The 54,790-nt window shown below is 71.1% G+C and carries 60 protein-coding genes (2 of these 60 cut by a window edge); 20 read left to right on the plus strand and 40 right to left on the minus strand.

Features of this window, described 5'->3' with window-relative positions:
- Positions 1-531 carry the 5' portion of a ferritin-like fold-containing protein gene (locus Q5425_RS36545; protein ID WP_308676953.1) on the minus strand. The gene continues 123 nt to the left of window position 1, outside the view, so the window shows 531 of its 654 coding nt (coding positions 1-531); its start codon is at positions 529-531; its stop codon lies beyond the left edge, outside the window.
- A 230-nt stretch (positions 532-761) separates the two neighbouring features.
- On the opposite strand from Q5425_RS36545, the gene Q5425_RS36550 reads away from it, so the two are divergent.
- The gene (locus tag Q5425_RS36550) at positions 762-2,567 is read left to right on the plus strand and encodes a DEAD/DEAH box helicase (RefSeq protein ID WP_308676954.1); all 1,806 of its coding nucleotides are present in this window, start codon (positions 762-764) and stop codon (positions 2,565-2,567) included.
- A gap of 26 nt (positions 2,568-2,593) precedes the next feature.
- On the plus strand, positions 2,594-3,907 hold the full coding sequence (locus Q5425_RS36555) for a hypothetical protein (protein ID WP_308676955.1): 1,314 nt from the start codon (positions 2,594-2,596) through the stop codon (positions 3,905-3,907).
- A 333-nt stretch (positions 3,908-4,240) separates the two neighbouring features.
- On the opposite strand, the gene Q5425_RS36560 is transcribed toward Q5425_RS36555, so the two are convergent.
- From Q5425_RS36560 to Q5425_RS36590, 7 genes are all read right to left on the minus strand, one after another.
- A complete protein-coding gene (locus Q5425_RS36560) occupies positions 4,241-4,696 on the minus strand; it encodes a hypothetical protein (protein WP_308676956.1) in 456 nt (151 codons plus the stop codon).
- Between the two features lie 12 nt (positions 4,697-4,708).
- Entirely contained in the window at positions 4,709-5,560 is an 852-nt protein-coding gene (locus Q5425_RS36565) for a PD-(D/E)XK nuclease family protein (RefSeq protein ID WP_308677085.1), read from the minus strand.
- Between the two features lie 146 nt (positions 5,561-5,706).
- Positions 5,707-8,169: an alpha-L-rhamnosidase C-terminal domain-containing protein gene (locus tag Q5425_RS36570; protein ID WP_308676957.1), complete on the minus strand. Its 2,463-nt coding sequence runs from the start codon at positions 8,167-8,169 to the stop codon at positions 5,707-5,709.
- Positions 8,170-8,293: 124 nt separating this feature from the next.
- Complete coding sequence (locus Q5425_RS36575; protein WP_308676958.1) at positions 8,294-8,914, minus strand: MarC family protein; 621 nt, start codon at positions 8,912-8,914, stop codon at positions 8,294-8,296.
- A 1-nt stretch (position 8,915) separates the two neighbouring features.
- Positions 8,916-9,779, minus strand: coding sequence for a PHP domain-containing protein (locus Q5425_RS36580; protein WP_396135336.1), 864 nt, complete (start codon positions 9,777-9,779; stop codon positions 8,916-8,918).
- A 48-nt stretch (positions 9,780-9,827) separates the two neighbouring features.
- A complete protein-coding gene (locus Q5425_RS36585) occupies positions 9,828-10,388 on the minus strand; it encodes a PH domain-containing protein (RefSeq protein ID WP_003095467.1) in 561 nt (186 codons plus the stop codon).
- A gap of 21 nt (positions 10,389-10,409) precedes the next feature.
- The gene (locus tag Q5425_RS36590) at positions 10,410-10,574 is read right to left on the minus strand and encodes a hypothetical protein (protein WP_162472554.1); all 165 of its coding nucleotides are present in this window, start codon (positions 10,572-10,574) and stop codon (positions 10,410-10,412) included.
- Between the two features lie 196 nt (positions 10,575-10,770).
- Here Q5425_RS36590 and Q5425_RS36595 point away from each other — a divergent pair, with 196 nt between their 5' ends.
- Entirely contained in the window at positions 10,771-11,184 is a 414-nt protein-coding gene (locus Q5425_RS36595; RefSeq protein ID WP_308676960.1) for an NUDIX domain-containing protein, read from the plus strand.
- A 130-nt stretch (positions 11,185-11,314) separates the two neighbouring features.
- On the opposite strand, the gene Q5425_RS36600 is transcribed toward Q5425_RS36595, so the two are convergent.
- Positions 11,315-12,409 carry a DUF2332 domain-containing protein gene (locus tag Q5425_RS36600; RefSeq protein WP_308676961.1) on the minus strand — a complete coding sequence of 365 codons (1,095 nt, stop codon included), beginning with the start codon at positions 12,407-12,409 and terminating at the stop codon, positions 11,315-11,317.
- A 7-nt stretch (positions 12,410-12,416) separates the two neighbouring features.
- On the minus strand, positions 12,417-12,920 hold the full coding sequence (locus Q5425_RS36605; protein ID WP_308676962.1) for a MaoC family dehydratase: 504 nt from the start codon (positions 12,918-12,920) through the stop codon (positions 12,417-12,419).
- A gap of 320 nt (positions 12,921-13,240) precedes the next feature.
- On the opposite strand from Q5425_RS36605, the gene corA reads away from it, so the two are divergent.
- The 3 genes from corA (at position 13,241) to Q5425_RS36620 (ending at position 15,991) form a co-directional block, all read left to right on the plus strand.
- Complete coding sequence (corA, locus tag Q5425_RS36610; protein ID WP_308676963.1) at positions 13,241-14,323, plus strand: magnesium/cobalt transporter CorA; 1,083 nt, start codon at positions 13,241-13,243, stop codon at positions 14,321-14,323.
- A 181-nt stretch (positions 14,324-14,504) separates the two neighbouring features.
- A complete protein-coding gene (locus tag Q5425_RS36615; RefSeq protein ID WP_308676964.1) occupies positions 14,505-15,155 on the plus strand; it encodes a metallophosphoesterase in 651 nt (216 codons plus the stop codon).
- Entirely contained in the window at positions 15,152-15,991 is an 840-nt protein-coding gene (locus Q5425_RS36620; protein ID WP_308676965.1) for a chromosome partitioning protein ParB, read from the plus strand. The genes Q5425_RS36615 and Q5425_RS36620 overlap by 4 nt, the downstream gene beginning before the upstream one ends.
- On the opposite strand, the gene Q5425_RS36625 is transcribed toward Q5425_RS36620, so the two are convergent.
- Together Q5425_RS36625 and Q5425_RS36630 are read right to left on the minus strand one after the other, a co-directional pair.
- Entirely contained in the window at positions 15,988-16,638 is a 651-nt protein-coding gene (locus tag Q5425_RS36625; protein WP_308676966.1) for a hypothetical protein, read from the minus strand. The genes Q5425_RS36620 and Q5425_RS36625 overlap by 4 nt on opposite strands.
- Positions 16,638-17,048 (minus strand): sigma factor, encoded by a 411-nt coding sequence (locus Q5425_RS36630; protein WP_308676967.1) that lies wholly within the window; start codon positions 17,046-17,048, stop codon positions 16,638-16,640. Before Q5425_RS36630 ends, Q5425_RS36625 begins: the two co-directional genes overlap by 1 nt.
- 158 nt (positions 17,049-17,206) lie before the next feature.
- Here Q5425_RS36630 and Q5425_RS36635 point away from each other — a divergent pair, with 158 nt between their 5' ends.
- Genes Q5425_RS36635 through Q5425_RS36645 form a run of 3 tightly spaced genes read left to right on the plus strand, consistent with a single transcriptional unit; the run spans position 17,207 to position 19,829 of the window.
- Positions 17,207-18,040: a type II CAAX endopeptidase family protein gene (locus Q5425_RS36635; RefSeq protein ID WP_308676968.1), complete on the plus strand. Its 834-nt coding sequence runs from the start codon at positions 17,207-17,209 to the stop codon at positions 18,038-18,040.
- Positions 18,037-19,173: a histidine kinase gene (locus Q5425_RS36640; RefSeq protein WP_308676969.1), complete on the plus strand. Its 1,137-nt coding sequence runs from the start codon at positions 18,037-18,039 to the stop codon at positions 19,171-19,173. The genes Q5425_RS36635 and Q5425_RS36640 overlap by 4 nt, the downstream gene beginning before the upstream one ends.
- Positions 19,170-19,829: a response regulator transcription factor gene (locus Q5425_RS36645; RefSeq protein WP_308676970.1), complete on the plus strand. Its 660-nt coding sequence runs from the start codon at positions 19,170-19,172 to the stop codon at positions 19,827-19,829. The genes Q5425_RS36640 and Q5425_RS36645 overlap by 4 nt, the downstream gene beginning before the upstream one ends.
- A gap of 50 nt (positions 19,830-19,879) precedes the next feature.
- Here Q5425_RS36645 and Q5425_RS36650 read toward each other — a convergent pair whose 3' ends face one another.
- Positions 19,880-21,379, minus strand: a complete 1,500-nt coding sequence (locus Q5425_RS36650; protein WP_308676971.1) for an MFS transporter — start codon at positions 21,377-21,379, stop codon at positions 19,880-19,882.
- Positions 21,380-21,498: 119 nt separating this feature from the next.
- Here Q5425_RS36650 and Q5425_RS36655 point away from each other — a divergent pair, with 119 nt between their 5' ends.
- Positions 21,499-22,164: a TetR/AcrR family transcriptional regulator gene (locus Q5425_RS36655; protein ID WP_308676972.1), complete on the plus strand. Its 666-nt coding sequence runs from the start codon at positions 21,499-21,501 to the stop codon at positions 22,162-22,164.
- Positions 22,165-22,268: 104 nt separating this feature from the next.
- Here the strand turns inward: Q5425_RS36655 and Q5425_RS36660 are convergent, their stop codons facing one another.
- Positions 22,269-22,463, minus strand: a complete 195-nt coding sequence (locus tag Q5425_RS36660; protein WP_308676973.1) for a PspC domain-containing protein — start codon at positions 22,461-22,463, stop codon at positions 22,269-22,271.
- A gap of 287 nt (positions 22,464-22,750) precedes the next feature.
- Here Q5425_RS36660 and Q5425_RS36665 point away from each other — a divergent pair, with 287 nt between their 5' ends.
- On the plus strand, positions 22,751-23,614 hold the full coding sequence (locus Q5425_RS36665) for a hypothetical protein (protein WP_308677086.1): 864 nt from the start codon (positions 22,751-22,753) through the stop codon (positions 23,612-23,614).
- A 66-nt stretch (positions 23,615-23,680) separates the two neighbouring features.
- Here the strand turns inward: Q5425_RS36665 and Q5425_RS36670 are convergent, their stop codons facing one another.
- From Q5425_RS36670 to Q5425_RS36680, 3 genes are read right to left on the minus strand one after another with little or no spacing between them, the layout of a single operon-like run.
- Positions 23,681-25,855: a xanthine dehydrogenase family protein molybdopterin-binding subunit gene (locus Q5425_RS36670; RefSeq protein WP_308676974.1), complete on the minus strand. Its 2,175-nt coding sequence runs from the start codon at positions 25,853-25,855 to the stop codon at positions 23,681-23,683.
- On the minus strand, positions 25,852-26,814 hold the full coding sequence (locus tag Q5425_RS36675; RefSeq protein WP_308676975.1) for a xanthine dehydrogenase family protein subunit M: 963 nt from the start codon (positions 26,812-26,814) through the stop codon (positions 25,852-25,854). The genes Q5425_RS36670 and Q5425_RS36675 overlap by 4 nt, the downstream gene beginning before the upstream one ends.
- A complete protein-coding gene (locus Q5425_RS36680) occupies positions 26,801-27,253 on the minus strand; it encodes a 2Fe-2S iron-sulfur cluster-binding protein (RefSeq protein WP_308676976.1) in 453 nt (150 codons plus the stop codon). The genes Q5425_RS36675 and Q5425_RS36680 overlap by 14 nt, the downstream gene beginning before the upstream one ends.
- Positions 27,254-27,448: 195 nt before the next feature.
- On the opposite strand from Q5425_RS36680, the gene Q5425_RS36685 reads away from it, so the two are divergent.
- A complete protein-coding gene (locus tag Q5425_RS36685) occupies positions 27,449-28,024 on the plus strand; it encodes a TetR/AcrR family transcriptional regulator (RefSeq protein ID WP_308676977.1) in 576 nt (191 codons plus the stop codon).
- On the opposite strand, the gene Q5425_RS36690 is transcribed toward Q5425_RS36685, so the two are convergent.
- The 3 genes from Q5425_RS36690 to Q5425_RS36700 form a co-directional block, all read right to left on the minus strand.
- The gene (locus Q5425_RS36690) at positions 28,021-28,383 is read right to left on the minus strand and encodes a hypothetical protein (RefSeq protein WP_308676978.1); all 363 of its coding nucleotides are present in this window, start codon (positions 28,381-28,383) and stop codon (positions 28,021-28,023) included. The genes Q5425_RS36685 and Q5425_RS36690 overlap by 4 nt on opposite strands.
- Positions 28,384-28,473: 90 nt before the next feature.
- Positions 28,474-29,958 (minus strand): CoA-acylating methylmalonate-semialdehyde dehydrogenase, encoded by a 1,485-nt coding sequence (locus tag Q5425_RS36695; protein ID WP_308676979.1) that lies wholly within the window; start codon positions 29,956-29,958, stop codon positions 28,474-28,476.
- A gap of 102 nt (positions 29,959-30,060) precedes the next feature.
- On the minus strand, positions 30,061-30,930 hold the full coding sequence (locus Q5425_RS36700) for an aldolase (RefSeq protein WP_308676980.1): 870 nt from the start codon (positions 30,928-30,930) through the stop codon (positions 30,061-30,063).
- 119 nt (positions 30,931-31,049) lie between these two features.
- Here Q5425_RS36700 and Q5425_RS36705 point away from each other — a divergent pair, with 119 nt between their 5' ends.
- On the plus strand, positions 31,050-31,826 hold the full coding sequence (locus Q5425_RS36705; RefSeq protein WP_308676981.1) for a GntR family transcriptional regulator: 777 nt from the start codon (positions 31,050-31,052) through the stop codon (positions 31,824-31,826).
- A 6-nt stretch (positions 31,827-31,832) separates the two neighbouring features.
- On the opposite strand, the gene Q5425_RS36710 is transcribed toward Q5425_RS36705, so the two are convergent.
- From Q5425_RS36710 to Q5425_RS36765, 12 genes are all read right to left on the minus strand, one after another.
- The gene (locus Q5425_RS36710) at positions 31,833-32,294 is read right to left on the minus strand and encodes a hypothetical protein (RefSeq protein ID WP_308676982.1); all 462 of its coding nucleotides are present in this window, start codon (positions 32,292-32,294) and stop codon (positions 31,833-31,835) included.
- Positions 32,291-33,922 (minus strand): cytochrome bc complex cytochrome b subunit, encoded by a 1,632-nt coding sequence (locus Q5425_RS36715; RefSeq protein WP_308676983.1) that lies wholly within the window; start codon positions 33,920-33,922, stop codon positions 32,291-32,293. The genes Q5425_RS36710 and Q5425_RS36715 overlap by 4 nt, the downstream gene beginning before the upstream one ends.
- Before the next feature lie 27 nt (positions 33,923-33,949).
- Complete coding sequence (locus tag Q5425_RS36720) at positions 33,950-34,162, minus strand: hypothetical protein (RefSeq protein WP_308676984.1); 213 nt, start codon at positions 34,160-34,162, stop codon at positions 33,950-33,952.
- Complete coding sequence (locus tag Q5425_RS36725; RefSeq protein ID WP_308676985.1) at positions 34,147-34,722, minus strand: hypothetical protein; 576 nt, start codon at positions 34,720-34,722, stop codon at positions 34,147-34,149. Before Q5425_RS36725 ends, Q5425_RS36720 begins: the two co-directional genes overlap by 16 nt.
- A 13-nt stretch (positions 34,723-34,735) precedes the next feature.
- A complete protein-coding gene (locus Q5425_RS36730) occupies positions 34,736-35,875 on the minus strand; it encodes a zinc-dependent alcohol dehydrogenase (RefSeq protein WP_308677087.1) in 1,140 nt (379 codons plus the stop codon).
- A gap of 55 nt (positions 35,876-35,930) precedes the next feature.
- On the minus strand, positions 35,931-36,641 hold the full coding sequence (locus tag Q5425_RS36735) for an alpha/beta hydrolase (RefSeq protein WP_308676986.1): 711 nt from the start codon (positions 36,639-36,641) through the stop codon (positions 35,931-35,933).
- Between the two features lie 113 nt (positions 36,642-36,754).
- On the minus strand, positions 36,755-37,945 hold the full coding sequence (locus tag Q5425_RS36740) for a PP2C family protein-serine/threonine phosphatase (protein WP_308676987.1): 1,191 nt from the start codon (positions 37,943-37,945) through the stop codon (positions 36,755-36,757).
- Positions 37,945-38,937, minus strand: a complete 993-nt coding sequence (locus Q5425_RS36745; protein ID WP_308676988.1) for a SpoIIE family protein phosphatase — start codon at positions 38,935-38,937, stop codon at positions 37,945-37,947. Before Q5425_RS36745 ends, Q5425_RS36740 begins: the two co-directional genes overlap by 1 nt.
- Positions 38,934-39,356: an ATP-binding protein gene (locus Q5425_RS36750; RefSeq protein WP_308676989.1), complete on the minus strand. Its 423-nt coding sequence runs from the start codon at positions 39,354-39,356 to the stop codon at positions 38,934-38,936. The genes Q5425_RS36745 and Q5425_RS36750 overlap by 4 nt, the downstream gene beginning before the upstream one ends.
- Positions 39,346-39,729, minus strand: a complete 384-nt coding sequence (locus Q5425_RS36755; protein WP_308676990.1) for an STAS domain-containing protein — start codon at positions 39,727-39,729, stop codon at positions 39,346-39,348. The genes Q5425_RS36750 and Q5425_RS36755 overlap by 11 nt, the downstream gene beginning before the upstream one ends.
- Entirely contained in the window at positions 39,726-40,589 is an 864-nt protein-coding gene (locus Q5425_RS36760) for an STAS domain-containing protein (protein WP_308676991.1), read from the minus strand. The genes Q5425_RS36755 and Q5425_RS36760 overlap by 4 nt, the downstream gene beginning before the upstream one ends.
- Before the next feature lie 73 nt (positions 40,590-40,662).
- A complete protein-coding gene (locus Q5425_RS36765; RefSeq protein WP_308677088.1) occupies positions 40,663-41,088 on the minus strand; it encodes a MarR family transcriptional regulator in 426 nt (141 codons plus the stop codon).
- Between the two features lie 184 nt (positions 41,089-41,272).
- Here Q5425_RS36765 and Q5425_RS36770 point away from each other — a divergent pair, with 184 nt between their 5' ends.
- Complete coding sequence (locus Q5425_RS36770) at positions 41,273-42,490, plus strand: PP2C family protein-serine/threonine phosphatase (protein ID WP_308676992.1); 1,218 nt, start codon at positions 41,273-41,275, stop codon at positions 42,488-42,490.
- Positions 42,491-42,732: 242 nt separating this feature from the next.
- Here Q5425_RS36770 and Q5425_RS36775 read toward each other — a convergent pair whose 3' ends face one another.
- From Q5425_RS36775 to ctaD, 4 genes are all read right to left on the minus strand, one after another.
- Positions 42,733-43,170, minus strand: coding sequence for an Hsp20/alpha crystallin family protein (locus Q5425_RS36775; RefSeq protein ID WP_308676993.1), 438 nt, complete (start codon positions 43,168-43,170; stop codon positions 42,733-42,735).
- A gap of 114 nt (positions 43,171-43,284) precedes the next feature.
- Positions 43,285-43,512, minus strand: coding sequence for a hypothetical protein (locus tag Q5425_RS36780; RefSeq protein ID WP_308676994.1), 228 nt, complete (start codon positions 43,510-43,512; stop codon positions 43,285-43,287).
- Entirely contained in the window at positions 43,500-43,781 is a 282-nt protein-coding gene (locus tag Q5425_RS36785) for a hypothetical protein (protein ID WP_308676995.1), read from the minus strand. The genes Q5425_RS36780 and Q5425_RS36785 overlap by 13 nt, the downstream gene beginning before the upstream one ends.
- Entirely contained in the window at positions 43,759-45,531 is a 1,773-nt protein-coding gene (gene ctaD, locus Q5425_RS36790) for a cytochrome c oxidase subunit I (protein ID WP_308676996.1), read from the minus strand. Before ctaD ends, Q5425_RS36785 begins: the two co-directional genes overlap by 23 nt.
- Before the next feature lie 166 nt (positions 45,532-45,697).
- Here ctaD and Q5425_RS36795 point away from each other — a divergent pair, with 166 nt between their 5' ends.
- Both Q5425_RS36795 and Q5425_RS36800 read left to right on the plus strand, forming a co-directional pair.
- A complete protein-coding gene (locus Q5425_RS36795) occupies positions 45,698-46,018 on the plus strand; it encodes a hypothetical protein (RefSeq protein ID WP_308676997.1) in 321 nt (106 codons plus the stop codon).
- A gap of 119 nt (positions 46,019-46,137) precedes the next feature.
- On the plus strand, positions 46,138-46,614 hold the full coding sequence (locus Q5425_RS36800) for a DUF4383 domain-containing protein (RefSeq protein WP_308676998.1): 477 nt from the start codon (positions 46,138-46,140) through the stop codon (positions 46,612-46,614).
- Positions 46,615-46,687: 73 nt separating this feature from the next.
- On the opposite strand, the gene Q5425_RS36805 is transcribed toward Q5425_RS36800, so the two are convergent.
- The 3 genes from Q5425_RS36805 to Q5425_RS36815 form a co-directional block, all read right to left on the minus strand.
- The gene (locus tag Q5425_RS36805; protein ID WP_308676999.1) at positions 46,688-47,128 is read right to left on the minus strand and encodes an SRPBCC family protein; all 441 of its coding nucleotides are present in this window, start codon (positions 47,126-47,128) and stop codon (positions 46,688-46,690) included.
- 71 nt (positions 47,129-47,199) lie between these two features.
- On the minus strand, positions 47,200-49,383 hold the full coding sequence (gene glgX, locus Q5425_RS36810; protein ID WP_308677000.1) for a glycogen debranching protein GlgX: 2,184 nt from the start codon (positions 49,381-49,383) through the stop codon (positions 47,200-47,202).
- Between the two features lie 146 nt (positions 49,384-49,529).
- On the minus strand, positions 49,530-50,396 hold the full coding sequence (locus Q5425_RS36815) for a manganese catalase family protein (protein WP_308677001.1): 867 nt from the start codon (positions 50,394-50,396) through the stop codon (positions 49,530-49,532).
- A gap of 194 nt (positions 50,397-50,590) precedes the next feature.
- Between Q5425_RS36815 and Q5425_RS36820 the strand changes: the two genes are divergently transcribed.
- Positions 50,591-50,812, plus strand: coding sequence for a hypothetical protein (locus Q5425_RS36820; protein WP_308677002.1), 222 nt, complete (start codon positions 50,591-50,593; stop codon positions 50,810-50,812).
- Positions 50,813-50,857: 45 nt separating this feature from the next.
- Here Q5425_RS36820 and Q5425_RS36825 read toward each other — a convergent pair whose 3' ends face one another.
- Complete coding sequence (locus tag Q5425_RS36825) at positions 50,858-51,709, minus strand: SDR family oxidoreductase (RefSeq protein ID WP_308677003.1); 852 nt, start codon at positions 51,707-51,709, stop codon at positions 50,858-50,860.
- A 144-nt stretch (positions 51,710-51,853) separates the two neighbouring features.
- Between Q5425_RS36825 and Q5425_RS36830 the strand changes: the two genes are divergently transcribed.
- From Q5425_RS36830 to Q5425_RS36840, 3 genes are all read left to right on the plus strand, one after another.
- Positions 51,854-52,246, plus strand: coding sequence for a helix-turn-helix domain-containing protein (locus Q5425_RS36830; RefSeq protein ID WP_308677089.1), 393 nt, complete (start codon positions 51,854-51,856; stop codon positions 52,244-52,246).
- Between the two features lie 249 nt (positions 52,247-52,495).
- Positions 52,496-54,052 carry an alpha-L-arabinofuranosidase B gene (locus Q5425_RS36835; protein ID WP_308677004.1) on the plus strand — a complete coding sequence of 519 codons (1,557 nt, stop codon included), beginning with the start codon at positions 52,496-52,498 and terminating at the stop codon, positions 54,050-54,052.
- A gap of 163 nt (positions 54,053-54,215) precedes the next feature.
- Positions 54,216-54,790, plus strand: partial view of an arabinan endo-1,5-alpha-L-arabinosidase gene (locus tag Q5425_RS36840; protein WP_308677005.1) — the 5' portion only. Its footprint extends 391 nt past the window's final position; 575 of the gene's 966 nt are visible here — the first part of the coding sequence; the start codon lies at positions 54,216-54,218; its stop codon lies beyond the right edge, outside the window.

Here is a 54,790-nt window from a genome sequence, read left to right on the forward strand (position 1 = left end):
GGCGACGACGTACTGGGCCTGGGTCAATGCCTCGCCGAGCAGACGGCGGCCCCACAGGGCGAGCTTGTCGCGGGACTTGGGGTCGGCCTCGATGCCGGCCGCGACCTCGCGTTCGGCGAAGGCCGAGTGGCCGGTGTCGGCGAGGACGGTCAGCACGAGGTCCTTGGTCTCCGGGTCGAGCCAGCTGGCGATCTCCCGGTAGAGGTCGGCGGCGAGCCCGTCGCCGACGTAGGCCTTCACCAGCGACTCCAGCCACGACTTCGGGGGCGTCGAAGCGTGCCAGGCGTCGACCTGGGCCACGAACGGGGCCATGGCGTCCTCGATCTTGACGCCGTGCGCGGCCAGGTGCGCCGACAGCAGGCCGTAGTGACCGATTTCGGCGGCCGCCATGGTCGCCAGCGCGGCGCGCCCGGCCAGCGTGGGGGCGCTGTGCGCGTCCTCCGCCAGCCGGTCGAACGCGGACAGTTCGAGGTAGGCGATCACACCCAGAAGGTCGACTACGCCTTCGGAGATCTCTTTCGGGTCGGTCACGGGGGCAGGGTATCGCCGAAGCACCCGGGCGTGTCGGGACGAGACCGATCACACTGGCTCCGGCGTGCCGGGTACTGTCGAAAAACTGCTGACCAGGTACACTGCTGTTGACAACGAAGCTTCCGTACGCCATACCGGCGTCGGGAACAGGCAGGTCACGCGGCCTGTCGACGTACTGCAATGTGCGTGCACGCCTCTTCCGGCATTCCCGGGGCGGACCGGTTCCGCGCTTGAAGACCAGCGCCAGGGACCAGGGTTTACTCCCGGTCGAGTGTCGAGCGGACCCAGGGCTGTGCGCGCTGGTCACGAGAGAGGCGATCACCCTGACCGCAGAAATTCCCACAACCGAACAGACCCCCGCCGTCGCGCTGGAGCACAGCGAGTCCGGCCCGGCCGCGCTCGACGTCTCGCACCCGCTTCAGGCGGGCGTCGAGGTCGAGCCCGAAAACCCGACCTTCGCGTCCTTCGGCGTCAAGCCGGAGATCGTCAAGGCCCTCGCCGAGGCCGGCATCGAGCGCACGTTCGCGATCCAGGAACTCACCCTGCCGCTGGCGATGGCCGGCGACGACCTCATCGGGCAGGCCCGCACCGGCATGGGCAAGACGCTGGGCTTCGGCGTCCCGCTGCTGCACCGCGTGCAGGTCCCCGGCGACGGCACCCCGCAGGTGCTGGTCGTCGTGCCGACCCGCGAGCTGTGCATCCAGGTCGCCAACGACCTCAAGGGCGCCGGCAAGCACCTCGGCATCCGCACCCTGGCCATCTACGGCGGCCGCCCGTACGAGCCGCAGATCGAGGCGCTCCGCAAGGGCATCGACGTCGTGATCGGCACCCCGGGCCGCCTGCTCGACCTGGCCGAGCAGCAGCACCTGGTGCTCGGCAAGGTCCGCGGCCTGGTCCTCGACGAGGCCGACGAGATGCTCGACCTGGGCTTCCTGCCCGACATCGAGCGCATCCTCCGGATGGTGCCGGACGAGCGGCAGACCATGCTGTTCTCGGCCACCATGCCCGGCCCGATCATCACGCTGGCCCGCACGTTCCTGCGCCAGCCGACGCACATCCGCGCCGAAGAGAACGACGCGAGCGCGATCCACGAGCGCACCACCCAGTTCGTCTACCGGGCGCACTCGATGGACAAGCCCGAGGTCATCGCCCGCGTTCTGCAGGCCGCGGACCGCGGCCTGACGATGATCTTCAGCCGCACCAAGCGCACGGCGCAGAAGGTGGCCGACGACCTGGTCGAGCGCGGTTTCGCGGCCGCCGCCGTGCACGGTGACCTGGGCCAGGGCGCCCGCGAGCAGGCCCTGCGCGCGTTCCGCTCCGGCAAGGTCGACGTCCTGGTCGCGACCGACGTCGCGGCCCGCGGCATCGACATCGACGACGTCACGCACGTGATCAACTACCAGTGCCCGGACGACGAGAAGACCTACGTCCACCGCATCGGCCGTACCGGCCGCGCGGGCCGGACCGGCGTCGCCGTCACCCTCGTCGACTGGGACGAGATGCCGCGCTGGAAGCTCATCTCGGACACCCTGGGCCTCGACAAGCCGGAGCCGGTGGAGACGTACTCGTCGTCGCCGCACCTGTTCGAGGACCTGGGCATCCCCGAGGGCACGAAGGGCCGGCTGCCGCTGGCCAACCGCACCCGCGCGGGCCTGGCCGCCGAGGAGGAAGAGGACCTGGGCGGCAAGAAGCGCGGCCCGCGTGGCCGCGGCAAGGCCGGCGAGGCCCCCGTGGCGGAAGACGAGCCGCGCAAGCGCGCCCGGACCCCGCGCAAGCGGACCCGCGGTGCGCGGGCGGCCGAGGGGGTCGAGACGGCGGACGACGCGGCCGCGTCGCCGTCGTCGGCGTCCTCGGAGACCGAGGCTCCTTCGGAGGGCCGCAGCCGGAGCCGCCGCCGCACCCGCAGCGGCAACGCCCCGGAGACGACCGGCCCGGCCGCCGAGAAGGAGGCCGGCGAGAACGCCGAGCGTCCGGCTCGACGGCGCCGCCGTCGCCGCCCGGCCGCGACGTCTGATACACCTGCGTCGGCAGACTGAGGCTTCTCCATCGGGGGTTCGGGTACGTGAGCGACGTCGAGAAGGCGCCTGAAGAGGCTCCCGGCTACGGGGCCGAAGACGTACTCGAAGACCCTCCCGAAAGCCCGCCGCCCGCTCCGCGGGTCAAGGCGCGACGGTCGCCTTGGAACCGCGGGCGGGACCGGCTGATCGCCGCACTGATCGCGGTCGCCGTGGTCGCCGTCGCGCTGGTCATCGGCGCGACGAGCGACAGCGCGGCCACCGACCGGACCGAGGCGGCGCCACCACCGCCGTTGCCCGCGGCGCCGGACAAGGTGCCCGGGTCGCTGGCCGAAATCTGGAGCGCCCCGAGCGCCGCCACCCCGGTCCCGGTGGTGGCCGGCGATTCGGTGGCCACCGCGGACGGCGGCGAGGTCGCCGACCGCGACCCGCTGACCGGGCAGATCCGCTGGCACTACTCGCGTGACCTCCCCTTGTGCACGCTGGACCAGACGTGGGGGCGGCTGAACGCCGTCTACCACAAGACCCGCAACTGCAGCGAAGTCACGCAGCTCGACCCGGCGACCGGCCGGATCACCGCCCAGCGCAACGGCAACGCGGAGCTGGGCACCCAGCTGGTCAGCGACGGTTCGCACGTGACCGCGGCGGGCAAGCAGCTCCTCACGACGTGGCGCGACGACCTGGTGCAGAGCGCCGAGTACGGCCAGGTCCCGGCGCTGGTCAACGCGGGCAAGCAGCCCCGCACCGGCTGCACGTACGGCACGGTCGCGGCGGCGTCGGGCAAGGTCGGCGTGATCGAGCGCTGCCCGGGCGACCCGGCCGACCGCTTGACGGTGTACAAGGCGGCCCCGGAAAAGGACGACGAGCCGCAGGTCAGCTTCAGTTCGGTGCTGGCGGGCAAGCGAGCCCGCGTGATCGCGATGTCCGGCGACGTCACGGCGGTGGTGTTGCCGGACCAGAAGCTCCTGGTGACGTTCAACGGCGACGGCAACCAGCGAGCGGCGTACCCGCTGGACGTCCCGCCGGGCGACCTGGCGGCCGACCCGCCGTCAGGAGTCGAGGCGACCACCCAGACGGCCCAGAACCTGTACTGGTTCAGCGGGTCGAAGGTGGTGGCCCTGTCCCGCGACGACCTGTCGCCGCGCTGGACGCTGAGCAGCGCGCTGGGCCCGGGGATCACGTTCGCGCAGCAGCTGGTGATCCCGATCAAGGGCGGCTTGGCGGTGCTGAACGAGAACGACGGATCGACGATCCGCACGGTCGGCGTCGAGCGCCGCGGCTACCCGGGCGTGGTCCGCCTGGCCGCGGCCGGCCCGGTCCTCCTCGAGCAACGCGGCACCACCCTCACCGCCCTGAAGTAACCAGGGCTTTCGATGCCCCTCCAGACACGCGAGATGCCCGCCTGATCACGCGAGATGCCCCTCCAATCACGTGTGATGCCCGCTGCATCACGCGAGTTCCGTCGTAATCACGCGAGTTCCGTCCCCAATCACGCGAGTTACGTCCCCAATCACGTGAGTTCCGGTCTCGATCACGCGAGCGGCGGCGAGATTCGCGGGTGCCGAGGGGTATCTCGCGTGACTGAGCGGGCATCTCGCGTGACTGGGGAGGCATCTCGCGTGATTGAAGGGGCATCTCGCGTGATTGAGGCCGGAAGTCGCGTGACTGGGGACGGAAGTCGCGTGCGGGCTGGGTCAGGTCAGCCAGAAGAGGGTTAGGGCCGAGACTGTGAATAGGGCTACCGCTACTCCCGCGCCCACCGCAGCCGGTCCGTCGCGGCGGTCGGCGGCGCGCTGAGCGAGCAGGGCCAGTACCGCCGCCACCGGGTGGCCGATCAGCAGGGTTGCGCCCGGGCCGGGGGCGCCGGTGTACAGGCAGATGCCCGCGACTACGAGTATCCCGACCGCGAGGACCGCGAGCCCGGCCGCCAGTGAGCCGGTGATTCCGCGCCACCAGCGGCCGCGCGGGCGAGCCGGTGCGGAGGGTTCCGGTGCGGCAGAGGCCGCCGGTGTGGAGGATTCCGGGGCGGAAGGTTCCGGCTGGATGCGCTCCGGCTCGGAGGGTTCCGGCTGGATGTGCTCCGGCTCGGCGGCCGGGGGCGCGGCCGGGAGCGGGACCGTCGCCAGTTCGTCGGTGTCCGGTGAAGCCACGTTCCCTCCCGTTCAGGGCGCGAGCAGGTCCCACGGCTGCGCCGCCGGGGCCGCTTCCTGGCCCGTTGCGCAGCTCGGCCTGAAGTCGCACCAAGCGCAACGCCGGTCCGGGCGGGGCGGGAACAGCACGTCCCCGTCGCCGCCCGCGTCCAGGGTATCCGTGGCCAGCCTCAGGTCACCGGCGGTCTCCTCCGCGCGCTGCAGGTGCCGGCGCAGGCTCTCCTCCGTGTGCTCCGCCGCCGCGATCGTGCCGCTCGGCAGGTGGTGCAGCTCCACGGTGGTGCACGGCATCCGCAACGTCCGCGACGCCGCGACCGCGTACAACGCCAGCGCTTGCGACGCGCGGGCCTCGTACTCGTCCGGTGGCCGCCGACCCGTCTTGTAGTCGACGATCACGAGTTCCCCCGAGCGGGCGTCGATCCGGTCCGTGCGGCCCTCGATGATCATCGAGGGCCGCTCCCCCGGTGTGGAGCTGACCGGCGCCGATACCCACCGCTCGAGGCCGACCGGGTCGTGGCTGACGTCGTTGTCCTCGACGTACTCCGCCACCCAGCCCTTGGCCCGCGCGCGGTACCGCGCGGCCTGCTCGTCGCTCTCGAAGCCGGCGTCCTTCCAGTGCTCGGCCACCAGCGCCACCGCCCGCTGCGGCACCCGCTTGAGCACCGGCAGGTCGAACAGCGCCCGCAGCGCGTTGTGCACCACCGCGCCCAGCGTGCTGTGCGCCCATGGCCCGGTGCGCTGCGGTGTCGGCCGTTGGAGGTACGCGAGGCGGTACCGGCGCGGGCAGTCGTCGAAGGTCGCCAGCCGCGCCGGCGAGACCTTCGTGAGCCGCACCGGTTGCGCGACGCCGAAGTCGAAGCCCATCTGCTCCTTCACGCCGCCCACGCTACGCACCACCACCGACAGTTTTTTCGGGGGCTCGGGTGGCGGAGCCCCCGACCTGGGGCGAAGCCCCAAATGTCACCGACACTTTCCGCGCGGGGCGAGTCACCCCGCGCGGAAAGCCCGGCCTACCGCACGACGAGCACCGTGTGCGTCCCGCCGGAAACGGTCAGCGGGCCCGCCGCGCGCAGCGGACGCCCGTCCAGCAGCACCAACCGGCCGGCGGGCACCACCAGCGAGCCGGACGTCCCGCGCGGCGCGGTCACCGTCAGGGAGAACACCGAGCCCTGCTGGGACCACGAAGCCGACAACGCGCCCTTCGGCGTCGGCACCGCTCCCCGCGCCCACGAAACCGAACCGGGGTGCGGCGAAACCGTCCAGGTCGCGAAGCCGGGCGACGTCGGCGAGACGCCCAGCAGCTCGTTCGTCAGCACCGGCACGACACCGGTCGACCAGCCGTGCGCGGCCGACGTGTACCCCTGCTCGTAGTGCGAGCCGCCCTCGCCGATGCCCTCCCACGCCGTGATGCCCGGGTCGTGCGTGGCCATCCAGCCGTACATCCGCTTGATCTGGTCGATCGCGGACGCCGTCTGCCCGGTCCGGAACCGCGCCTGCAGTTCGGGGAACGACGTGAACGCGTACACGCGCTTCGTGCCGTCGGAGACGAGAGTGTCGTTGTCCATGAACGGGTTCCCGTACGGCAGCGCGCCCGCCGCGAGACGCGCCAACGCGGACGAAGCCTGCGGAGGCGACGCGATACCGGCCAGGATCGCGTGGCTGTTGCCGTCTTGGCCGTGGCGCACCGCGCCCGTCGCCGAGTCGAGGTACGCACCCGCCGCCGGGTCCCACAGGTACTGGTTCACCGCCGCGGCCACGCCCGAAGCCCGCGCAAGCCAGCGATCCGCGTCCGCCGCGTGCCCCGTCGCCCGCGCCAGACCCGCCGCACCTTGGAGCGCCCGGACGTACAACGCGTTGTAGTACGTCACTTCGCCTGTACGCGGCAGGAACGCGTAGTCGCCGTAGCCGCCTGTGCCGTTGAGGCCCTTCGCGAGCAACCCGCGCGAATCGGTGACCGACGGGTACCAGCTGTCGAGCGTCTTCACGAGGTGTGAGTAGTACGAAGCCGCGTACGCGGTGTCGCCCGTGTAGAGCACGTAGTCCCAGCTCGAGGTCACCCACCAGAGCGGATAATCGAACAGCGGCAACGTGTAGCCGTTGATCGACGCGGGCGGGATCCAGCCGTCTGCGCGCTGGTGGTCGGCCAGGTCCGCGAGGACGTTCTTCGCGGCCGTGCCGTCCTGGTGCGTCAGGTACTGGGTCAGGCCGGACACCGCGACGTCGCCGACGTACGGGTCCCGGTCGCGCTTCGCGCCGTCGTGCAGCACCAGTTTGCCGTCCAGCGACGGCGAGAACGCGCCGCGCGGGTCCACATCGGACTCGCGGAAGGTGTCCATGCCCAGCTCGTTCGTGTAGGACGCCGCGTACCAGTACCGGTTCAGGTCTTCGTCCGACGACTCGAACCAGCCGCGGTAGGTGGACGGCGTGCCGAGGAACGGCGTGAAGTCGAGCGAGACGCCGCTGATCCGCACCTCACCCGAGGGCTGGGCAAGGGGTGCGTCCGACGCCAGCGCGTCGAGGCTGATCCGCAGGTAGCGGAAGCCGTGCAGGCCGTCCGCGCACACCTGCGTCCCCGAAGCGCAGCCCTTGGTGTCGCGCCACACCGTCGGCGTCGAGGGCACGGCGAACTGGTCGGTGCCCGGCCCGCCGGAGAAGTCCGAGCGGGTGAAGTCGGAGCGTTCGCCCAGGTACTGAAGGGTTTCCGAGAACGCCAGCCGGACGCCCGGCCGGTTCGCCGACGCGCCCGCGAACGCGATTTTCGGGTAACCCGCGACGACCTTGCCGAAGTCGACGACGGCCGAGGGCACCGGCGGGTCGGCGACCAGGCCGGGCCAGACCTCGCTGACGCGGCTGAACTCGCCGGACGGGGTGTTCTGGTCCTGGGTGACGGTGATCCGGACCTGCGCGGTCGTCACCGGCCGGTCGAACGTCACCGCCCGCTGCACGGCCGTGTTCCCGCTCACCGAAGCCGCGACCCGCCACAGGCCGCCGTCCAACACCTCGACCGTGAAGTCCTGCGGCACGCCGTCCACATTGGACAGCACGGTGACGCCGGGCAGCGCGACCGCCGCGCCCGCGGTGATCGTCAGGACGTCGGGGTAGGCGCCGATCGTGTCGTCGTTCCAGAACGTCCCGGTGTTGCCGTCGACGGCGTTGCCGGGCTCGTAGGTGCGCGGCTGCCCGTTCCCGCCGCTGTTCGGCGCGTGGAACGACGACGCGGCCGCCGTGGTGCCCGCGGGCCACGCCGGCTTCGGCGGGGGCGCCTGCCGCTTGAGGGTCGCCACGCCGCGCCCGAGCAGGCCGTTCGGGTTCGTGACGTCTCCGGTGGTGGACAGCACCCGCACCGGCCGGACGTCCCGGCTCGCCGGTGCGACGACGTACTTCTGCCAGCCCGGCGCCGCGTCGGCGGGCGCCGCGACCACACCGCTCGCCACCAGCACCGTCACCGGGAGGAATGCTCTGAGCCACTTCATCGAGGCCTCCGCAAGGCGTTGAATCGTTTCAAACGCTGAGCTGAGGTTCAGGCTGCGGGACCGGTGCCAACGATGTCAACGCAGCGGGCGTTTCCTGTCCGGCAGGACAACCCGGGTGGCAGCGTCAGCCGGCGCCGGAGATGAACCCGCGGACGGAGTTCGCGACGAGCTCCACGGCGATGGCCGCGAGCAGCAGACCGGCCACCTTGGCCAGCAGCGTGATGCCGCTTTCCTTGATCAGCCGGATGACGAAGCCGGAGTAGCGCATGCAGAGGTAGATCACGAAGTGGGTCGTGACGATCGCCAGCGCCAGTGCGATGTACGCGCCGACGTGCCCGTCGGCCTGCCGGACGAACACGATGGTCGCGGCGATCGCGCCGGGCCCGGCCAGCAGCGGCGTGCCCAGCGGCACCAGGGCGACGTTGACGTCTTCGCCCGCCGCCTCCGGCTCGTGCCCGCTGCCGGTGAGCAGCTGCAGCGCGATCAGCAGGAGCAGCAGCCCGCCCGCGCCCTGCAGCGCCGGGATGCCGATGCCGAGGTAGGCCAGGATCGCCTGGCCCGCGACCGCGAACAGGCTGATGACCAGCAGCGACACCAGGACGGCCTGCCGGGCGGCGCGCGCCCGGGCCGCCATCGATTTGCGGCCGACGAGGCTGAGGAACACCGGCACGGTGCCGGGCGGGTCCATGATGACGATCAGGGTGATCGTCGCACTCATGAACAGTTTCGCGTCGAAGAGCGCCATGTCAGCCCTTCACGACCTGGAACCCCGTGGCGCGCGAAGCGAGCTCTTCGAACTGCCCGGGGTCGGTGGTGCACTCGCCGAGCGCGATCGTCTTGTTGGTGCCGTGGTAGTCGCTGGACCCGGTGACGAGCAGGCCGAGTTCGCCGGCCAGCTCGCGGGTGCGGGCCCGCGTCGGCGCGTCGTGGTTCGGGTGGTCGGCCTCGACACCGGTGAGCCCGCGCGCGGCCAGCCCGGCGAGGGTGTCCTCGCTGATCGTGGCGCCGCGGCTGAAGGCGAAGGGGTGCGCGACGACCGTGACGCCGCCGGCGGCGGCGATCATGTCGATGGCCTCCTCGACCGGCGTGTCACGACGGGCGACGTAGTAGCCGCGCCGGGGGCTCAGGTAGTCGGCGAAGGCTTCGTCGACGGACTTGACCAGCCCGGCGCGGACCAGCGCCTGGGCCAGGTGGGGACGTCCGGGCGGGGAGTCCTCGGGCAGCAGGCCGAAGATCTCGTCGGCGTCGATCGGGAGACCGTCGGCGGCCATCCGCTCGGCCATCCGCCGCAGCCGGGTGCGGCGCTCGAGCCGCAGCCGGGTCTGCTCGGTGACGACGGGCTCCGACGTCGGGTCGAAGAGGTAGGCAAGCAGGTGGACGCTGATCTGCCGGCCCGTTTCGGGGTCGGCCGACACCGTGGAGAGCTCGGCGCCGGGAACCAGCGTCAGGCCTGGTGACACCGCTTCGGAAGCGGGCGCCCAGCCCGCGGTGGTGTCGTGGTCGGTGATCGCGACGACGTCGAGCCCGGCTTTCGCGGCCGCGGCGACGAGCCCGGCCGGCGTGTCGGTGCCGTCGGAAGCGGTGGAGTGGGCGTGCAGGTCGATGCGCATCGGGTCCATTGTCGACGATGCGCTACGTCACATGCGCGGCGGGACGGGTCAGCCGACCGGCTTCTTGCCGCGGGCGGCCCGCTGGGCCTTGATCATCGAGAAGCGTTCGGCCTGCTTCTGCTTGTCGCCGAAGACCAGCTCGGAGATCGTGTCGTAGAACTCTTCGGGCCGCGGCAGGAAGTCGATCTTGTTCAGCGCCTGGATCTGACCGGCGGACTCCACCACCATCGTGCCGTAGCCCATCATGCGGCCGGTGGCCGTGCGGACGTAGCTGAGGTCGGTGACCTTGCTGATCGGCATCATCAGCACCTTGGTGGTGAACACCCCGGTGGTCATGACGAACCGCTTGTCGGTGACCACCAGGCGCTCGACCCACCACTCCATCACCACGTAGGCGAACCGCAGGACGACGAGCAGCGCGACGTACCAGAGGATGTTCTGGCCGATGTACAGCGCCGGTGGCAGCAGGTAGGACACCAGCACGCAGACGGCCAGCAGGGCGGCCGCCTCGAAGGTGTCCCACAGCAGCACCGCCCAGTGGCGGCGGATCCGGATGACCCGCCGCTCGGTGTCGAGGAGGTACTCGTCGGGGTCGCGTGGCGCGAACATGGTTCGAGGGTAACCCCGCGATCAGCCCTTGAACACGCTGCTGACGAAGGTGATCACCGATTCGGCCGAGCTTCGGAGGAAGTCGATGATGTTGCCGACGAGGCCGGCAGCCTGCCCAGGCTGGGCGATGACGAAGAACAGCACCAACGCGATGCCGGCGAGGCCCGCAATCTTCTTCACGTTCACCGCGATCAAATCCCGTCTCTTACGGTGACACCGGACAACAGCAGAGATCCTGACGTTTTACGTTGTACCGCACTGAACAGGCGTAGGGGAGGAAAGTCCCGCGCTTGGGTCAGCACGCGGTCCGAAGTGTACCGTACGGCTACTCTCCGTGTACAGGACATCGGTTTTCAAGTCGGGGACGTCTACCCTTTGGGACATGGACGGCGTCATCAGCACCACGATCCGTTGCGTCGGCGGGATCGCGTTCGACGACCAGGGCCGCTTGCTGCTCATCCGGCGGGTCAACGACCCCGGATCGGGCCGGTGGTCGCTGCCGGGCGGCCGGGTAGAACCGGGCGAATCGGACGAAACGGCCGTGGTCAGAGAACTTTCCGAAGAAACCGGCCTGAAGGTGATTCCGGGCACACTGATCGGGACCGTGACGCGCGGACCGTACGAGATCCACGACTACGCCTGCGAAGTGGTGGGCGGGGTTCTCACGGCGGGTGATGACGCCTCCGCAGTTCGTTGGTCCGATGCGGCAGACCTCGAGGCCTTGGAGGCGGCTGGAGAACTGGTGGACCTGCTTTTCGTGACGCTGCGTGATTGGGAAGCGTTACCACGGACCTGAGGCCCGCGAACAGCAGCCCCCGCCCTTCCCGGGGGGCGTCCCCGGATCCAGTCTACCGGCGCCCACGGACAAAACCGGCCCCGCGCAGCCGTTTGTCCACAAGCCGCCCCGGCTGTGGACACCCGGCCGGCTACAGCGGCAACCAGGTCATCCGCTGCCCGTGCGGCGCGGTCCGGGCCAAGGCGTGCGCCTCGGCTTTCCCGCCCTCCCACCGGACCACGCCCAGCGTCGCGAGCCCATCGGCACCCGCCAGGTCCGACCGCTCCGGCAGCACCGTCTCCAGCCCGGCCCCGTAGAACTCCTCCGAAACCCACCAGACCGGCCGCGAAGAAGCCAGCTCGGCCAAAGCAGCGATGAACGCGGACCGCCGCGACGCCGGGAAGTACGCCAGGACGTGGCTCGTCAGCACCACCAGCGGCCCCTCCAGGGACTCCGCCGCCGACGCCAGGTCGTCGACCCCGTCCCCGGTGATCAGCCGGGGCCGGTGACGAGCCTGCTCCGCCGCCGCCGTGCGGAGCAGCCTGATGCGGTCCGGCTGGTCGGCCCAGACGCACGCCTCCAGCCACGCCAGCTCGTCCTCGTCCGACAGGTCCACCGGCGCCCGGTCGAGCCCCGCGCGATCCAGCACCGCGAGCTTCTTCGGCAGCTTCGGCACCACCGCGCCCGGGGCCAGGTCCAGCGCGCAGTGCAGGCCGACCGCGGCCTTCGCCGGGCCCGCCGTCAGCTGCTCGCCGCCGTCGCACTGGTAGCGGTAGGCGAAGCGGTCGAGGCCCAGCAAGAGCCCCGCGCTGCAGCCCACCTCCAGCAGCGAGACCTTCCCGCCCGCTTCGCGAGCCGCCCGCGCCACGCCCGGGTACAGCAATGCCGCCCGCCGGACCTCGTTGGTCTGCGTGTAGCGCGACGAAATCAGCGTCCGCGCCTTGTCCGCCCGCTCCAGCAGGAACGACCGGAACAACGGCCACGTCTCGGAGTCGACGCCGTCGAACCCGCCCAGCGACGGGTAGTAGCGCGAAAGCGGGTGGATCGGGTCCGCCTGCACGAGCCGGTGCGCGGTCGCCATCAGCAGCGTCGCCCGCACCTCGCCGTCGCGGGCCGAAGCGAGCAGCCCGGCGACGTCGTCGTCCGAAGCCGCCTGCAGCGCCAGGTGCTCGTACAGCGGCGAGACCCCGCGCGCCTCGACCTCCGCGAACGTGCGGAGTATTCCTTTGATCCCGTCCAGGTCCATCAGAGCCTCATTCGTGCGGCACCGGCCGGCCCGGCTGCTCCCCGCCCCGAGTTTCCCCGTAGGAGCGCTTCGGCACCATCACCTTGCGCCGGAAGGTGCACACGATCGTGCCGTCCTGCTTGTAGCCGCGGGTCTCGACGTACACGACGCCCCGGTCGTCCTTGGACTTCGACGGCGTCTTGTCCAGCACCTCGGTCTCGCCGTAGATCGTGTCGCCGTGGAACGTCGGCTTGACGTGCTTGAGCGACTCGACCTCGAGGTTCGCGATGGCCTTGCCGGAGACGTCGGGCACGGACATGCCGAGCAGCAGCGAGTAGACGTAGTTGCCGACGACGACGTTCTTGCCGAAGTCGGTCGACTCCCCGGCGTAGTGGGCGTCCAGGTGCAGCGGGTGGTGGTTCATCGTGATCAGGCAGAACAGGTGGTCGTCGTATTCGGTGACCGTTTTGCCCGGCCAGTGCTTGTAGACCGCACCGACCTCGAACTCCTCGTAGTACCGGCCGAACTGCACTCGTCATCTCCTGTCGCGTAACACCGCGTGAGCCTGGTACGACACGCATCCGTGGTGAGGAGTACCCTCAACCATCGGTGTTCGTGCGTCAACGCGAGCCCCACCACTGTTTGCCGCCGGACCGAAGGAGGTGAGGAACTCGATGAGTAGTGGCGATAGTCCGCTCCCTAGTAGTCCCAGCGTTCCCACCTCACCGGCCGGCCGGCTCATCCCCCGGTAGGCCTTCTCACCCCCCGGGAACGCTGGTGCGTCGCCGGGCGGACGCGTTTCCGCCCCTGGTCAGTCGTCTCGCACGACCACGCACGACACCAGGAGATCCCATGCCTGCCATTCCCTCGCTCGGCGGCCTCCGCGGCCGCGGCAACAAGGGCGCGGTCCCGGTCCGCCCGGTCGCGGTGCCGCTGTCCGCGTACGTCGTCGACTGCGCGGTCTACGTCGCCGGTGAGCGCCTGCCCGGCCGCTGGACCCACTCCGAGGCGATCAAGGAGGTCCGGAAGCGGCACGAGGGGTTCGTCTGGATCGGGCTGCACGAGCCGGACGCCCAGCAGATCCAGGGCGTCGCGGACACGTTCGGGCTGCACGAGCTGGCGGTCGAGGACGCGCTCGAAGCGCACCAGCGGCCGAAGCTGGAGCGCTACGACGACACGCTCTTCCTGGTGGTCAAGACCGTCCGGTACGTCGAACACGAGTCGCCCACGACGGCGAACGAGATCGTCGAGACCGGCGAGCTGATGGTGTTCCTCGGCCGCGACTTCGTGATCACCGTGCGGCACGGGAACCACTCGGGGCTGGCGAGGCTGCGGCGTGAGCTGGACGACGACCCGGAGCGGCTGAAGCTCGGGCCGTCCGCGGTCGTGCACGCGATCACCGACCACGTCGTCGACCACTACCTGGACGTCACCGGGCGGATCGAGAGCGACATCGACGTGATGGAGGCGCAGGTCTTCGCGCCCCGCTCGCAGGTCAGCGCCGAGCAGATCTACCTGATGAAGCGGGAGGTCCTCGAGCTGCGCCGGGCGGTGATGCCGCTGGCGACGCCGATCCAGCGCCTGGCCGAGGGCTACACGCGGCTGGTGCCGGACGAGGTCCGCTCCTACTTCCGGGACGTCGCCGACCACCTCACGACCGTGTCCGAGCGGGTCGCGGCGTTCGACGAACTGCTCTCCACCCTGGTCGACGCGACCGTCGCGAAGATTTCCCTCCAGCAGAACACCGATATGCGCAAGATCACGTCGTGGGCGGCGATCATCACCGTGCCGACGATGATCGCCGGCATCTACGGGATGAACTTCGACTACCTGCCCGAGCTGCACTGGAAGTTCGGGTACCCGCTGGTGATCACCGTGATCCTGGCGATCTGCCTGTTGCTGTACCGAATATTCCGGAAGAACGGCTGGCTCTAGGTCCCCCTTTCTTTCCCCACCGGATTCGGAGAATTCGTGATGCCTCGCATGCTGTCCAACTTGAAGTTCTGGGCGCTCGCGCTCAGCCTCGTCTGGATCTTCGTCATCACTTTTGTCATCGTCGCCGACCCGGGGTTCGCGCACGGCATGAAGTGACGTCCCGGGGTCGTACCCTGGGCCCATGCCGAAAGCGCTGGTCGTCTCCGACGAGGTCGACGAGCGGTTGTGGACCGACGCGGTCCGCGCCGTCTCCGTCGACCTCGTCATCGGCGCCGGCGACCTGCCCTACGACTATCTGGCCTTCCTGGCCAGTGCGCTCGACGTGCCGTGCGTGTTCGTGCCCGGCAACCACGACCCGGACCTGAGCGGCTACACCCGCTACGGCGGGCTGTCCATGAAGGACGGTTTCCCCACGGTCTGGCCGGGCCCGGCGGGCGGCGTCAACGCCGACGGCCGGGTCGTCGACGTCGCCGGCCTCCGGTTCGCCGGGCTCGGCGGCTCGGTCCGCTACAACGACGGGCCGAACCAGTGGACGCAGCGCCAGCAGGCGCGCCGGGCCCGCCGCCTGGTGCGGCGCGCCCGGTGGCGGCGACGCCGCGACGGCAAGGGCGTCGACGTCCTGCTGACGCATGCGCCGCCGCTGGACCTTGGCGACCGGGCGGACCCGCCGCACCGCGGGTTCGCGTGCCTGCATCCCACGATCGAGGCGCTGCGACCGAAGTGGCTGCTGCACGGGCACATCCACCCCCACGGCGAGCCGGTGCCGGACCGCGTCGCCGGCGAAACCCGGATCCGCAACGTGGTGGGCCACCGGATCATGGAGTTCTCATGAAAGAGACGGGATTCCCCCGCGCCGACGCGGAGAACGACTTCCTCCGCGCCCGCCGGGGCCAGGTGCTCTCGCGGCTTTCGACGTGGCTGCGTCGCGAGCCCGACGACGTCAACATCATGCTGCCGTTCCACGAGGTGGTGGAGGCGCTCGGTTACCTCGGCGAGCACCGCATCGGGCTGCGGGTGATCAAGCTGGACTCGATCGTCGGCACGGTCGACCGCAGCCGCGACTTCGACCGCCGCTTCCGCCCGACGTCCGCCCGCGTCCGCGAGCGCTGGGAACGCCTGGCCCTGGCCGCCCGCCGCGGCGAGGAGATCCCCCCGATCGAGGTCTACCGGGTGGGCGAACTGCACTTCATCATCGACGGCCACCACCGCGTCTCGGTGGCGATCGCCCAGGGACTGTCCACAATAGAGGCTTCGGTGACGGTCGTCCGGACCAAACTGGCCCCGGGCGGCATCCGCCACCGCGGCGACCTGATCGTCAAGGACTACCGCAGGCTGTTCCTGGACCGCGTCCCGCTGACCGGTCACGCGCGCGCGTCGGTGATCGTGTCGGACCCGTGGGACTACGCGATGCTGGGTGAGCACGTGGAGGCGTGGGGTTTCCGGTTGATGCAGGACGAAGGCAGGTTCTGCGACCGGGCGAGCGTGGCGCAGCGCTGGTTCGACGAGGAGTTCGTCCCGGTGGTGGCGATGCTGCGCCAAGCCGGCTTGATCGGCGACCGGACCGACGCGGAGGCGTACATGTGGGTGGCGGCCGAGCGGTACCGGCTGATCCGGACCCACCGCTGGGACGACGAGGTGATCGAGGCCCTGCGCTCCCGGCGGCCCTAGATCTCCAGCCCCGGCGTCAACGCCGGCTGCCGCACCTGCTCGAGGGTCAGCGTCGGCTCCGGGCGCTGCCGAGGCATGTCGCCGGAACGGAGCGTCGACAGCCACAACAAGCCCTGCGGTGCCGGTTCCGTGCGGCAGAGGATCTCCCCCCGTTCTTCGCACGGCGGGCCGCCCGAATTGCGGCTGGGCACGATCAGCAGGTACACCGACCCGGAGCCCCGTGAGTCGGTCACCCGGACCCCCATGTGGACCAACGCGTCCCGCGGCGCGTCCCCGGCCGGGTCGGCGATCAGGTGGAACGGGTCCGCCGGTGGGGTCTCCCCCGGGATCGTCAACCGCGTGATCTGCGCGTCCGGCGGCAGCAGCGAACGCACCGCACGACCCACCACGCAGCTCAGCCGATCGACCAGGGCCGCGCGCGTGTCCGAAGCCGCCGGGCAGGGCGCGTTCGCGACCTCGCCCCGGCGCGGCAGCACCACCACCGCCAGCCCCAGGGCCGGCACGATGACGGCCACGGCCACCACCGCCGTGAGCAGGTGCTGCCGGCGGGACCGGCGGGCCGCGGCGAGCACCGCCGCCCCGGACAGGCCGATCGGGGGCTCGTCCTCGGTCACGTAAGCCGTCAGCAACGACCGGACCTCGTCCATCACCACTCCTCTCCGGTCTGCGCCGGCAGGGCCGCACGCAAGGCTTCGACCCCGCGGGCCGTCTGGGACTTGACCCGCTGCCGGGGCGTCAACCCCGCCGGCGCGCGCTCCACGTCGAGGCGCAACGACGGGTCCCGGCCCGGTGGCGACTCCTCCTCCGGCACCGACGACGTCACGTACTCGCGCCCGGAAACCCGCCGCCCAGCCAGGAACAGGTTCAGCAGGATGCGGCGCGCGTAGGCGTCGACCGTGCCCGGGCGGACCCGTCGCCGGCGCCGGTACAGCTGGACGAACATCGCCTGGACCAGGTCTTCGGCCGCGTGCCAGCCGCCGCAGAGCGCAAACGCCACCCGGCGGAACCGCTGGACCCGCGCGGCGAAGTACTCGCTGAAATCGGCGTCTCCGGCCACTCCCTTATCAGTGCGCGGGGCCCCCGGGAGGTTCAAGCGTCCCCCGCGCGAGCTACGGGCAGATGTCCTCTCCGCGGTGACGATTCCCGCCCGCCGGATCCCTAGCGTTCGTCGCAGGCCGCGGGGCATCCGCCGCGGATCCGGCGAAAGGGATTTCCATGAGGGTCGTCTGGCAGCTGCTGGCCGTGGCCGCGGTCGCGTTCATCGGGCAACAGGGTGTTGCCGCTGTGGAGGGAAACCCGTGGCTCACCCTGCTGATCGGGGTCCTGACCGCCGTGCTCGCGGGCGCCGCCTACCGGTGGGTGGTGCAGAAGACCGAGCAGCGCCCGGTCACCGAGCTGGCCGGACCGGGCGCCGGGCTTGCGCTCGGCCGGGGGACGCTGCTCGGGCTCGCGCTGTTCGGGCTCGTCATCGCGAACATCGCCCTGCTCGGCGACTACGACGTCCGTGGCTGGGGCACGGTGCCGGGCGCGATCGGGCTCATCGGCTTCATGGCCGCCGCGGCGGTGACGGAGGAACTGCTCTTCCGCGGCATCCTGTTCCGGATCGTCGAGGAACGCACCGGCACCTGGATCGCGCTGGTGCTGACCGGGGTGGTGTTCGGCCTTTCGCACCTGTTCAACCCGCACGCGAGCCTGTGGGGGGCCATCGCCATCGCCATCGAGGCCGGCGGCCTGCTGACCGCCGCCTACGCCGCCACGCGCAAGCTGTGGGTGCCGATCGGCGTGCACTTCGGCTGGAACTTCGCCGCGGCCGGGATCTTCGGCACGGAGGTCTCCGGCAACGGCACCCCGCAGGGGCTGCTCGACGCCGTGACGTCCGGCCCGGCCCTCATCACCGGCGGCGACTTCGGCCCGGAGGGGAGCCTCTACTCGGTGCTGTTCTGCGTACTGGCGACCGGCGCGTTCCTCTGGCTGGCCCACCGGCGCGGCAACCTGGTGCCCCGCCGTCGCGCCGAGCGGGCCGCCGACGTCACTACACTTTCCCGGTGATCGATCACCGGGCGGCCCTGGCGCGGTGGCGCCGGCTCGACGTCGTGGTCCGCGACCTCCCGCTCGGGCTGCTGTTCCTGGTCTCGGCGTTCCTGCCCGTGCTGCAGAACCACGGGACGCAGCTCGGCGGCGTGCCGTCCCGTCCCTTCGACGCGCTGGCCGTCGTGGTGGTCGCCGTCGAAAGCCTCCCGCTCGCCGTGCGGCGGCGGTGGCCGGCCCTCTGCCTCACGCTGGTGTCGCTCGGCTTCGCCGTCGACCAGCTCCGGGGTTACCACACGGTCGCGGGCACCGCGCTGGCCTTCGCGCTGATCAGCGCGGGAGCCCACCTGGGACAGCGGCGGCGCGTCACCGCACTGCTGTTTTCCGCGGCGTACGTGGTGCTGGCGATCGTGCTTTCCCCGCTGGGTCCGGAGCCGCCGTCGGAGTTCGTGACGTTCTTCCTGCTGCTGGCCTTCGCGTGGGGCATCGGGGTCTGGCTGCGCACCACCCGCGCCGCGGAAGCCGGGCAGCGCCGCCGCGTCGCCGAGGACACCCGGGCCGTCGAACGCGCCGCCATCGCCCGCGAGCTCCACGACGTCGTCACCCACCACGTGACGGCGATGGTCGTGCAGGCGGAGGCGGCCCGGTACCTGACCGCCGCGCCCGATCGGCTGGACCGGACCCTGACCGCGATCACCGACACCGGCCGGCGGGCCATCACCGACCTGCGGCACCTGCTCGACCTGCTCAACCCCGACCACGAGCCTCGGACGCCGTCGCCGGGCGGGCTCCGAGCGCTCGTCGAGCAGGCGCGCCAGGCCGGGCAGCCGGTGGAGTTCACCGAGGAGGGCACGCCCGCGGAGTCCGCAGGCAGCGCCGATCTGGTGGCCTACCGGGTCGTGCAGGAAGCCCTGACGAACGCCCTCAAGCACGCCCGAGGCAGCCACACCGCGGTCGAAGTGCACCACGGCGACCGGGAAATCGCCGTCACGGTCCGCACGAGTGGTGCCGGGAGCGTGTCCCCCGGCGGGAGCGGCCGCGGCCTCGCCGGGCTCCGGGAACGGGTCGGCGTCCTGGGCGGCGACTTCAGCGCGGGGGCTGCCGGAGGCGGTTTCGTCGTGACCGCCCGGATCCCGACGGGGAACCCGGCGTGAGCGCGCCGATCCGGGTCCTGGTCTGCGACGACCAGATGCTGATCCGCACCGGCCTGGTGACGATCATCGCCGCTCAGCCCGATTTCGAGGTGGTCGGCGAATGCGGCGACGGGCGGGCCGCGGTCGACCTCGCGACCCGGCTGCGCCCGGACGTCGTCGTGATGGACGTGCGCATGCCGGTGCTCGACGGCATCGAGGCCACCCGCCTGCTGGCCGGAGCCGGGGTACCGGACCCGGTCAAGGTGCTCGTGCTGACGACGTTCAACCTCGACGAGTACGTCTACGAGGCGCTGCGCGCGGGCGCGAGCGGTTTCCTGCTCAAGGACGCGCCGCCGGCGCAGCTGCTGCACGGGATCCGGACCGTCGCCACGGGCGCCGCGCTGCTGGACCCGGACGTGACGCGCCGGCTGGTGGGCAAGCACGCCGCCCGGATCCGCCCCGCCGGGGACTCCGCGCGCGACCTCCCGCTGACCCCTCGCGAGCTGGAGGTGCTCCGCCTGCTCGCGGACGGCCTCTCCAACAGCGAAATCGCGCAGCGGCTGGTGATCAGCCAGGAAACCGTCAAGACCTTCGTGTCGCGGATCCTCACCAAGCTGGACCTCCGCGACCGCGTCCAGGCCGTCGTCTACGCCTACCGCCACGGCCTCGTGACGTGAAAAACGGGCCTCCCGGCCGAAACCGGGAGGCCCGTTTTTCCCGGACCGGGTTACATGTGGACGGCGCCCGGCGCCGCCTCGCCCTTCGGAACGCCCGGGCGCAGCATCAGGCCGCTGAGCACCGCACCCACCACGAAGATCACCGCGGCCCAGGTGAAGGCCGTCGTGTAGCTCTCGATCGACGCCTCCGCCGCCAGCTGCGGCGTCGGGGTCTTGCCCGCGACGTAGGCCGTGGCCGCGTTGCCGGCCAGGGTCGACAGCAGCGCCGTGCCGATCGAGCCGCCGACCTGCTGCGCCGTGTTGACCGCCGCGGACGCGACGCCCGAGTCGCGCGCCTCGACGCCGAACGTCGCGACGCTCATCGCCGGCGCCATCGCCAGCCCGATGCCGAAGCCCATGACCAGGAGCGGGCCCAGGACGCCGGACGCATACGTGCTGTCGAGACCGATTCCGCTCAGCCAGAAGAGGCCGGCGGCGGCGATCGCCATGCCGGTCGGCACCAGCGGCCGGGGGCCGAACCGCGGCAGCAGCACGGCCGTCGCCGTCGTGGCGGACAGCATCAGCGTCGCCACCATGGGCAGGAACCCGAAGCCGCTCTGAATCGGCGTGAACTGCAGGTTCTGCTGCACGTAGAAGGTCAGGAACAGGAAGATCGCGAACATGCCGATGGCCAGCAGGAACATCGCCAGGTAGGAGCCGCCGCGGTCGCGGTCGAGCAGCACGCGCAGCGGCAGCAGCGGGTGCTGGACGCGCTGCTGCAGCCACACGAACACGCCCAGCAGCACCACACCCGCGCCCAGGAAGCCCCACACCGACGCCGAGGACCACGAGTCCGACTCGGCGTTCGCGAAGCCGTAGACCAGCGCGAACAAACCGGCCGACGCCGTCACCGCGCCCGGCAGGTCCAGCTTCGGCCGCGGGCCCTCGTCCTTCTGGTTGCGCAGCAGGAGCGAGCTGCCGACAAACGCGACGACCGCGAAGATGATGTTCACGAACATGCACCAGCGCCAGTCGAGGTACTCGGTGAGCACGCCGCCGAGCAGCAGGCCGATCGCGGCGCCGCCACCGCCGATGGCACCGAACACGCCGAACGCGCGGCCGCGTTCCTTCGGGTCGGTGAACGTCGTGGTCAGCAGCGAAAGGGTGGCCGGCGCGAGCAGCGCGCCGAACACGCCCTGGGCCGCACGGGCGACGAGCAGCATCTCGATGTTGGTCGCCGCACCGCCGATCGCGGACACCGCGGCGAAGCCGGCCAGGCCGACGAGGAGGGCGTTCTTGCGGCCGAAGAGGTCCGCGAGCCGCCCGCCGAGCAGCAGGAGGCTGCCGAACGCGAGCGCGTAGGCCGTGACGACCCACTGCCGGGCGTCGTTGGAGAAGCCCAGGTCGACCTGGGCCGACGGCAGCGCGATGTTCACCACGGTCGCGTCCAGCACGACCATCAGCTGCGCGACGCCGATCATCACCAGGATCAGCCAGCGTCTGGCGTGGTGGGGGTTTTCGCCGGCGCGCGCGTCCCCCGGCGGCGCGGCGGCGAGTGTGGACTCGGGCATGGAGTGTCCTCACAGGAAGTGATCAGAAGATTATGTGGAGTAGGTATCTCCCCTTACTCGACCCAAGGTACACAAGAACCGGAGAGGACGCCTCTACTTCAGGGGCTAGACTGGACGGCATGGCACGGGACGCTGGTCCCGCCGCACCGGCGCGGCCGCTGCGGCGTGACGCTGAACTCAACCGCCGTCGCATCCTGGCGTCGGCCCGCGAGGTGTTCGGTCAGCGCGGGCTCGAAGCCACGCTGGACGACATCGCCCACCACGCCGGTCTCGGCGTCGGCACGGTCTACCGCCGCTTCCCCAGCAAGGAACACCTGGTCGAGGCCATGTTCGCCGAGCGGATGGAAGAAATCGGCGACCTCGCCGAGAAGGCGCTGCAGGCCGAGGACGCGTGGCAGGCCTTCGTCGACTTCACCTGGAAGTCGATCGAACTCCACTCGGGGGACCGCGGGCTGCGCGAGATCATGCTGTCGAACAAGTTCGGCCACGAGCACGTGGCCGAGGAAAAAGCGCGGCTGGTGCCGTTGATCACACGGCTCGTCGAGCGGGCTCAGGAGGCGGGCGGCCTGCGCGCCGACTTCTCCCCGACGGACACCCCGCTGGTGCACATGATGATCGGCTCGGTGATCGAGTTCACGTCCGCGGTGGAGCCGGACCTGTGGCGCCGCTGCCTCGCGATGCTGCTCGACGGCCTGCGCGCCCACCCGGGCGAGCCGTCGAAGCTGCCCCGCCCGCCGCTCGGCGAGGACGAAGTCGACGAAGCGATGTCCTGCTGGCGCCCCTGACTCAGGCGCAGTCCGCCAGGCCCGGCGACCTCACCGCACTTCGGGCACGGCAGCGGAAGCCCGCATCGCCGCAGCGTCGCGGGACTTCCGTACCCGCCGGCGGCTCACTCGGACGGGACGACCGCCCACATGACGATGTAGGCCACGAACTGCGGCCCGGGCAGCAGGCAGGACAGCACGGCCAGCAGCCGCACGGTGCCGGGTTTCATGCCGTACCGCCGGGCCAGGCCCGCGCAGACGCCGCCGATCATGCGGCCGTGGTGGGGGCGGGTCAGCCGTCGGGTCACCGGTGCGCTCATCGTCGTTTCCTTTTCCTCGAAGTTCCGATAGCTCCACTTCACCACCGGAGTACCCACTCCCGCATCGCTCCCGGGAAGGAAAGCTCCCTTAGGGGACGGCCCGATCCGAAAATCGTTCGGATGGCCGGCGAACTCCGCCGAATCCGGCCGGAATTCCGATGACCAGCGCGTTTCCCGGACGGACCGGCGGAAAATTTGAGAGATGTCCCCGTCAGGGCTGGTTTTTCGGCCCGATGCGGTGATACTTGCACCCCGTGTACCCGCGCCCGAAACGCTTGGCCGTCGCGATGCTCTGCGCCCTGCTCGCCGGTGGCTGTGCCGCCACCCAGGCCACCCCCGAACCGGATCCCGGGCCCACGCCGCTGACCGCCACCGACGCGCTCGGCGACTTCGGCAGCATCGACTACTGCAGCCTGCTGAACGTGCCCGCAGTGGCCCCCGGCGCGGTCGCCGTCCCGACGTTCGAGGACTGCCACGCCACCGACGGCCCGCGCACGCTCCGCGTCGGGCCGCTGGCCTTCGACTCCGACCCGAACATCAAGCCCTACGACTACCCCGGGTCCGTCCCCGACGGCGTCGCGGTCCAGCAGTCGATGTTCAACGACCGCAGCGCGTGCACCCGCGCCATCACCTTCGCCGACGGCACCCGGCTCGACCTGTCGGTCGCCGACGACGGTGACGACCAGGCCGCCCGCTGCGGCGTCGCGGACGCCGCCGTCGGCTCCGCGCTGGCCGCGATCACCGCGCGCAAGGTCGGGCGGCTGACGTTCCCGGATCGTTCGTGGGGCCGGGTGGCGCCGTGCGTCCTGCTCGACAACCACGACCTCGACGCCGCCGCGGGCCGGGCCACCCAGCCGTCGATCGGCCTCTCCGGGCACAGCTGCATCCGCGGGAAGGTCAGCTTCAAGCTGACGGTGGAGACGACGGAGCCGTCCGGCCCGGCCGAGCCGCTCGGCGGCCGCGAGGCGCGCGTCCGGGTGGCGGGCGCGTTCTGCCTCGTCGACACCACCCAGCCGGCGCCCGGGCTGCCGGGCCGCCGGGAACTGGCGGAGATCAGCGTGGTCGAGACGGCGGGCACGGCGGGCGACGGCACGTGCGCACTGGCCCGCACCGCGGCGACGTCGATCTTCCCCCGGCTCCCGACCCCCTGACGCGTCGTGAGTGGTAAGGCGGGTTCTAACCCGCCTTACCACTCACGACCGCTTCCGCCCGCGGGGTCAGCCTTCGAGGAGGTCCTCGATGGTGATCGGGATGTGCCGGACCCGGATGCCGGTGGCGTTGTACACGGCGTTGGCGACCGCCGCCGCCATGCCGACCGTGCCGATTTCGCCCAGGCCCCGCGCGCCGACCGCGTTGTGCAGGGTGTCGGGGTACTCGACGAACTGGACCTCGACCTCCGGGATGTCGGCGTTGACCGGGAGCAGGTAGCCCGCGAAGTCGCCGTTGGCGAGCCGGCCGTTCGCCTCGATCTCCAGGCCCTCGTGCAACGCGGCCGACACACCCCAGATCATGCCGCCCATGAGCTGGCTGCGGGCCGCCTTGTCGTTGATGATCCGGCCTGCGTCGAACACCCCGAGCATCCGGGACACCCGCGCCTCGCGCGTCCACTTGTGCACCCGGACCTCGCAGAACTGGGCACCCCACGAGGCGAACGAGTGCTTGGTCATCTCTTCGCCGGGCGCCGAGGTGCCGGTCACCTCGAGCGATTCGCGTCCCACGGCACGCAGCAGCTCACCGAACGTCATGGAATCCCCGTCGGCGAAGACGCGGCCGTCGGCGTAGGTGACCTGGCGGCCTTCGAACGGCGCACCCGGATCGGCGGCGAGGGCGACCAGCTCGTCGATCGCCTTGGTGGCCGCGAGCATGATCGCCGTGCCCGCGCTCGCCGTCGCCGTGGAACCGCCGGACATACCGCCCGGCGGGAGGGACGAGTCGCCGAGCCGCGGCACGATCCGGTCCGCCGGGATGTCCAGCGACTCCGCGCCCACCAACGACAGCACGGTCAGCAGGCCGGTGCCGGGGTCCGCGCCGCTGGTGGCGACGACGGCGGTTTCGTCCGCGAGCAACGTGACGCCGACCGTGGCCGGGAACCGCAGGGCCGGGAACACCGCCGTGGCCACGCCCGTGCCGACGAGCCAGTCGCCGTCGGTGCGCGTGCCCGCCGGGCGGTGCGCCCAGCCGAAGCGGTCCGCGCCGATGCGGAAGCACTCGTCGAGGTGCTTGCTCGACCACTGCAGGTCGTGCCCGGGCGGGGCGGTCGAGTTGTTGCGGACACGCAGCTCGATCGGGTCCATGCCCAGCTTCACGGCGAGCTCGTCGAGCGCGCTCTCCAGCGCGAACGAGCCGGGTGCCTCGCCGGGAGCCCGCATGAACGTCGTCGGCGGGAGGTTCAGCGGCACGATCTTCTGGGTGATCGACAGGTTCTTCGTGGCGTACCACTCGCGCGAGGTGCCGTGCGACGTCGGTTCGACGAACGAGCGGGCGGTGTCCGTGTGGCACCACGAGTCGTGGCGCAGGGCGACCAGGGTGCCGTCCGGCTCGGCGCCGATCGCGAGCTTCTGGATCGTCGAGGCCCGGCCGGCGGTGGCGGTGAAGACCTGTTCGCGGGCGAGCGCGGCCTTCACCGGCCGGCCGAGCGCCCGGGCGGCCGCCGCGGCCAGGAACGCCGGCGTGGACGTCCGCCCCTTGCCGCCGAACGCGCCGCCGACGAACGGGTTGACCGCGTGGACGGCTTCCGGGGGCAGCTCGAGGGCCATGGCCAATTCCACCGCCTGCATGTGCGTCGCCTGGTTCCCGCTGTAGACGGTCAGCACGCCGTCGTCCCACACCGCGACCGCGGAATGCGGCTCCATGGCGGCGTGGTTCTGCGTCGCCGTCGTGTAGGTCGCCTCGACGACCACCGGGCTCGCGGCCAGGGCGGCTTCGAACGATTCGACGCCGTCTTCGAGCACCTCGATTTCCGGGGGAGCCTCGCCGAAGGTCGGTGCCGCGGGTTCGGCCGTGTCGAGGTGCTCGGCGAGCGAGGTGCGGGCGGGGCGCGGGAGGTAGGTGACCTCGACGAGCCCCGCGGCGTCGCGAGCCTGTTCGAACGTCTCCGCGACGACGAAGCCGATGGGCTGGCCGTAGTAGGTGACTTCCCTGGTCTGCAACGGAACCCACGTCTCGCCGAAGGTCGGCAGGCTCGGCGTCCGCAGCGTCAGCGGGTCGAACGGCGTGTACACGGCGAGCACCCCGGGCGCGCCCTTCGCCGCGGAGACCTCCATCGCCTCGATCTCGCCGTGGGCGATCGTGCTGAGCACGACGTAGCCGTAGACCATCCCGGAGAAGGAGTGGTCGGCGCCGTACTTGGCCTCGCCGGTGACCTTCAGCGGCGCGTCCAGCCGGGTGATCATCGGGAACCCCCCTCGGTCAGTTCGAGCAGTGCGCGGACGATGGTCCGCTGCAGCAGCGGCACCTTGAACCCGTTCTCGGCCAGCGGTTGCGCGCCGTCGGCCGCCACCGCGGCGGCCGCTTCGAAGGTGGCCTGGGTCGCCGGGGCGCCCCGCAGGGCCGCTTCGACACCCGGCAGCCGCCACGGCACCGTCCCGACGCCGCCGGCCGCGACCCGGGCGTGGGCGACGATCCCGTCGCGGACGTCGAGCGCGACGGCCGCGGAGCACAGCGCGAACTCGTAGGACTGCCGGTCGCGCACCTTGACGTAGGTGGAGTTCGCGGCCCAGTCCAGCCGGGGCACGATCACCTCGGTGATCAGCTCGCCGGGGCGCAGGTCGTTCTCGACGGCGGGGGTGTCGCCGGGCAGCCGGTAGAACTCGCCGAGCGCGACCTCGCGGGTGCCGTCCGCGTCCACCAGCCGCAGGCGCGCGTCGAGCGCGACCAAGGCGACGGCGACGTCGCTGGCGTGGGTGGCCACGCACGCATCGCTCGTGCCGAGGATCGCGTGCATCCGGTTCGCGCCGGTGAGCGCGGAGCAGCCGCTGCCGGGCGCGCGCTTGTTGCACGGCATCGCGACGTCGCGGAAGTACGTGCAGCGCGTGCGCTGCAGCAGGTTCCCGCCGATGCTGGCCATGTTCCGCAGCTGCTGGGACGCGCTGAGCAGCAGGGCGCGCGAGATCGCCGGGTAGACGCCCGGGTGCGCGGCGATGGTGCCCATCCGCTCCAGCGCGCCGAAGCGCAGCCCGTCGGTGGTGTCGATGCCGCGCAACGGCACCTCGTTGATGTCCAGGACGTGCTGCGGGGTCAGGACGTCGAGCTTCATGAGGTCGACCAGGGTCGTCCCGCCGGCGAGGTACGTGCCGGGCGTGGCGACCGCCGCTTCGACGGTGGTGGGTGCGGTCAGCTCAAAGGGACGCATCGGCCCGCCTCGCCTGCTCGACGGCCTTGACGATGTTCGGGTAGGCCGCGCACCGGCAGAGGTTGCCGGACATGAACTCCCGCACGTCCTCGACGTCCTGCTCGACGGCCGCGACCGCCGACATGATCTGCCCGGCGGTGCAGAACCCGCACTGCAGGGCGTCCTGGTCGACGAAGGCCTGCTGCACCGGGTGCAGCCCGTCCTCGGTGGACAGTCCTTCGACCGTCGTCACGGGCTGCTTGACGGTGGCGGCCAGGGTGAGGCACGACAGCACGGGCTTGCCGCCGACGTGCACGGTGCAGGCCCCGCACTGGCCGCGGTCGCAGCCCTTCTTCGGACCGGTGACGGCGAGGCGCTCGCGCAGCGCGTCCAGGAGCGTGACGCCGGGATCGACGTCCAGGTGTTCGGTGGTGCCGTTGACTTGGAGTGAGATTTCCACTGGTCTCTTTCCGCGGAGCCGGGCGAGTCACCCGACGGTGTGGTGGGGACGGTGTCAGGGGGAGCGGATAGTCATCCGCTTCACTCGGTCGCGAGGCTAGCGGATTACAATCCGCTTCGCAACGAAGTGCGTGCGCTGGAGTTGCTCCAGCTCTCAGCTAGATTCAGCGGGACGACAAGACCACCGGGAGGGACGATGACGACGGGATCGGTCAGCCCCCGCCGCGCGGACACCCGGCGCAACCACGAGCGCATCCTCGCGGTGGCGGCGGCGTCGCTGGCCGACACGGGCGAGGTTTCGTTCAACACGATCGCCAAGCAGGCCGAGGTCGGCGTCGGCACGGTCTACCGGCACTTCCCGACGCCGGAGGCGCTGATCCTGGCGGTCTACCGGCGCGAGGTCCGGCAGATCGTCGACATCGTGCCGGTGCTGCTGGAGAAGTACGCCCCCGAGCAAGCGTTCCGGGTCTGGGTGACCGACCACGTCGCGCACTACATGATGACGAAGAAGGGGCTGGCCGACGCCCTGCGCCGCGCGACGGCGTCCCGGGGCGAGCTGCCGGTCGACGCCTACGAGGACATGCTCGGCGCGGTGACGACGATGCTCGACGCCAACCTGGCGGCCGGGACCGTCCGGCGGGGCCTGACGCCGATGCTGCTCATGCGCGGGATGGGCGGGCTGCTCCTGCTCGACCCGAACGGGAACTGGCAGCGCGAGGCGGCGGATCTCGCCGATCTGCTCTGGCACGGGATGGCCGCGCAACCGAGCTAGGCGTCGAGGTCGTCGAGGTGGACGGTCACCGTGACCCGGCCTTTTTCGTCGCGCCGCGCCACCGCGTGGCCGGTGCGGCCCTCGTCGTCGAGCTCGAGGGTGAGCGGGGCGCCGTCGCCGGTGAAGTTGCGCCACCACGACTTCGCGTCGGGCAGCCGGACGCCGATCGTCACGACGTCACCGCTTCGCCGGTAGCCGACGGGCGTGCTGAAGGTGCGGCCCGACCGGCGGCCCGTGTAGGTGACCTGGGTGAGGTGGCGGCGGACCAGCCGTCCCCAGCGCGGTGACGTCCGGAGCGTGCCGACGCAGGTGTTCAAGCGATCGACGGCGTTCTTCGGGAGCGGGCCTCGGTACCCCACGGCAGCCTCCTTCGGCGGGCTACCGCCACGGTACCGGAAAACGGAGAGCCTTGTTCCGGTTGTGGTGGAGCCGGACGCTCCACCACAGCGTCAGCTGGAGGTGGGGAAGTTGAAGCCGGCCTCGCTGTGCGGCCAGCGGGTGGTGACGACCTTGGCGCGGGTGTAGAACCGGACGCCTGCGGGGCCGTGGATCGGGCTGTCGCCGATGAGGGAGTCCTTCCAGCCGCCGAAGGAGTAGTACGACATGGGGACCGGGATCGGCACGTTGACGCCGATCATGCCGACCTTCACCTCGCGCTGGAACTTGCGGGCCGCTTCGCCGCTGGAGGTGAAGATGGCGGTGCCGTTGCCGTAGGGGTTGGCGTTGATGACGGCGATGGCTTCGTCGATCGTCTCCGTGCGGACGATCGCCAGTACCGGCCCGAAGATCTCTTCGCGGTAGGCGTCCATCTCCGGGGTCACGTTGTCCAGCAGGGACGGGCCGACGAAGAAGCCTCCCTCGTGGCCGTCGACCTTCAGATCGCGACCGTCGACCACGACCGTCGCTCCCTGTTCCGCGCCGCGGGCGACGGAGCGCACCACGCGCTCGCGGGCAGCCTCGGTGACGACCGGCCCCATGTCGCTGGCGGGGTCGCGGCCCGGCCCCACCCTGACCTCGCGGGCCTTGCGCTCGAGGAGCTCGATCAGCTTGTCGCCGGCCGCGCCGACGGCCACGCCGACCGAGACCGCCATGCACCGCTGCCCGGCCGAGCCGAACGCGGCGGCGGTGAGGTGGTCGGCGGCGTACCCGAGGTCGGCGTCGGGCAGCACGACCGCGTGGTTCTTCGCGCCGCCGAGGGCTTGGACGCGCTTGCCGGTCGCGGTGCCGCGTTCGTGCACGTATTTGGCGATCGGGGTGGAGCCGACGAACGAAACGGCGGCGACGCCGGGGTGGTCGAGGAGCGCGTCGACGGCGGTCTTGTCGCCGTGCACGACGTTGAAGACGCCGTCGGGCAACCCGGCTTCGGCGTAGAGGCGGGCGACGTAGCCGGAGGCCGAGGGATCGCGTTCGCTCGGCTTGAGGACGAAGGTGTTGCCGGTGGCGATGGCGATCGGGTGCATCCACAGCGGCACCATGATCGGGAAGTTGAACGGGGTGATCCCGGCGACGACGCCGAGCGGCTGGCGGAAGTCGTGGACGTCGACGTCGCGGGAGACCTGGTCGGAGAAGCTGCCTTTGAGGGCGTCGGCGATGCCGCAGGCGTATTCGACGACTTCGCGGCCGCGGACGATCTCGCCGCGGGCGTCCTCGACGACCTTGCCGTGTTCGGCGGAGATGATCCGCGCGAGTTCGTCCTCGTGCTGCACGAGCAGCTCGCGGAAGGCGAACATCACTTTGGTGCGCTGGGACAGCGAAGAGCTGCCCCACGTCTCGAAGGCCTTGCCCGCGGCCGCGACGGCGGTGTCCACATCGGACGCCTCGGCGAGGAGGACCGACGCTTGCTGCTGCCCGGTGGCGGGGTCGTAGACCGGGGCGGTGCGGGTCGAGCCCGCCGGCGTGGCGGTGCCGTTGATCCAGTGTTCGATGGTGTTCACGGTGCTCCTACCGGTAGTGGCGCTGGGCCTGCGTGGTGGCGTGTGGGTCTCGCGGGCCTGCCGATCCCGGCGGGTGGGGACCGGCAGCGAGCCGATGCGGGTTCACAGCAGCCCCACCGCGGTGTCGACGGCCTTGGCGACGTCCCCGTCGTGCGGGTAGAGCAGCGACCGCCCCGCCACCAGCCCCTGCACGGTCGGCTGGGTCAGCGCCCGCTGCCAGGCGGCGAAGGCCGCGTCCGGGTCCTTGACCTCGCCGCCGAGCAGGACGGCCGGCAGGGTCGAGGACGCGAGCACGCGTTCCATGTCGGCCACCACGGGGAGCTTGAGCCAGGTGTAGGCCGAGGACCGGCCGAGCCCGGCGGCGATCGTGATCGACTTGATCACGGCGTCGGGGGAGAGGTCGTTCTCGACGCGCCCGTCGACCCAGGTCGACAGGAACGGCTCGACCATCGCGATCAGCTTGCGACCGGCCAGTTCGTTGACCGCTTTTGCGGTGTTTTCCAGGACGCTGGGGGTGGCCGGGTCGCCGAGGCAGATCCGGGTCAGGGTCTTGCCGCCGTCGAAGCGCATCCGGGCGATGGTTTCCGCGTCGTAGCCGGCGAAGCGGTCGTCGATCTCGAAGCTCGACCCGGCCAGCCCGGTGCGGTTCATCGACCCGATCACCGTTTTGCCGTCCAGCACGCCGAGCAGCAGCAGGTCGTCGATGACGTCCGCGGTCGCCAGCACGCCGGTGACGCCCGGCCGCTCCAGTGCCAGGCACAGCCGTTCCAGCAGTTCGCCCCGGTTCGCCATCGCCGACGGGTGGCCGCCCACCGCGTTCGCGCCGCGGGCGGGGTGGTCCGCGGCGATGATCATCACGGCACCCTTGTCGTTGAAGGGCGATTTGGCCCGCACGCGGTTCGCGGCCGCCTCGGCGATCGCCTCCGGGTCGTGCACGCGTTTGGCGACGATGCGGCGCAGTACGTCGGTCACTGTGGTTCTCCCCCTTCGGTGGTGCCCGCACTCGACGATTCCAGCGCCGGAGGACTTTGTCAAGACATATGGACAACACGTCATCCCTACTGCGGCCCCGCGGGCGGTAGGCTCCGGAGATGAGCAAGACGGACGCCACCTTCCCCGCCTGGGATGCGGGCCGCGAGATCGTCTTGGACCCGGGCAGCCCGGAGCCGCTGTACTTCCAGGTGTCCCGGCAGCTGCACGCGGCGATCGAGGACGGCAGGCTGCCCGCGGGGGCCCGGCTGGGCAACGAGGTCGACCTGGCCGCGAGCCTGCGCCTCTCGCGCCCGACGGTCCGTCAGGCGATCCAGACGCTGGTCAACCAGGGCCTGCTCGTGCGGCGACGCGGGATCGGCACCCAGGTCGTCCGCACCAAGGTCGCCCGGCCGCTGCGGCTGAGCAGCCTGTTCGACGACCTCGCCGGGCTGGGCGGCAAGCCGGAGTCGGCGGTGCTGGTCAACCGCGTCGAAGAGGCCGGCGCCGAAGCCGCCGAGTTGCTGGAAGCACCCGGCCTGACGCACGTGCGCCGGCTGAAGCGGCTCCGCTCGACCGACGGCGAGCCGCTCGCGCTGATGAACAACTACCTGCCCGACGGCGTGCTCGACGCGAACGACGACGAGCTGCGCGAACGCGGCCTGTACCAGCTCCTGCGGTCGGCGGGAGTGCGGCTGCACGCCGCCGAGCAGCACATCGGCGCCCGGCTCGCGACCGAGGAGGACGCGGAACTGCTGCAGGAAGCGCCGGGGGCGGCGTTGCTGACCATGCAGCGCACGACCTACGACGACACCGGGCGGGTGGTCGAGTACGGGTGGCACGTCTACCGGGCGTCCCGCTACACGTTCAACCTTTCGCTGACCAACGGACCGCAGTAGCGAAGATCAGGGGCCGGCCAGCGGGATGGTTCCCGTCAGGCAGCCGTCGCGCTCGGGCGGGAGGACCAGCCTGCTGACGTCGTCGATGATCAACGCGTCTTCGCCGGTGTGGGGCCGGGGCGGCAGCAGCACGAAGAGCACCTGCCGCTGCCGGCGAGCGGCCGTCACCCAGGGCTGCGGGGCCTCGGAGAACTGGAAACCGACCGTGAGGCTGTGCTCGCCGGCGTGCACCGTCACCGCGGACGGCCCCTCCGCCAGCTCCACCTCGCAGCCCGCCGCCAGCGGCCAGTAGCCGTGCTCCCACTCCCACGTGGTCGGCGCCGCCAGGCCCGCACGGGCCAGGAGCCCGAGCAGCCGCCGGTGGTCGTCCCGGCGGGCCGGCTGCAGGAGCAGCACCGGGTAGGAGTACTCCTCCTCGTAGACCAGGATGTCGATCTGCCAGCGGGACGGCATCGCCGCGCCGGTCACGGCCGGGCCTGCCCGTCTCGCGGTTCGCCGCCGAGGCCCTGGCGCAGGTCTCCGCGACGGGCCGCCGCCTCCAGGGCCGCGGTCTCCTCCGGCGGGTCGGGGCGCAGCAGGCTGCCCGGCACCGCGTGCCCGGCGGCGCCGAGCTTGTTGGGTTTTTTCGGCACGGACGCTCCTTGGTAGGCCAGGGCCTTGCCGTCGAGCGGCTGGTGGACCTCGAGGTAGGTACCGTCCGGGCCGCGGGTGATGATCCCGGTTTCGATGCCGTGTTCGAGCACCTCGCGGTCCGACCGCTGCAGAGCGAGGCAGATGCGGTAGGTGAGCAGGTATACGACCGGCGGGGCGACGAGCAGCCCGATGCGCCCGGCCCAGGTGGTCGCGTTGAGCGAGATGTCGAACTCCAGCGCGATGATGTCGTTGAACGACGAGAGCGTCAGCACGCCGTAGAACACGAGCGCCATCATGCCGATGCTCGTGCGCACCGGGACGTCGCGGGCGCGCTGGACGAGGTTGTGGTGGACGGTGTCGCCGGAGAGGCGGCGTTCGATCCACGGGTAGGAGATCAGCGCCACGAACAGCACGGTCAGGCCGACCACGCCGGCGAAGAACGGCTGCGGCACGGTGTGGTTGCCGATGAACAGCTCCCACGGCGGGTAGACGCGCAGGAGGCCGTCCGCGAACCCCATGTACCAGTCGGGCTGGGAGCCGGCGGAGACCTTCGACGGGTCGTAGGGACCGAACATCCACACCGGGTTGATCTGGAACAGCCCGGACATCAGCGCCAGGATGCCGGTGACGACCGCGAAGAACGCGCCGCCCTTGAGCGCGAACACCGGCAGGATCCGGACGCCGACGACGTTGCTCTCCTTCCGCCGGACACCGGGGAACTGGGTGTGCTTCTGGTACCAGACCAGGGCCAGGTGGACGCCGACGAGCGCGAGCATGATCCCGGGCAGCAGCAGGATGTGGATCGTGTAGAGCCGGGGGATGATGACGTCGCCGGGGAATTCGCCGCCGAACAACGCCCAGTGCAGCCAGGTCCCGATCACGGGCAACGACAGCACGATCCCGGACAGCGTCGCGCGGATGCCGGTGCCGGAAAGCAGGTCGTCGGGCAGGGAGTAGCCGAAGAACCCTTCGAACATGCCCAGGATCAGCAGCAGTGCCCCGATCACCCAGTTCGCTTCGCGGGGACGGCGGAAGGCTCCGGTGAAGAAGATCCGGAGCATGTGCACCATCATCGCGGCGACGAAGATCAGCGCCGCCCAGTGGTGCAGCTGCCGCACGAAGAGCCCGCCGCGGACTTCGAACGACAGGTCGAGGGTGGTCGCGAACGCCCGGGACATCGGCACACCGCGCAGGTTCGCGTAGGCGCCCTGGTAGGTGACCTCCTGCATCGACGGGTCGAAGAACAACGTCAGGTACACGCCGCTGAGGAGCAGGACGAGGAAGCTGTAGAGCGCCACTTCGCCCAGCAGGAACGACCAGTGGGTGGGGAAGACCTTGTTGAACTGGTGGCGCAGGCCCGCAGCCGCGTGCAGCCGCCGGTCGGTGGTGTCGGCCGCCGAGGCCGCCGCGCGGGTGGCGCGGCCCGGCCCGCGGGTGGGGGCGGGGACGTGGCTGGGGCTCATGGCCTTCTCCAGGGAATTCAGTGACCGTCAGCCGTGCGTACCCGTGCCTGCCCGGGACAACCCCTGTTCTTCCCGGACGCCCGCCTTCGTGGTGAGCTTCCCGTCCACCGCGATCCCGTGCGCCTTCCCGGGCGTGCTCGGGGGCCGGTCCGGCGCCGGGGCGCAGGCCGCGGCGGCGAGCGCGAGGAACCCCGCGACCACCGCCGCGAGCCGGCGGCGGCTCGTCAGCGGCGGCGCCACCGCAACACCTTCCGGGCCGCCGAATACGCCAGGCCCGCCGCCAGCACCCACGGGCCCGCGACGATGATCGGATCCACCAGGTGGTGCTTGACGTCCGCGCGCTTTTTCCCCACCCGCGACGAGAAGCCGTGCCGGGTGAACTCGCTCAGCACACCGGTTTCGGTGACCGGGTTGTCCGGGCGGAGCGTGGCGAACGAGCGCAGGTGGCTTTCCCAGGCGTCCACCCGGTCGGCGGCCAGCAGGAGCAGCCAGTGCGCGGCGCGCCCCTCGCTGTACTTCCGGTAGGAGAACCGGCGCAGCGCACCGGAAAGGCCCTTCGGCGGGCACGACGTCCCGAAGACCGGAGTCAGGAACTTGTGCTCGATCGAGCGTTCCCGCGGCTGCTTCTCCGGCTGCCGCTCGGGAAAGTCCCAGTGCGCGCCGGTCTTGTCTTCCTGCCACTGCAGCTTCGGGACCGACGGCCGGTCCTTCGGGTCCAGGTCCGCGCCCCAGCCCGGGATGCGCGCGCGCAGGCTGTCGCTCGATTCGGCGATCGGCGGCCGCTCCGACGTGTACGTCATGGTCGTTCCTTCCTCAGCCGGCGTTCGGGACGATCAGCGGCTTGATGCAGCCGTCCAGCTTCGCGGAGAAGATGTGGTACCCCTCGGCGATGTGCTCCAGCGGGATGCGGTGGGTGACGATGTCGCTCGGCTTGAGGTAGCCGTTGCGGACGTGCTCGAACAGCCGCGGCCACTGCCGCTTCACGGGGCACTGGTTCATCCGCAGCGTGAGGCCCTTGTTGAGCGCGTCGCCGAACTTGACGGCGCTGAACATCGGGCCGTAGGCGCCCATCACCGAAACCGTGCCGCCCTTGCGGACGCCGTCGATGCACCAGTTGAGCGCCACCGGCGAGCCGCCCTGCAGCTTCAGCTTGGCCGAGGTGATGTGCTGGGTCAGGTTGCCGTCGGCCTCTGCGCCCACCGCGTCGATCGCGACGTCGGCGCCGAGGTGATCGGTGAGCTTCTTGAGGTGCACGACGATGTCGTCGTACTCGGTGAAGTTGTAGGTCTCGGCGTGGGCGAACGTGCGCGCCTTCTCCAGGCGGTTCTCCAGGTGGTCGATGACGATGACCCGGCCCGCGCCCATCAGCCACGCCGACTTCGCCGCGAACAGGCCCACCGGCCCCGCCCCGAAGACCACGACGACGTCGCCTTCGACGATCTCGCCGAGCTGGGCGCCGAAATAGCCGGTGGCGAGCGCGTCGGTGAGCAGGACGGCGTCCTCGTCGTCCATCCAGCCGGGGATCAGCGTCGGCCCGACGTCGGCGAAGGGCACCCGGACGAACTCGGCCTGCCCGCCGTCGTAGCCGCCGCAGGTGTGGGAGTAGCCGTAGATGCCGCCGACGGCGGTGGCGTTCGGGTTCACGTTGTGGCAGTTGGAGTAGAGCCCACGGGCACAGAACCAGCAGGTGCCGCAGAACACGTTGAAGGGCACCATGACGCGGTCGCCCCGCTTGAGGTTCCGCACCCCGGACCCGACTTCCTCGACCACCCCGATGAACTCGTGCCCGAACGTCGTGCCGACGCGCGTGTCCGGCATCATGCCGTGGTAGAGGTGCAGGTCCGAACCGCAGATCGCGGCCAGCGTCACCCGGATGATCGCGTCACCGGGGTGTTCGATCGCGGGGACGTCCTTTTCTTCGACACGGATCTTGTACGGGCCGCGGTACACCATCGCACGCACAGCGCCTCCTTCCGACGGGTCGTCGGCATACCCGGGCCCACCGTGGCTAACCCTCGGCGAACTCCGTGATCAACGCCGAGGTCACGCCCCCGGACCGCGCGGGGAACGTGTGCGCCCCCGGGACGGTGACGAACTCGCCGCCCGAGGCGGCGGCGAGGGACCGCGCCCAGGGTTCGGGGCTCAGCGTGTCCCGGCGGCCGCGCACGACGAGGACGGGGCAGCGCAGCAGCGGCATCGCCCGTTCCGGTTCGTCCCGCTGGGCCGAGCGGATCATCCGCAGCAGCCGTCGCGGCCCGGCGCGCAGGTAGTGCGGGACGGTGCCGGGCAGCGCCGACGGCGATTCGTGGACCACGTCGGCCAGGAACGCGACGGACAGGGGGCCGAGGCGGCGCAGCTCGGGCGGGAACGTCGGTCCGGCCAGCACCAGCGCCCGGACGAGGTCCGGCCGCCGCACCGCGACGGCGATGGCGACCTGCGCGGCGGTCGAGTGTCCGAAGAGGACGGAAGGGCGGTCCAGCCAGGCGGCGACGGTGCCGGCGATCGCGTCGATCACCGGCTCGCAGGCGAGGGGACCCGGCCCGCCGAAACCGGGGACGTCGAGGAGGTGGGCGCGCGTGGCCGCGGCGCAGCCGTGCAGGGTGTCGAGGAGGTAGCCGGGCGCGCCGAGGCCCGGCAGGAGCACGACGGGGGGACGGCCCGGGCGTTCGGTGCCGGCGGACACGGCTCGCACGCGGCCGGAGGTGCTCGTGGTGGACATCGGGGCCGGAGTACCCCGGAACAGCGGGGCACACACGGACGCGCTGGAGACGGAGCTTTCACGTGAAAGCTGCCCCGGACGGAGCTTTCACGTGAAAGCTCGGCGTCCGGGGCCTACGGTGCCGGTGTGCGGCGCAGGGCCAGGACCACCGTGTCGTCGGCGTGCAGGACGACGTCGTGCATCCGGGTCACCAGCTCCCGCGGCAGGGTCGCCGCCGGCCAGGCGCGGAGGCGTTCGGCCAGCGCCAGGAGCCGCGACTGCCCCTCGTCGAGGTCCTTGCGGCTCTCCACCAGGCCGTCGGTGTACAGCAGCACTGTGTCACCCGGTTCGAGGACCACGTCGACGAGCTCGCGGCTGCCGGGGTCGGGGAAGCCGACGCCGCGGCCGGGTTCGGGCGGGGGCAGCAGGCGGGCGGCGCCGGACGCCGTGACGAGCACCGGCTCCGGGTGACCGCCGTTCGCGAAGCGGGTGCGGCCCGTCGCCGGGTCGATGCGGGCCAGCAGGACCGTGGCCATCAGGCCCGGCTCGATCGCCGCCAGCGTGTGGGAGGCGTGGGCGATCAGGTCCGGGAACGGGTGACCTTCCAGGGCGAGCGTGCGGATCGCGTGGGTGGCGGTGAGGGCGTGCCGGGTCGAGGTGACGCCGTGGCCGACCGCGTCGACCAGGGTCACGTGCACCTGCCCGTCGGGGAGGACGAACCAGTCGTAGAGGTCACCGCCGGTCGGGGAGTCCTGGTCGGTCGGGGAGTAGTGGACGGCCGGCTCCAGGCCCGGCAGGGCGGGCGGCCGCGGGCGCAGCGCGTCCTCCAGCTCGCGGAAGATGGCCGCGTGCGCGCGGCGGAGCTGTTCGTCGCGCTGTTCGAGCTCGACGTACATCGCCAGCACGCCGCTGTTGGTTTCCGCGAGCTCGTGCTTCAGGTCCCGTTGTTCGTTGGCGAGGGTGTCGGCGCGGGCGACCAGCGCGAGCATCTCTTCGCGCGTCGCCCGGTCGTCGTCGGGGTCGGCGGGGTCCGTGGGCCTGCCGCCGGTGAGGTGCCAGGTCAGGGTCTCGCCGTCGCCCCGCTCGGGCAGCAGCGGCAGCGCGTCGCGGCTGCCCTGGCTCACGGCGTGGTCCAGCCGCACGGTGACGGCGAGCCGCCGGTCGGAAGCCGCCGTCGCCACGTGCACGGTTTCGCCCGCGGTGAGGGCCGGCTCGGCGAGCAGGGTCACGGCGAGCACCAGCCGCCCGCGGTCGTCGGCGGGCACGCCGGCTTGGGCGCAGGCGGTGCGCAGCCGCTGCCGGATCCGGGCCAGGTCGGGGCGCATCAGGCGGACCGGTCCGCACGCAGGGCGAGCGCGGCCGCGTCGTCGCGCGCGTTCCGGTGCCGGTGGGCGAGGTCCGCGGCGAGCAGCAGCAGGTCCGGGGTCCGGCCGGGAACGCGCCAGCCGGTGCCGACGCCGTCGGTGTGCAGGACCACGACGTCGTCGTCGGCCAGCGTCAGGTGCCGGACCGGCGCCGTCGGCAGCGTGAACCCGACGATGCCGGGCGTGCTGAGCAGCAGCCGGGACGGGCCGTCGCCGAGGCTCGCGCCGCTGACGTTGCCGACGCCGCAGAACTCCAGCCGCCGCGGCGCGATCCGCACGAGCGCGACCGCGGCGCCGCGGGTCGTGCGCAGCGCGCGGTGCATGTTCGTGAGCTGGTGCGACAGCGGGCGGTCCGGGTTCTCGGTGAACACGCGCAACGCGGCTTCGGCGGCTTCGGCGGCGTCGGGTCCGTGGCCGAGCCCGTCGGCGACGACGGCGGTCCGGCTGCCGGTGACGTCGGCCAGCGCGAGGGCGTCACCGCAGTACTCTTCGCCGTCGCGGGCCAGGCGGAAGTGCCCGGTCGCGCGGCGGGACGGCGGCGCGGCCGGGTCGAGCAGGCGGGCGGCGGCGAGCGTCCCGTCCGCGGGCGAGGACGTGATCCGGAACTCGGTCGCCATCCGCTTCACCGCGCCGAGGCCGGTGCCCAGGGTGGCGGTGGTCGTGTTGCCGTCGAGCAGCCAGTGGTCGAGGTCGGCCATGCCGGGGCCGTCGTCGGCGGCCAGCACGTCGACCCCGCGCCCGGTGAGCGACCGCTGCACGAACACCGAGCCGCCGCCGGTGTGCTTGTCGATGTTGCCGGCGAGCTCGGCCGCCACCACCGCGGCGCGGTCGGCCAGCGGCCCCGCGAGCCCGGCCGCGTGCGCGGTTTCGCGGGCGACGCGGGCAGCGGCGTACCCGGCACTGGGGTGGTCGACGCGGATCTGGCGCGTCAGGCCGGCGACGGTCGCGGTCATGGCTTCCAGCGCACGACGGTGACGGTGGTGCCCCGGCCGGGCGCGGTGTCGAGGTCGAAGTCGTCGACCAGCCGCCGGGTGCCGCCGAGGCCGTGCCCGAGGCCCGCGCCGGTGCTGAACCCGTCGGTCATCGCCTGCTCGACGTCGGCGATCCCGGGGCCCTCGTCCCGCACCCGCAGCCGGATCCCGAGCCGCCCGGCCGGGTCCCGCACGGCTTCGACGGTCATCGTGCCGCCCCCGCCGTGGATGTAGGCGTTGCGGACGAGCTCACTGGCCGCGGTGACGATCTTCGTCTGGTCGACGATCGTGAACCCGGCGGCGACCGCGGCCGCGCGCACGGCGTGGCGGGCCGTGAGGAGGTCCTCTTCCACCCGGACGGGGTGCTCGCCGGAGGGGATGGTCCGCTCGTCAGGACGCATGGGGCGCTTCTTCGGCGGGACGGCGCCAGCCCAGCAGTTCCATCGCCTGCTCCGCGTTCAGGGCGGTCCGGACGCCGGTGAGCGGGATCCCGAGCTCGGTCAGCGTCAGCGCGACGGCCGGGCGCATCCCGGCGACGATCATCCGCGTGCCGAGCAGCTGCCCGATGCCGGCCAGCTGCATGAGCACCCGGGCGACGAAGGAGTCGATGATCTCCAGCCGCGAGATGTCGATGATGACGCCGCGGATGTCCTCGTTCGCGACCCGTGTGGCCAGCTCGTCGGTGAACGCGAGCGCGGTCTTGTCGTCGAGGTCGCTCAGCAGGCCGCCGAGCAGGATGTCGCCGAGCCGCAGGATCGGCACGCCGGTGTTCACCCGGTCACCGGCCCCGGGCGGCCGCTGTCGCCGAGCAGCTGCATCGCGGTCGCCAGCGCGTCGGCCAGCGAGCCGCGGGTGACGATGTGCGAGAGGTCGATGCCCAGCTGGGTGATGGTCTGGGCGATCGACGGGCGGATGCCGCTGATCACGCATTCGGCGCCCATCAGCCGGACGGCGCTGACGGTCTGGAGCAGGTGCTGCGCGACCGCGGTGTCGACGGTCGGGACGCCGGTGATGTCGATGATCGCCACCCGCGCCTCGTTCGCCTGGATCGACTCCAGGAGGTTGTTCATCACGACCTGGGTCCGGGCGCTGTCGAGCGTGCCGATCAGCGGTACCGCGAGGACGTGCCGCCACAGCCGCACGACGGGCGTGGACAGCTCGAGCATCTGGCTGTGCTGCTCGCGGATGATCCGTTCGCGACCGGCGGAGTAGACCTCGAACGTCAGCACGCCCGCGCTGTCGAGCAGCTCGTTGACCAGCAGCGCGGCCCGGTAGCGCAGGGCGGAATCGTCGGTGTGCCGCTCGATCGCGCTCAGCATCGTGCGCTTGAGCGCGAGGATCGCCATCGCCGTGGCCGACGGCTGGGCGCCCGCGCGGGCCCGGCGCTCCGACAGCGACGTCAGCGCGTCCCGGACCGCGGGGTCCTGGTCGACGATCCGGGACACCGGGAGCGTGCCGCCCAGCGCCTCGCGGAGAGCTTCGAGCAGCTCGACGGCTTCGCGGCGCAGGTCCGGCCCGCTCCGGTCGCCGTCACGCGGCTCCTGTCCGGCCCAGTCCCGCGCCAGCGCGGACCGGTCTTCTTCCAGCATGCGCGCCAAGACCATGCGGACCTGGCTGTCGTCCGTGCCCAGCACCGACTCCTCCTCCGGTGTTCGGGCGCGCTCTGCTGTACGCCGACCTAAGTATTGCTATATAACAACAGTTGTATCAGGAATGCAAATCCGGGGGGTCCCCGGCCACCTCGGCCAGGGCCCGGTACTCCGCGAGCCCGGTGGTCAAGGCGGTCCGGCCCGCCGGGCTCATCTTGGCCAGCAGCGCCTCGACGCGGTCCCGCCGCCGGGCCCGCAGATCCTGCAGGTAGGCCCGCCCGCGGTCGGACAGCCGCAGCGTCAGCTCCCGCCGGCTGCGCGCGCTGGGCAGGCGTTCCAGGAAGCCGACCGCCTCCAGCCGGTCGCACAGCCTGCTGACCAGCGGCGGCGTGGAACCCAGGTGCTCGGCCAGCTCCCGCAGGTTGATCCCGTCGTGGCGATCCAGCGCAACGACCGCGCGCAGCTGCGATACCGACAGCGGACGCGGCGACACGTCCCGCTCGCCCTCGACCACCGACGCGAAGAGGCGCGCGAGGCTCGACACGCCAGCCGTCCCGTCCGGGGCGGGCTGCTCGCGGGATCGATCCACGGCGTCCACTGTGGCATCCCTATGCTGAACCGGCAGCACAGCTCACGCGACTCGCCGTAGACCGGCACCCCGGGGCGGCGCAGACTCGACAGACCGATCGGCGCCGGTGCGCGCGGAACCCGTGAGCAGGAGGCAGGCGTTGGACAGATCCCTGGCGGTGGAGCGTCTCCTGCGAGACGTACCGCCGCACGACCTGCCCGGCGCCCTGCGTTCGGGTTTGCGCGAGCACTTCGGCGCCCAGGCGGTCGAACTGCTGATGGCCGACTACGCCCTGACCGAGCTCTGCCGCGTGGGTGAGCAGCCCTACTGCGCGGAACCGATCCCGGTCGAGGGCACGACCCCGGGCGCGGCCTTCCTCGCGCAGGCGGCGACGTTCTCCCGCGACGGCGACCACGTCACCGGCTACCTCCCGGTCAGCGTCCGCGGCGACCGGCTCGGCGTCCTGGCCGTCACCCTGCCCCGGGAACCCGAACCGCCCGTGTGGGCCGAGCTCGAGCGGTTCGCCGAAGCGGTGGCCCACGAGCTGTTCGTCGCCGACCGGGACACCGATCTGTACATCCAGGCCCGGCGGTCGTCGCGGCTGACGCTGGCCGCGGAGATGCAGTGGCAGCTGCTGCCCGGGCGCGCGTGCACCCGCGCCGAGTTCGCGCTCGGCGGCCAGCTCGAACCCGCCTACGCCATCTACGGCGACTGCTTCGACTGGTCGGCTTCGGCCCGGAAGCTCGCCGTCACGCTGATCAACGGCATGGGGGAGGGCAGCGAAGCGGCCCTGCTGACCAATCTCGCGATCAACGCGCTGCGCAACGCCCGGCGCGCCGGGATCCCGCTCGACGCGCAGGCCGAGCTCGCCGACCAAGCGCTCTACGCGCACCATCGCGGCGCCCAGCACGTGGCCGCGCTGCTGCTGGAGTTCGACCTCCGCACCGGCTCGGTGGCCGTGGTCGACGCCGGCTCGCCCCGGCTCTGGCGGCTGCGGGACGGCAAGGCCGAGCGCGTCCTCTTCGACGAGCAGCTCCCGCTCGGCACGTTCGACGGCACGATCTACACGGTCGAGGGCTTCCAGGCGGCCGACGGCGACCGGTTCGTCTTCGTCAGCGACGGCGTCTACAACGCCCTCGGCCCGCACGGTGATCTCTACGGTGACCGCGAGCTCGCCGAGGCGGTCACCGCGACCGCCGACCTGCCGGCGGCGCACGTCCCCGGCGCGGTGCTGCGGGAGCTGTCCACCCGCCGCCACGGCAGCCAGGCCGAAGACGACGCGATGGTCGTGTGCCTCGACTGGTTCGGCTCGACCCCCCTGTCCGGCACCGGGAACGGGCCGGCGGTGACGGTGCGCCGCACCGACGCGACGCGGTGAACCCCGTGCGCCGGAGGTAGGCGGCCGCGGAGGGCTGCGGGCGGAGGCTGGGCGGGGCTGCCGCGGGCCGGTGGGAACCGAACTGCGGGCGGCGCGCCGGGCCGTCCGCGGTCAGGCGGCCGCCGCCGGTTGCAGCTCGCGGGGAGCCGTGCGGCCGGCGCTCGTGACGGCCGCGAGCACCGCGGCCGCGGCGAAGATCCGCTCCGCCGCGGCGCGGGCCGGGTCGTTCGTCGTTGCACCCGTCAGGCCTGGATCTCCTTGCGGTCGGACTGGGCGCCGCTGATCTCGATGCGCCGCGGCTTGGCCTTCTCGGCGACCGGGATGCGCAGCGTCAGCACGCCGGCTTCGTAGTCGGCGGCGATGCGGTCGGTGTCGAGGCCGTCGCCGAGGAACAGCTGGCGCGAGAAGACGCCGAGGGGCCGTTCGGAAACCTGCATCTCCACGTCGTTCCCGCCGGGGAGCGGGCGGCGCTCGGCCTTGACCGTCAGCACGTTGCGCTCGATGTCGAGCTCGATGGCGTCCGAGGCGACGCCGGGCAGGTCGAAGCAGACCACGAACTCGTCGCCGGCGCGGTAGGCGTCCATGGGCATCGCGGCCGGCTTCGACCAGGTTCCGGCGTTGCCGAGGACCTGCTGGGTGAGGCGGTCCAGTTCACGGAACGGGTCGGTGCGCATCAACATCGTGTCCTCCTTCTGGGTTTCGACGGTTCATGTCAACACGCACTACTGTTCTAGCATGTCATCCAAACGATGACAAGTGGCAAGTCGTCAGAGGGATGACAAACTCGCCCGCGCTCAGCCGCCGCGCTGGACGATCGTCGTGGTGAGGGTTGCGGCGATCAGGTCCAGCGCGCGGTCCTCCGACTGCTTGCGCAGGTCGCCGCGGGTGATCACCTCGCTGGCGCCCGCCGTCCGGTCCCCGGACGGCTCGACCACCAGCCGGCCGCCGGTCAAGACCAGCACCGGATCCGGTACGTCGGACTCGAGCAACCCGCGCAGGTCGTCGACGGTCACCTCGGCCATGGGTTTCCTCCTCGGGTGGTCCGGCAGCCGTTGTCCAGGTGCGCGCAAACGGCCAGGTTCCCGACGACGCAGGCCGCGAACAGCCACGGCAGCGCCAGGAAGACCCCGGCCGCCAGCAGCGCCAGCGCGGCGGCGTCGAGGCCCGCACACAGCAGCAGCCGTCGCTGCCGGGCGCGGCTCGTCTGCAGCCCTCGCTCGATCCCGCGCAGCCGCCGCCGTTCCCACGCGGACAACGGCGGGCCGGGCTCAGCGGCCGCGGGGGTCGTCACTTTCGCCCTGCTCGTCGGGCTGGGTGGCGGCGGCCGCGAGCTCGGCCGGATCGGCCGCGCCGCGGGGGTTTCCCCGGGTCACGTGGCCTTCCTCGCGCATCCGCTCGACCATGTGCGGGTAGTGCAGCTCGAACGCGGGGCGTTCGGAGCGGATGCGGGGCAGCTCGAGGAAGTTGTGCCGGGGCGGCGGGCTCGTGGTGGCCCACTCGAGCGAGTTCCCGAAGCCCCACGGGTCGTCGACCTCGACGGGTTCCCCGTAGCGGTAGCTCTTGAAGACGTTCCAGATGAACGGCAGCACGGACAGGCCCAGCAGGAACGCCCCGATCGTGGAAACCGTGTGCATCCAGGTGAAGTTGTCGCTCGAGAGGTAATCGGCGTAGCGGCGCGGCATGCCCGCGTCCCCGAGCCAGTGCTGGATGAGGAACGTCGTGTGGAAACCGATGAACGTCGTCCAGAAGTGCCACTTCGCCAGTCGCTCGTCGAGCATCCGGCCGGTGATCTTCGGGAACCAGAAGTAGATGCCGGCGAACGTCGCGAAGACGATCGTGCCGAAGAGCACGTAGTGGAAGTGGGCGACGACGAAGTAGCTGTCGTGGACGTGGAAGTCCAGCGGCGGGGACGCGAGGATGATCCCGGTCAGGCCGCCGAGCAGGAAGGTGACCAGGAAGCCGACCGACCACAGCATCGGCGACTCGAACGTCAGCTGGCCCTTCCACATCGTGCCGATCCAGTTGAAGAACTTGATCCCCGTCGGCACCGCGATGAAGAACGTCATGATCGAGAAGAAGGGCAGCAGCACGGCACCGGTGGCGAACATGTGGTGCGCCCACACCGCCACCGACAGCGCGGTGATCCCGATGGTCGCGAAGACCATGAGTTTGTAGCCGAACAGCGGTTTCCGGCTGAACACGGGGATGATCTCGGTGACGATGCCGAAGTAGGGCAACGCGACCACGTAGACCTCGGGGTGGCCGAAGAACCAGAACAGGTGCTGCCACAGGATCGCCCCGCCGTTCTCCGGGTCGAACACGTGCGCGCCGAGGTGGCGATCGGCCATCAGCCCGAAGAGCGCGGCGGTCAGGATGGGGAAGGCGAGCAGGATCAGCACCGAGGTGAACAGGATGTTCCAGGTGAAGATCGGCATGCGCCACATGAGCATCCCGGGACACCGCAGGCACACGATGGTGGTGATCATGTTGACGGCGCCGAGGATGGTGCCGAGACCGGTGACGATGAGGCCGGCGATCCAGAGGTCGCCGCCGACGCCGGGCGAGTGGATGGCGTTGGACAGCGGCGTGTAGGCGGTCCAGCCGAAGTCCGGTGGGCCACCGGGCGTCGCGTAGGCGGAGAGGACGACCGTGCCGCCGAACAGGTACAGCCAGTAGGAGAACGCGTTGAGCCGGGGGAACGCCACGTCCGGCGAGCCGATCTGCAGCGGCAGGACGAAGTTGGCGAACCCGAACAGGTTCGGCGTGGCGTAGAGCAGCAGCATGATCGTGCCGTGCATGGTGAAGAGCTGGTTGTACTGCTCCGGCGACAGGAACTGCAGGCCGGGCCGCGCCAGCTCGCCCCGCATCAGCAACGCCGTCAGCCCGCCGATCAGGAAGAACGCGAACGACGTCGTCAGGTACAGCACGCCGATCGTCTTGTGGTCGGTGGTCCGGATCAGCTTGAGGATCGTCCCGCCGCGCTGCCCCCGCCACACCGGCCGGTGGGGGATGGGAGCCGGGCGCACCTGCGTTTCGGTCATCGGACTCCCACCTGCTGCTGCCGGGGAACGGGTGTTTCGCGCACGTACCCGGTCGCCGACGTGGATACACGCGCGAGGGGTGGCTTTTTCCGGGGATCAGCCTTACGGGGTAGAGCGGCGAGCGGCGCCTGCCGTTTGCCGGACCGCGGAGGGGGTACCGGGAGGCATGACCCTCAGCGCGTCGAGCACGGTCTGGCAGGTGCGGCCGGTCGACGGCTCGCGGTACCGGGTGGAGTTCTGCTGCCGTGGCGGGCCTGCCGGCGCGTTCGACCTGCTGGTGACTCCCCGGCTGCGCGAGACCGGCCCCTTGGCCGGGGCCGCCGGGCTGGTGCTGAGCGCGGTCGGGGTGCTGCTCGACCGCTTCCTGCCGCTCGGTGTGCTCCCGCCCGAGGTCGATCTCGAAACCCTGGTCCGCGCCGACTCGCGGGTGCTCGACGAGCTGACGCGGCGGCTGGGCCGTCGCGTGGCCGAGCCGCAACCTCAGTGAGACCCGGACCGCGCTTAGCCGTGGTCCGGCCGGGTATGCCGTCCGGCGTAGCGCCGTCCACCGGCCGGACCACGGTCCGCGCGGTCCGGGCGCGGCGCGACCCGCCGAAAGGAACCGCCATGTCCACCCCCACCCACACCCGCGGCAGGACACCCGTGCAGGTCGCCGCCGCGGTTGTCGCGGTCGTCTTCCTGCTGGTCGGCGTGCTCGGGTTCATCCCGGGCGTCACCACGGACTACGACCAGATGAGCTTCGCCGGCCACGACTCGATGGCCATGCTGCTGGGCCTGTTCATGGTCTCCGTGCTGCACAACATCGTCCACCTGCTGTTCGGCGTCGTCGGGCTCGCCGCCGCCCGCACCCCGCGGGGTGCGCGGCTGTTCCTCCTCGCCGGTGGTGCCGTCTACCTGGTGCTCTGGCTCTACGGGCTGCTCATCGACCACGGCAGTGACGCGAACTTCGTGCCCGTCAACACCGCGGACAACTGGCTGCACCTCGTCCTGGGCATCGGCATGATCGCCCTCGGCCTGCTGACCGCCCGCGCGGGCCGCACCGGCGCGGGTCCGCACGCCGCCCGGGGCCCCGGCCTCGGCTGACCACCACGCACCGCGTGGTTCACGAGGGGACGTCGGCGGCTGCTCGTTCCGGCCCGCCGACGTCCCGTGCGGGTCAGCGGGTTTCGATGATCCGCTTGAATTCGGCGCAGGCCCGCTCGACCTTGCGCTGCGGGTCCGCCAGCAGCGAGGCGACCGCTTCGCCGAGCTTGCCGCCGGGCAGCGAGTAGTCGAGGCTGACCGTCAGCTCGGTGACCCCGTCGCCCTTGTCCTCGAAGAGCACGACGCCGGAGTTGGTGACGTCGGGATCGGACTCCGCGACCGTGGCCCACGCGAGCCGGTGGGGTGGCGAGTCCTCGGTGATCCGCGCTTCCCACTCGACGGTGGCACCCACCGGGCCCGCCACCTTCCAGCGCGTCCGCGCTTCGTCCCCGGTGATCGCCTCGACGGATTCGACGTCGGAGAAGATCTCCGGGAGCCGGGTCAGTGGCCGCCACCAGTCGTAACAGGCCTGGGCCGGAGCCCGGACTTCGAGGTGGTGCGTTGCCTTGTCCACGGATGCCTCCCGTTCACGCGGCGGTAGCCGGGTCGCCTGCCGCCAAGCCCGGCTACCCCGCGTGTCCGGGGTTACGCGTCCTGGTCCTTGGTGCGCAGCAGCACGGTCAGCGACCGGCCGCAGACCACCAGCGAGCCGTCGCCCGGCACGGTCCGGGGCGTGGCGAGCTGGTCGCCGGCCACCCCGCCGACCAGGACGCCGCCCACGGACCGGTGGAACACCTCGCCCGTCGCGGAGTCGAGCACGATCGCCCACTCCTCGCCGTATTCGCCGCCTGGGACCGTCATGGTGATGTCGTCGTCGTGGGCGTTGAAGCAGAGCAGGAACGAGTCGTCCACCACCCGCTCGCCGCGGGCGTCGAGGTCGGGGATCGCCGTCCCGTTGAGGAAGACCATGATGCTGCGGCCGAAGCCGGCCTCCCAGTCCTGGTCGGTCATCTCGTCGCCCGCGGGGGTGAACCAGGCGATGTCGCGCAGCTCGTCACCCCGGCGGATCGGCCGGCCGGCGAAGAACCGGCGGCGGCGGAACACCGGGTGCTGGTGGCGGAGGGCGATGACGGCCGAGGTGAAGTCGAACAGCTCGCGGTTGCGCTCCAGCAGCGACCAGTCCACCCACGACAGCTCGTTGTCCTGGCAGTAGGCGTTGTTGTTGCCCTGCTGGGTGCGGCCGAGCTCGTCGCCGTGCAGGAGCATCGGCACCCCCTGCGACAGCAGCAGCGTCGCGATCAGGTTGCGGCGCTGCCGGGCCCGCAGGTCGAGGACCTTCTCGTCCTCCGTCGGACCTTCCGCGCCGCAGTTCCACGACCGGTTGTCGTCGGCGCCGTCGCGACCGTCTTCGCCGTTGGCCTCGTTGTGCTTTTCGTTGTACGACACCAGGTCGTTCAGCGTGAAGCCGTCGTGCGCGGTGACGAAGTTGATCGACGCGAACGGGCGGCGGCCGTCGTTCTGGTAGAGGTCCGACGAGCCGGTGATGCGGGAGGCGAACTCGCCCAGCGTGGCCGGCTCGCCGCGCCAGAAGTCGCGGACGGTGTCGCGGTAGGCGCCGTTCCACTCGGTCCACAGCGGCGGGAAGTTGCCGACCTGGTAGCCGCCGGGGCCGACGTCCCACGGCTCGGCGATCAGCTTGACCTGGCTCACCACCGGGTCCTGCTGCACGAGGTCGAAGAACGTCGACAGGCGGTCGACGTCGTAGAACTCGCGGGCGAGCGTGGCGGCGAGGTCGAACCGGAAGCCGTCGACGTGCATCTCGGTGACCCAGTACCGCAGCGAGTCCATGATCAGCTGCAGGGTGTGCGGCTGGCGCACGTTGAGCGAGTTGCCGGTGCCGGTGTAGTCCATGTAGTACTGCGGGTCGTTCTCGACCAGCCGGTAGTAGGCCTGGTTGTCGATGCCGCGCATGGACAGCGTCGGTCCGAGGTGGTTGCCCTCGGCGGTGTGGTTGTAGACGACGTCGAGGATGACCTCGATGCCCGCCTCGTGCAGCGTCCGCACCATCGCCTTGAACTCGTGCACCTCGCTGCCCGGCGTCGTGGACATGATCGACGCGGCGTAGGCGTTGTGGGGTGCGAAGAAGGCGATGGAGTTGTAGCCCCAGTAGTTGGCCAGGCCGCGCTCGGTGAGGGCGTGGTCGTGCAGGAACTGGTGGACCGGCATCAGCTCGACGGCCGTGACGCCGAGGGTCTTGAGGTACTCGATCATCACCGGGTGCGCCAGGCCCGAGTACGTCCCCCGCAGCTCCTCCGGGATGTCCGGGTGGAGCTTGGTGAGCCCGCGGACGTGGGCTTCGTAGACGACGGTCTCGTTGTACGGCACGTTCGGCGGCCGGTCGTTGGCCCAGTCGAAGTACGGGTTGACCACGACCGCGCGGACGGTGTGCGCCGCCGAGTCGTCGTCGTTGCGCTCTTCCGGACGGCCGAACCGGTAGCCGAACACGGACTCGTCCCAGTCGACCTGGCCGGTGACCGCCTTGGCGTACGGGTCCAGCAGGAGCTTGGCGGGGTTGCACCGCAGCCCGCCGGCGGGGTCGTGGGGTCCGTGGACGCGGAAGCCGTACTCCTGGCCGGGGCCGATCCCGGTCAGGTAGCCGTGGTGGACGAAGCCGTCGACCTCCGGCAGCCGGATCCGGGTCTCGGTTCCGTCCGGGGCGAACAGGCAGAGGTCGACGCGGTCGGCGACCTCGGAGAAGAGCGCGAAATTGGTGCCGACGCCGTCGTAATCGGCTCCGAGCGGATAAGGGGAACCGGGCCAAGGCTGCACAGGGCCTCCACAGGTGCGAGTGATCTCCGGCTGGGATACCCAGCCGGATCATCTCGAACCCGTGACGTCGACCTCCCTCACCCGGACGCACCACCCGGCGCGGGACCGCCGTGCCGACGGCGGTCCCGCGCCGATAGCGCCGGGGATCAGGTCAACTTGTTCTTGACTTCCTTGGCCTTGCCCTTGGCCGTGCCCTTGGCGTCCTGGAGGGGCGAGTAGGTGCCGAAGAGAGCGGGGTCGGGCTTCGGTGCGGTGCCGGGGCCGCCGAGGGGTTGGGGGTCCATGAGGTATTCGATGCCGGCGTCGGTGGTCCAGCTGGTGCCTTTGGCGCCGTCGGGGCCGTCGGAGAGGTGCCAGATGGTGTGGTTGTGCTCCTGGTTCTCTTCGTCGAACAACGCGCTGGGTGCGACGTCGCCTTCGAGGCCGTCGGCCTTGAGTTCCTCGATGGCGGCCAGCCACTGCTTCTGGTGGACGGTGTCGCGGGCGAGGTTGAACTGGAGCATGGCTTTGACGCCGGGGTCGTCGGTCATGTTGTAGAGGCGGGCGGTCTGGAGGCGGCCTTGGGCTTCGGCGGCGACGTTGGCGTAGAAGTCGGCGAGCAGGTTGCCGGAGGCGACGATGTACTTGCCGTTCCAGGGGTAGCCGTTGCTGTCGGCAGGGAGGGCACCACCGCCGCCGATGATGGCTTGCTGGACGTCCATGCCGCCGAGGGTGGCGGCCATGACGGGGTCTTTGACGGCTTCGGCGGTCATGGTGGCGGGGGCGCCTTCGAGGAGGCGGGCGACCATGGTGGCGAGCATTTCGACGTGGCCGATTTCTTCGGTCGCGGTGTCCATCAGGAGGTCTTTGTACTTGCCTTCGATGCGGCAGTTCCAGCCTTGGAACAGGTACTGCATCGTCACGGACATTTCGCCGAAGGCGCCGCCGATGAGTTCCTGGAGCTTGTGGGCGTAGACGGGGTCGGGCTTTTCGGGCTTGGCTTCGAACTGCAGCAGCTTCGTGTGACGAAACACGAGAAATCCTCCGTCGTCCGGGGTCGCACCGGCGGGGGCCGGCGGTTCAGGGGGCTTTCCCGGTTAGCGGAGGGTTAACCACGGTGATCCGATCGGGCCGGCCGAGCGGCTGCTCCGGCGGGACGAGGATCGACAACGCCACCGCCGCTGTGGTAGTTGAACGCGGAACGTTTGATGGCGAGTGGAGCGATTACGTGAGCGATCACCAGGAGCGGGTACCGACCTGCCGGCGGTACCAGTGCGACGAGCCGGCCCTCTGGCGCAGGATGTGCGCGGCTCACTGGGCTCGCTGGCAGAACGGGACCGACCCGCTCGACCAGCCGGGCGACGACGGCGAGTCCCCGGAGCCCCGGGTGTGGCAGCCCCCGTTGCGGGAGAACAGCGTGTCGCAGCGCAAGCCCGGCCGGCCGGGGTGACGCCGGCGGGGAGCCTCGTCCGGGAGCTCCCCGCTGTGGCGTGGCTCAGCCGGCGATCTCGGCCACGGTCACCCCGATCGGCGTGCTGGGACGGCCGATGAGGGTGCGGAGGTCGCCGGTGGTCTCGGCGAGCAAGCCGTCCTTGATGTCGCCGTCGATCGCCACCAGGAAGCCGACGAGCGGCTCCGGCAGACCGGCCTGGGTGAGGACCTTGGCGTGCTCGTCGGCCGGCAGGTCGATGTAGGTGATCTCGCGGCCGGTGGCCTTGCCGATTTCGGCGGCGAGGTCCGCGTTCGTCCAGGTGACGTCGCCGGCGAGCTCGTAGATCTTGCCCTCGTGGCCCTCGCCGGTCAGCACCGCGACCGCGGCGGCGGCGTAGTCGGCCCGGGTGGCGCTGGCGACGCGGCCGGCACCGGCGCTGCCCACGAAGCTGCCCGTCGCGGCCGCCTGCTTGATCGTGTCGGCGTAGTTCTCGTTGTACCAGTTGTTGCGCAGGATCGTGGCGGCCAGGCCGGAGGCCTCGATCAGTTCCTCGGTCGCCTTGTGCTCCGGGGCGAGCACGAGCTTCGACGTCGTCGCCTGGGGTGCGCTGGTGTAGACGAGGTGGCGGACGCCGGCCTCCTTCGCCGCTTCGATGACCGCCTGGTGCTGCGCGGCACGCCGGCCGACCTCGCTGCTCGAAACCAGCAGCACCTTGTCGGCGCCCTTGAGCGCGGTGACCAGGCTTTCGGGGTCGGTGTAGTCGGCGCGACGGACCTCGACGCCGCGCTCGGCCAGGCCGGCGGCCTTCTCCGGGGTGCGGACGGCGGCGACGACCTGGTCCGCGGGCAGCTTCTCGAGCAGGCCTTCGACGACGAGCTTGCCGAGGTGGCCGGTGGCGCCGGTGACGACGATCATGAGAACTCCTTGAATGTTCAAGTATCTGATGTCTGCGAGCATGTACTAACTTTTAGAAAGTACCAACTCATTGTTAGTGACGTCACATCCATTGTGCAAACTCTTGGGTAGTATCACGCTGTGGACGGACAACGAAGTGCCGGCTTGACCGACGCCGAGCACGAGGCCTTGGTCGCCGACGTGTTCAGTGCCGCGTGCGCGTCGCGTGCCGTGCTGGAGCACGTCACCGGCCGGTGGGGGGTGCTCGCGCTGGTCGCGCTCGATGACGGCGTCTTCCGGTTCAACGCCCTGCGCCGCCGGGTGCAGGGGGTCAGTGAGAAGATGCTCGCCCAGACACTGCAGGCGCTCGAGCGCGACGGCTTCGTGCACCGGGAGGCGCGGCCGACGATCCCGCCGCACGTGGAGTACAGCCTCACCGAGGCCGGCCGGGAAGTCACGCAGCGGCTGGTGGCGCTGATCGAGGTCCTCGAGGCCGGTGTGCCCGGCGTGCTGGCGGCCCAGGCCCGTTACGACGAGGCGAAAACCGCGAGCGCGTGAAGGTCGTGCCACCGCTCGCCTGAAACCCCTTGCGGGGCAACGAGTCCGCACCCGTTTGTGAAAGCGTCGAAATCGCCCCGCGGGGAAAACCGGCCATTGCACTGGGCCGGTCCGGGAGCTATGTTAGCGCTCACAATCGCTCCGCTTGTGCCGTACCTGCAGGTCGGCGATCGAGGAGGAGGTTGGCACCGTCGCCGGCCCGCGAACCTGTCGATTCGACGATTTCCGTACCCCAGCGGGAGATCACCCATGGCACGACAGCCGAGATCCGCACGTCCACGTCTCATCGCGCCGGCGCTGATCGCCGCCGGCACGCTCGTCACCGGTCTGCTCGCCGGCGGCGGTACGTCCCAGGCGGCCACGCAAGGGCCGTGCGACATCTACGCGGCCGGCGGCACGCCGTGCGTGGCCGCGCATTCCACGACCCGGGCCTTGTACGGCGCCTACACCGGCCCGCTGTACCAGGTCCGGCGTGCGTCCGACAGCGCCACGCGTGACATCGCCCCCCTGGCCGCGGGCGGGGTGGCCAACGCCTCGACGCAGGATTCGTTCTGCGCGGGAACCACCTGCCTCATCACGGTCATCTACGACCAGACCGGCCGGAACAACCGCCTGACGCAGGCGCCTCCCGGCGGGTTCCAGGGGCCCGCCGCGGGTGGTTACGACAACCTCGCCAACGCCACCGCGGCACCGATCACCGTCGGCGGCCACAAGGCCTACGGCGTCTACGTGGCGCCCGGAACCGGTTACCGCAACAACAACACCAACGGCATCGCGACGGGTGACCAGCCGGAAGGCATGTACGCGATCTTCGACGGCACGCACTACAACGGCGGCTGCTGCTTCGACTACGGCAACGCCGAGCGCAACAGCCGGGACAACGGCAACGGCACGATGGAGGCCATCTACTTCGGCAACAACAAGGTCTGGGGTTACGGCGCCGGGAACGGCCCGTGGATCATGGCCGACCTCGAGAACGGGCTGTTCTCCGGGGTCAACCAGCACTACAACGCCAACGACCCGAGCATCAGCCACCGCTTCCTGACCGCCATCGTCAAGGGCGGCCCGAACCGGTGGGCGATCCGCGGCGGCAACGCCCAGTCCGGTGGTGTGTCGACCTTCTACGACGGAGTGCGCCCCAACGTCGCGGGGTACAACCCGATGAAGAAGGAAGGGGCCATCATCCTGGGCATCGGCGGTGACAACAGCATCGGCGCCCGCGGCACCTTCTACGAAGGGGTGATGACGTCCGGTTATCCCTCGGACGCCACCGAGAACGCCGTGCAGGCCAACATCACCGCGGCCGGCTACGCCACGAGCTCGGCGGGCACCGGCTTGACGCCGGGTACGTCCGTTTCGCTGCGCGCCACCACCGCCTGCTGCACCGACCGCTACATCCACCACACCGGCTCCACTGTGGACACGGCGGTCATCGGCAGCGGCAGCTCCGCCACCGAAAAGGGCAACGCGTCCTGGACCGTCCGGACGGGGCTCGGCAGCAGCTCGTGCGTGTCGTTCGAGTCGAAGAACGCCGCCGGGCAGTACCTGCGGCACCAGAACTACCGGCTTTACCTGCAGGCCAACGACGGGAGCTCGCTGTTCGCCCAGGACGCGACCTTCTGCGCGGAGGCGGGACGCAGCGGCCAGGGTGCCTCGCTCAGATCGCTCAACTTCGCCGACCGGTACGTCCGCCACTACGACAACCTCGTCTACATCGCCGCCAACGGCGGTTCGAACACCTTCGACAGCGCCAATGCCTACAGCGACGACGTGAGCTGGCTCGTCGGCTCCCCGTGGGCCTCCTGACGCGACCGGCCGTCCCGCGCCCCGCCCGGGTCCATCGGGCGGGGCGCGAGATAGCGCTTTCTCGACTGGTCTTGTCGGGACCGCGAACCCTGCGTTACGCTCGGTTGAGAGCGCTCCAGCGGAAAGTTGTCGTGGTCGTGACCCGGTTGCCAATGGAGGCACCATGCCCGCCGCTCGAGCACCTTTCTCCGCCGTCCTCCTCAGTGTCGCAGCACTGCTGAGCACGTCGATCCCCGCGGCCGCGGCCGCCTACCCGGATCCGGGGCGTGTCACCGGCGACGTCGCGGTGCACGACCCCAGCGTGGTCAAACGCCCGGACGGCAGCTACCTGGTGGCCCACACCGGGGACAACCTCGCGCTCAAAACCTCCACGGACCGCATCGCCTTTCGCAACGCCGGTTCGGTGTTCCCCGGCGGCGCGCCGTGGACCACGGCCTACACCGGCGGTGGACGGAACCTGTGGGCGCCGGACATCTCCTACCGCAACGGCCAGTACTACCTGTACTACGCGGCCTCCACGTTCGGCTCCAACCGGTCGGCGATCTTCCTGGCCACCAGCCCGTCCGGCAATTCCGGCACCTGGACCCACCGGGGGCTGGTCGTGGAATCCCGCAGCAGCGACAACTTCAACGCCATCGACCCGAACCTGATCGTCGACGAGAGCGGCCGGTGGTGGCTCGACTTCGGCTCGTTCTGGTCGGGCAACAAGCTGATCCCGCTCGACCCGGCGACCGGGCT

The organism is Amycolatopsis sp. A133 (assembly GCF_031082405.1).
In the GTDB taxonomy this organism is placed as follows: Bacteria; Actinomycetota; Actinomycetes; order Mycobacteriales; family Pseudonocardiaceae; genus Amycolatopsis.

Bases quoted from the DNA above. Each gene is read 5' to 3' on its own strand.
- Q5425_RS36565 (WP_308677085.1), bottom strand. From the start codon at position 5,560: ATGGGCTTCGACTTCGGCGTCGCGCAACCGGTGCGGCTCACGAAGGTC.
- Q5425_RS36570 (WP_308676957.1), bottom strand. From the start codon at position 8,169: ATGAAGTGGCTCAGAGCATTCCTCCCGGTGACGGTGCTGGTGGCGAGC.
- Q5425_RS36575 (WP_308676958.1), bottom strand. From the start codon at position 8,914: ATGGCGCTCTTCGACGCGAAACTGTTCATGAGTGCGACGATCACCCTG.
- Q5425_RS36580 (WP_396135336.1), bottom strand. From the start codon at position 9,779: ATGCGCATCGACCTGCACGCCCACTCCACCGCTTCCGACGGCACCGAC.
- Q5425_RS36585 (WP_003095467.1), bottom strand. From the start codon at position 10,388: ATGTTCGCGCCACGCGACCCCGACGAGTACCTCCTCGACACCGAGCGG.
- Q5425_RS36595 (WP_308676960.1), top strand. From the start codon at position 10,771: ATGGACGGCGTCATCAGCACCACGATCCGTTGCGTCGGCGGGATCGCG.
- Q5425_RS36600 (WP_308676961.1), bottom strand. From the start codon at position 12,409: ATGGACCTGGACGGGATCAAAGGAATACTCCGCACGTTCGCGGAGGTC.
- corA (WP_308676963.1), top strand. From the start codon at position 13,241: ATGCCTGCCATTCCCTCGCTCGGCGGCCTCCGCGGCCGCGGCAACAAG.
- Q5425_RS36615 (WP_308676964.1), top strand. From the start codon at position 14,505: ATGCCGAAAGCGCTGGTCGTCTCCGACGAGGTCGACGAGCGGTTGTGG.
- Q5425_RS36620 (WP_308676965.1), top strand. From the start codon at position 15,152: ATGAAAGAGACGGGATTCCCCCGCGCCGACGCGGAGAACGACTTCCTC.
- Q5425_RS36625 (WP_308676966.1), bottom strand. From the start codon at position 16,638: ATGGACGAGGTCCGGTCGTTGCTGACGGCTTACGTGACCGAGGACGAG.
- Q5425_RS36635 (WP_308676968.1), top strand. From the start codon at position 17,207: ATGAGGGTCGTCTGGCAGCTGCTGGCCGTGGCCGCGGTCGCGTTCATC.
- Q5425_RS36650 (WP_308676971.1), bottom strand. From the start codon at position 21,379: ATGCCCGAGTCCACACTCGCCGCCGCGCCGCCGGGGGACGCGCGCGCC.
- Q5425_RS36655 (WP_308676972.1), top strand. From the start codon at position 21,499: ATGGCACGGGACGCTGGTCCCGCCGCACCGGCGCGGCCGCTGCGGCGT.
- Q5425_RS36660 (WP_308676973.1), bottom strand. From the start codon at position 22,463: ATGAGCGCACCGGTGACCCGACGGCTGACCCGCCCCCACCACGGCCGC.
- Q5425_RS36665 (WP_308677086.1), top strand. From the start codon at position 22,751: ATGCTCTGCGCCCTGCTCGCCGGTGGCTGTGCCGCCACCCAGGCCACC.
- Q5425_RS36670 (WP_308676974.1), bottom strand. From the start codon at position 25,855: ATGATCACCCGGCTGGACGCGCCGCTGAAGGTCACCGGCGAGGCCAAG.
- Q5425_RS36675 (WP_308676975.1), bottom strand. From the start codon at position 26,814: ATGCGTCCCTTTGAGCTGACCGCACCCACCACCGTCGAAGCGGCGGTC.
- Q5425_RS36685 (WP_308676977.1), top strand. From the start codon at position 27,449: ATGACGACGGGATCGGTCAGCCCCCGCCGCGCGGACACCCGGCGCAAC.
- Q5425_RS36705 (WP_308676981.1), top strand. From the start codon at position 31,050: ATGAGCAAGACGGACGCCACCTTCCCCGCCTGGGATGCGGGCCGCGAG.
- Q5425_RS36715 (WP_308676983.1), bottom strand. From the start codon at position 33,922: ATGAGCCCCAGCCACGTCCCCGCCCCCACCCGCGGGCCGGGCCGCGCC.
- Q5425_RS36725 (WP_308676985.1), bottom strand. From the start codon at position 34,722: ATGACGTACACGTCGGAGCGGCCGCCGATCGCCGAATCGAGCGACAGC.
- Q5425_RS36730 (WP_308677087.1), bottom strand. From the start codon at position 35,875: ATGGTGTACCGCGGCCCGTACAAGATCCGTGTCGAAGAAAAGGACGTC.
- Q5425_RS36735 (WP_308676986.1), bottom strand. From the start codon at position 36,641: ATGTCCACCACGAGCACCTCCGGCCGCGTGCGAGCCGTGTCCGCCGGC.
- Q5425_RS36740 (WP_308676987.1), bottom strand. From the start codon at position 37,945: ATGCGCCCCGACCTGGCCCGGATCCGGCAGCGGCTGCGCACCGCCTGC.
- Q5425_RS36745 (WP_308676988.1), bottom strand. From the start codon at position 38,937: ATGACCGCGACCGTCGCCGGCCTGACGCGCCAGATCCGCGTCGACCAC.
- Q5425_RS36750 (WP_308676989.1), bottom strand. From the start codon at position 39,356: ATGCGTCCTGACGAGCGGACCATCCCCTCCGGCGAGCACCCCGTCCGG.
- Q5425_RS36775 (WP_308676993.1), bottom strand. From the start codon at position 43,170: ATGTTGATGCGCACCGACCCGTTCCGTGAACTGGACCGCCTCACCCAG.
- Q5425_RS36780 (WP_308676994.1), bottom strand. From the start codon at position 43,512: ATGGCCGAGGTGACCGTCGACGACCTGCGCGGGTTGCTCGAGTCCGAC.
- ctaD (WP_308676996.1), bottom strand. From the start codon at position 45,531: ATGACCGAAACGCAGGTGCGCCCGGCTCCCATCCCCCACCGGCCGGTG.
- Q5425_RS36795 (WP_308676997.1), top strand. From the start codon at position 45,698: ATGACCCTCAGCGCGTCGAGCACGGTCTGGCAGGTGCGGCCGGTCGAC.
- Q5425_RS36800 (WP_308676998.1), top strand. From the start codon at position 46,138: ATGTCCACCCCCACCCACACCCGCGGCAGGACACCCGTGCAGGTCGCC.
- Q5425_RS36825 (WP_308677003.1), bottom strand. From the start codon at position 51,709: ATGATCGTCGTCACCGGCGCCACCGGCCACCTCGGCAAGCTCGTCGTC.
- Q5425_RS36835 (WP_308677004.1), top strand. From the start codon at position 52,496: ATGGCACGACAGCCGAGATCCGCACGTCCACGTCTCATCGCGCCGGCG.